This is a genomic window from Streptomyces luteolifulvus (assembly GCF_008806595.1).
Classification (GTDB): Bacteria; Actinomycetota; Actinomycetes; order Streptomycetales; family Streptomycetaceae; genus Streptomyces; species Streptomyces luteolifulvus.
In genome coordinates, this window is sequence record NZ_VZRB01000033.1 from 22,657 (window position 1) to 80,327 (window position 57,671).

Sequence of the window (57,671 nt, forward strand, 5' to 3'; positions counted from 1 at the left end):
CTGGGACGAAGTACGCCCCCATCTCACCCTTAACGGAAACCGCCTCGCTTGACATCCTCCCCCGCCTACAGGCGGGGGATTCCAGCAGTCGCCCGCTGGGTTTCCTGCTTCACCGACGACCGCCCCGTCCGGGAGGACTCCCGTTGAGGTCTTACACCGTCTCCACAGGCAGAAACGGCCAGCCCGGCCGCCAGGATGTTGCGTGCCGCGTTCACGTCGCGGTCGTGCGCGGTGCCGCAGTCGCACCTCCACTCGCGGACGTTCAGCGGCAGCTTCTCGCGGACCGTTTGGCAGTTCCCACACAGCTTGCTGGACGGGAACCGGCGGTCGATCACGACGAGTTCGCGCCCGTACCAGGCGCACTTGTACTCCAGCATCGACCGGAGTTCCGTCCATGCCGCATCCGAGATGGCGCGGGCGAGATGGCCGTTCTTCAGCAGGTTGCGGACGGTGAGGTCCTCGATCACGACCGTTTGGTTCTCACGGACGAGTCGGGTGGTCAGCTTGTGGAGGAAGTCGCGGCGCCGGTCGGCGATCCGCGCGTGGACCTTGGCGACACGACGCCGGGCCTTCTCCCTGTTCGCGGACCCCTTCGCTTTCCGCGACAGCTCACGCTGCGCGCGGGCCAGGCGGACCCGGTCACGGCGCTCGTGCCTCGGGTTGGTGACCTTCTCACCGGTGGACAGGGTCACCAGGGAGGTGACCCCGACGTCCAGGCCGATCGCCGCTGTAGTGGCGGGGGCCGGGGCGATGGTGTCCTGGCACAGCAGGGACACGAACCAGCGTCCTACCGTGTCGCGGGACACGGTCGCCGTGGGCGGCTCCGCACCTTTCGGGAGCGGACGCGACCATCGGATGCCCAGCGGCTGAGCCATCTTGGCCAGCGTCAGTTGCCCGTCGCGCCAGGTGAAGGCGCTGCGGGTGTACTCGGCCGACGCCCTGGACCTCTTCCGCGACTTGTACCGGGGGTACTTGGCCCTCTTGGCGAAGAAGTTGGCGAACGCCGTCTGAAGATGGCGCAGCGCCTGCTGGAGCGGAACGGAGGACACCTCGGCCAGAAACGCGAGTTCCCCGGTCTTCTTCCACTGCGTCAGCGCGGCGGACGACTGCACGTAGGAGATCCGTCGCTGCTCGCCGTACCAGGCCCGCGTGCGCTGCTCCAGCGCTTTGTTGTACACGAGGCGGACGCAGCCGAACGTGCGGGACAGCTCAGCTGCCTGCTCGTCCGTGGGGTAAAAGCGGTACTTGAACGCCCGCTTGACCTGCCGCGCCACGCCTCACACTCTATCAAATCCCGTGTGAGCCAAGGGGGTCGGCGGGTGGCCGGTGGACGCCGAACCGCCCTGGCGGCGAATCAGCATTCCATGCCCTGCCCCGCAGGAGTCCGCTCCCTCCCCGGCCTGAAGGCCGGGGCATCCACGGAGGAATCCCGATGAGCATTCCCAAGATCACCTTCATCGGCGCCGGTAGCGTCGTCTTCACCCAGGGCCTGCTCGCGGACCTGTTCGCCTTCGACGAGCTGAAGTCCGCGCACATCGCTCTGCACGACATCGATGCCGAACGCCTGTCCACCGCCCATGCCGCGGCCCGACTGATCGCCGCCGAGCGTCACGCCCGCCCCGTGATCAGCGCGCACCTGGACCGCCGCGAGGCGCTCGACGGTGCCCAATTCGTCATCAACATGGTGCAGATCGGCATGGGCGAGGCCACCCACACCGACTTCGAGATCCCCGCCCGCTACGGTCTGCGCCAGACGATCGGCGACACCCTCGGCATCGGCGGCATCTTCCGCGCCCTGCGCACCTTCCCCTTTCTGAAGGAGCTCGGCCAGGACATCGACGAGATCTGCCCGGACGCCTGGCTGCTCAACTACACCAACCCGATGGCGATGAACGTCCAATACCTCAGCCAGGCCACCGGACTGACCAAGGTGGTCGGCCTGTGCCACTCGGTATACTGGACGATGCGGGGCCTCGCCGACCTGGTCAAGGTCCCCTACGAGGAGGTCACTTACCAGGCCGCCGGTGTCAACCACCAGGCCTGGGTGCTGCGCTTCGAGCATCAGGGCAGCGATCTGTATCCGCGCCTCGACGCTCTGATCGCCGACGACGAACAGTTGCGCCGCCGGGTGCGCGTCGACATGTACCGACGCCTTGGCCATTACCCGACGGAGACCAGCGAGCACTCGGCCGAATATGTGCCCTGGTACCTGCACCACAACGGCGAGATCGACCGGCTGCGGCTGCCCATCGGCGAGTATCTGCGCACCGTCCAGGAGAACGTCACCGCCTATGAGAAGACCCGCGAGGCCCTGGCCTGCGGTGCTCCGATTGCCGTCGAGGGCACCATGGAGTACGCACCCCAGATCATCCACAGCATCGTCACCGGAACACCCTGCACGATCTACGGCAACGTCCCCAACCAGGGTCTGATCCACAACCTGCCTGGGAGCGGGGTCGTGGAAGTGCCGTGCCTGGTCGACTCCTCAGGCGTCCAACCCACCCGCATCGGTGCGCTGCCACCCCAACTGGCGGCCCTCAACCGCGCCTATCTGAGCACCAACGACCTGGTGGTGCGGGCCGCGATACAGGATGAGCCCCGCCACATCCGGCATGCCGCGATGACCGACCCGGCCACCGCCGCGGCGCTGACCGTCGATCAGATCTGGCAGCTGTGCGACGACATGGTCAAAGCCCACGCCGACGCCCTTCAGCCCGGTCTGCGCGCCGTCCTCGGCAGCTGACCAGCACACGCACGAGCCACCCTCGGCCGACGGCCTCGCCCGGTTGCTGCCTCCGTGCTGTCGGGCACCTCACCACGACGGCGCTTCCTGAGAGGGGGTCTTCACGCCGCCCATGCACTGCGCGACGCCGGTGCCGAACGCGTGGTGTTCTCGCTCGGAGCGGACGGCATGCTCGCCGTGGACGCCCACGGCACCTGGTCCGTCCGCCCAAGCGCTGCCAGCGGTAGCATCCAGCCACGTCGCACCAGGACGCGGCGTCAGCTGCCGAGGCGGGGTCGTGCACTCCAGCACAGTGGAGCTCGTTTTGCGCCTCATCAATGGCCCATCGACTGCATCTCGGCTCGGTGTCCAAGGGCTGGACTCTCGGCCGGCCTCGCCTTCCGCGCACACGCTTCCTCTCCGCGCGACTCGTCCCGCCTGACGACTCTTGCGCGGCCCGGTCCACGGGATCGTCCTGAATCACCGGGAGATCACCTCGTCGGGACGGGGCCGTGTGTCATGCGCCCGCTTTTGAATTCGCGAGCTTGGAGAGGCAGATGACCCGAGAGCGCAACTCCGCTCCCACAATGCATCGTTCCGACCGCGTGAGCGCAATCCTGGAAAGACTGGCCTGCGGCGGCACAGTGAACGTCGTCGGCGTGGCCCGAGAGCTGGGGGTCTCGGTCGCGACAATTCGGCGGGACCTCTCGTTGCTGGACGAGCAGAACCTCCTCATCCGCACCCGCGGTGGCGCAGTGGGCCGCGCCGTGGCCTACGAGCTGCCGGTCCGCTACCGCGACAGCAAGAGCCGTGCGGCCAAGCAGGCGATCGCGCGGATGGCCATGCGCTGCATGACGTCCGGCCATCAGGTCGTGGCGATCAACGGCGGCACCACGACCGGCGAGGTCGCCCGGCTGCTGGCGACCCGGACCGATCTGACGGTGATCACCAACGCGCTGAACATTGCGGGCGCCCTGGTGAACAAGCCGCGGGTGAAGCTGCTCGTCACGGGTGGCGTGGCTCGGCCCAACTCCTACGAACTCGTCGGGCCGGTGGCCGAAGGGACCGTGGGAAGGGTGAACATCGACACCGCGTTCATCGGCATCGACGGGATCAACGCCAAGGCCGGACTGTCGACGTACGACAAAGTCGAGGCACAGATCAACGCTCTGATGATCAGCCGGGCTCGGCGGGTCGTGGTGGTGGCCGACGGTTCCAAGATCGGTCGAGACCTGTTCGCACACGTGGCAGACCTTCGCGTCGTGACCGAGTTGGTCACGGACACGAGCGCGGACGTCGATGAGCTGGCCGCGATTGCCGCGCGTGGCGTCGTGGTGAGGATTGCCGAGGTCGGTGGCCGTCGTACTCGGTCGGGATGACCATCACCGGCGGTATCCGCCGCACTCTTGAAGGTCTCTCCTTCGGTGTGGACCCCGGCCGTCGAGCTGGTCGGTGAGGTCCCTGAGGGCGCCTGGGTCGCCGAGGTTCGTGCCGACAGCGCCTGACTGACCGGCAGCCCGGAGGGGACACGTTGAGCAGTGTTTCGTCCCTACCGCGCACAGCGTGAAGGCCGCGCCGCAGCGTAGAGGAACCGCACACTCGCGATGAGCGATCCGACGGAATCGCTCACTGCGGCTGCGCACTTCATTCAACAGTCCTCGACCATTCCGAGAACACGCTGCTACCTATTCGCCCAGCACGGGAATTCTCGCACTCTCCATGGAGGAAACACATGCGGTATACCCGCAATCTCAGGTGGTCGGCCATCGTCGCTTCCTTCGGTCTCGCGCTCGCCGGCGCCGTCGTCTTGGCCCCGTCCGCGTCCGCGACACCCGCCCCACCAGCCCCGGTGGCGTGCACCGGGGGGCCGTGCTGGCATCCGGCGCTGAACACGTCCTGGAACTGGGTCCTGTCCTCGGTACCCACCGCGCCGTACCGAAACGTTCAGATGTACGACGTGGACGGCTTCAACGCGTCGGCCGCGGACGTGTCGTCCCTGCACAACGCCGGCATCAAGGCCGTCTGCTACATATCCGCCGGCAGCTACGAGGACTGGCGCCCGGACGCCTCACAGTTCCCCGCCTCAGTTCTCGGGAAGAACAACGGCTGGCCCGGGGAGAAGTGGCTGGACATCCGCGAGATACAGAACGAGAGCAGCGTGCTCCGCTCGATCATGGACGCCCGGCTGGACATGTGCCGCGCCAAGGGCTTCGACATGGTCGAGTTGGACAACGTTGACGGCTACACCAACAAGACCGGTTTCCCGCTGACGGCCGCCGACCAGCTGTACTACAACGCGACGTTGGCCAACGACTCGCACGCGCGAGGGCTGACCGTGCTGCAGAAGAACGACAATGAGCAGATCCCGGACCTGCTGCCGTATTTCGACGGCGCGATGAACGAACAGTGCAACCAGTACAAGGAATGCACGACCGCTCAGACCGGGTCCTACGGACTCGACCAGTACGTCGCCGCAGGCAAGCCCGTCTTCCAGGCCGAGTACAAGCTCTCAACCTCATCGTTCTGTGCCCAGGACAACGCGAACAACTTCAACGGCGTGAGGTTCGCCCTCAACCTCGACGACACGGTGTTCGAACCGTGCCGGTGAGTCGGACTCGATGACGCCGGCCGTGGACCGGACACCCAAGGCCGGTCCACGGATCCGGCCATCGATCGGTCAACCGGGCTGCGAGGCCAGCAGTCCCGCGCAGGCCGGCCTTTGCCTCAACAACCGGCGTCATGGGCCTTCTCCGTTGGGGAGGATTGGTTCGTGGGCTGGACGGATGCGAAGTAGCGCTCGACTGCAGGATCGGGGCGGGGTACGTCGATCGGGTGGCCGTCGGCGCGCAGTGACGCGGTGGCCGCGCATGCCGCCGCCACCGCGTCGCGCGCGGCGATCGGTGACGTCATGGTCGGCGCCCCGTCCCGGATGAATCGTACGAACTCGTTCACGATCCGCGGGTCGGTTCCCGCGTGTGTGCCGTCCTCCGCGGGGACGGGGACGACGAGGTCGGCGTCGTCGCGATAGTCGGAGCGGCGTTGCCAGACTTTGACGACGGCGTCCTCGTCGCCGAAGTTCTCCAGCCGTCCCTCGGTGCCGACGACGGTGTAGTTGCGCCAGTAGTCGGGAGTGAAGTGGCATTGCTGGTAGCTGGCGAACCCGCCGTCGTCGAGCTGCATGAGCATCATCGACAGGTCCTCGACGTCGACCACGGGGTGCAGCCCGCGCTGTGCCAGCGGTGGCCAGTTCTCCTCGGGCTTCCACCAGTCAGTCATCACCTGGCCGTCGCGTCCGGCGCGGTCAGTGATGTCGCCGTAAACCGACAGCCCGCCGAGGGCGGTCACCCGTCTGGTTGCGGCGCCCGCCAGCCAGTGGATCACGTCGATGTCATGGACGCCCTTCTGCACCAGCAGCCCAGTGGTGTTGCGACGGTCGGCGTGCCAGTCCTTGAAGTAGAAGTCGCCGCCATGCCCAACGAAATGCCGGCACCAGATCGCCTTGACCTGCCCGACTGCACCCCGCTGGATCAGGTCTCGCATTGCGCGTACCACCGGCATGTGGCGCATGTTGTGGCCGACGTACAGTCGCGTGTCCGACCGCCGGGCCGCGTCGAGGATGCGGTCACACCCGGCCGTGGTGATGGCCAGCGGCTTCTCGACGAACGTCGCGATGCCGGCCTCGAGAAACGCCACCGCAATCTCCTCGTGCGTGTGGTCGGGGGTGACCACGAACACGCCGTCGAGCTCGGCGTCGAGCAACGCGCGGTAGTCGGCCACCACGCGCACGTCCGGGCCGTAGCGAGCCACTGCCGACTCGCGGCGCAACCGGTGGCTGTCGCATGCAGCCACGATTCGTGACCCTGCTCCGGGTCGGTGCGCGTACTCGGCCAGTGCGCTGCGCACACCGAGCCCCACCACACCGAGCCTGACGTCCGTCACAGAACTCATCCCATCCCCTTTGCAGCAAGGCGCCCCCGGGCTGCGAGCCCCGCGCCGGGCCAAGCTCTGCAAGTGTGCTTAATTCTGCGCGAGTTCGCAGCATATCGAGCAGAAACACGCAAGTATCGGGGTGTGAAGCATTGACAGGCTCACTTGCGGCCTATTTACTCCCGGCAGTGCCGATGTCGTGTACTCGGTGCAGAGGTACGCCCAGCCGGTAGCTGGTTTTGAGCCAGGAGCCCGGCCCGAGTCGCCAGGATCGCCGTCCGCGTCCGAGGCGGGGTCGTGCCCACCATCTCTTGGAGCTCAGACATGAGCCGTATGCCTGTTCTCTCCCGCAAGAAGCTCGGCATAGCCGCCGCATGTGCCGCGGCTCTGGCCGGCACGCTGCTCGTCCCGGCAACCGCTTCGGCCGACCCCATTGCGCCCCCCACCCATGCCGGGGTCGACTACCAGATCGGCGGCGCCTACACCCCGCCCGAGGGCGTCCAGATCGTCATTCGTGACCACGGGGCGTCCCCGGCTGCCGGCCTGTACAACGTCTGCTACGTCAACACGTTCCAGGCACAACCCGGGGCCGAGTCCGAGTGGGACGCGGACCTGCTGCTGCGCGACGCCTCCGGCAACATCGTCTACGACACCGAGTGGAAGGAGGCCCTCCTCGACATCCGCAGCGCCGAGAAGCGGGAACGCATCATGGCCAAGGTGGGCCCCTGGATCGACGGCTGCCGCGACCATGGCTTTCAGGCCATCGAACCGGACAACTACGACAGCTACCTCCGCTCCGGTGGACTGCTGAGCACCACCGACGCACAGGAGTTCATCAAGCTTCAGTCAGCGCGCGCCCACAACGACGGACTGGCGATCGGCCAGAAGAACACCGCCGAACTGGCCGCCAACAGGGTCGCCAACGGTCTCGACTTCGCGGTCAGCGAGGAATGCGGGCAATACGTCGAGTGCGGCGACTACACCGCCGCCTTCGGCGACAACGTGATCGTGATCGAGTACACCGACACGGGTCTTGCCGACGCCTGTGCCGGGTGGGGCGACATGCTCAGCATCGTCCAGCGCGACGTCCAAGTATCGCCGGCGGGCAGCCCTGAATACGTCCGCCAGACCTGTTGAACCCGGCGCCCTCCGACGCAGTGGGCCTCCTGAGAACGCAGGCGAATGGCGTGGCGCTGTTACGGTCGCTCAACTCGCCCCCGCAGCCGCGCGGCCCGCTTCAGCGGCTGGGGAGGCGTGATCCAGCCTTCGAAGGCGAGCTGGAAGGCGTTCAAGGGCGCCTTCCAGTGCCAGCTGGGCCGACCTGCCGTGCCACCGTACACGCCCCCCTGAACCGTGACCGCAAGCGTGCCAGACCCGCATCCGCGGCACCGCACCCTGCACGATCCGTCAGTAACCGTTGCAGCATCTTTCTCAGGGCAGGACCCATGACGCGCGCCATTTCCCTTCACCACGTCAGCAAGAGATACCGGCGCGCGGAGCATGCCGTCGACAATGTCTCCCTCAATGTCGAACCGGGGGAGTTCCTGGTCCTGCTCGGCCCGTCGGGCTGCGGGAAGTCCACGGTGCTACGGATGATCGCGGGCCTGGAGGACATCACCGAGGGCGACCTGTACCTGGACGGCGAGCACGCCAACGACATCCCGCCGAGCGAGCGGGACATGGCGATGGTGTTCCAGAGCTTCGCGCTCTACCCGAACATGACCATCCGCGACAACATCGGCTTCCCGCTGCGCGTGCAGGACCCGCACGCCGACCGCACCCCCCGCGTCGAGGAGACCGCGCGGATGCTCGGCATCGGGGATCTGCTGGACCGCTATCCCCGCCAACTCTCCGGTGGCGAGCGCCAGCGCGTGGCGATGGGCCGGGCGATCTCCCGGCGGCCTTCCGCCTTCCTGATGGACGAGCCGCTGTCCAACCTCGACGCCAAGCTGCGCAGCCAATTGCGGGCCGAAATCGCCCAGCTCACCGCCGAGTTGGGGGTGACCACCCTCTACGTCACCCATGACCAGGTCGAGGCCATGTCGCTCGGCCACCGCGTCGCCGTCCTGCGCGGCGGGGTGCTCCAGCAGGTCGGCACCCCGCGCGAGATCTACGCCCTGCCCGACAATGTCTTCGTCGCGGCCTTCGTCGGCACCCCGCGCATGAACCTGCTGCAGGCCGTCGTGCAGGCACCACTGGGCCGCCCGATGTCGATCGTCCTGGGCCGGCAGCGGCTGCCGCTGCCCGCAGAGCTCAGCGCGGACCAGCAGCTGCTGCGCATCCAGCAGGGCCGGCAGATCATCGTGGGGCTGCGCTCCGAGGCCGCGCGGATTGCCCCGCCCAGCCAGGCCCGAGCGGGCGAGGTCGCGCTGACCGGGATCGTGCAGCACCTGGACTACCAGGGGCACGAGACGCTGGTGCACCTGGACACCGGCTCGACCCCGGCCGTGGTCGCCGACCTGGAGTCGCCGCGGCAGCAGCAGCCCGGCAGCAGCCGCAGGACCACCGGCCCGGGGATGCTGACCCGGATCAAGGACCGTGCGCTGGCGCAGATCGCCGCACCGGTGGCGGTACTGGACCCGCCGAAGGCGCCCCGGCAGCGGGCCGTCTCCGCCGGTGACCTCGTCGTGCGCACGGGCGCGGACCTGCGGCTGCGGACCGGAGCGCAGGTGCCGCTCCTGGTGGACATGGCGCAGCTGTACTTCTTCGACCAGCTGGGCCGCAGGATCTGCCCGACGCCCGCCCAAGTGCCCGGCCTATGATCCGGTTGGCCACGCCCGTACCGGTGAGCGGGAGCCTGCACCGTTCGGCGATCTTAGGCGCCGTCCTTGGCCACATGATCGGTGAGGACGATGCTGCGGGCAGCGGCAACGAGGTCCATCACGCTGCCCCTACCCTTCACTGAGCAGGGCTGCCCTGAGCGGGCCACTGCGCGGTACCGTCCAATCATGCCGTGGGATTCGACCGCTACGGCCGCCCTGCTCCTGGCAGCAGCACTGGTGATCATCATCGGGGCCGCGGTCTTCCTGCTGCGTTCCGTCGGTAGGCGTCAGTTCCTCGGCAGCGCGCAGGAGCGAGCCACGTACGAGACTCTGCACACGGCCTCATTGGCCGCGCCGCCGTTGCGGGCCCGGCTGAACGCGGACAGTGCGCGACGGGCTGGACGGCATCTGCGTGTGTTGCTCGGTGTGCCCGCACTGACCCTGACCGATACGTTTGGCGCGGTGCTGGCCTGGGACGGCTCCGTCCCCGGCGCCGGACACGATCATCAAGAGGCGGTATCCAGGCACGCTCGGCGCGCCCTGGCCAGCGGGCGCACGGAGGTCCTGGGCCCCGGCGACACCCCCTGTGACGTGCCGGACTGCCTGCTGCGGCAGGGGGTGGTCGTGCCACTGATCGTCGCGGGCCAGCCGGAGGGCACGCTCGCCGTCTACGGATCCTCGGCCACCACGGGCCTGGTCCGAGCCGCTACGGAGGTCGCGCGCTGGGTGTCGACACAGCTGGAGCTGGCCGAACTCGATCGCTCCCGCACGGCCGTGGCGGAGGCGGAGACCCGCGCGCTGCGTGCTCAGATTTCGCCCCACTTCATCTACAACTCACTGTCAGCCATCGCGTCTTTCGTCCGGACCGACCCTGAGCGGGCCAGAGAGCTGCTGCTCGGTTTTGCAGAGTTCACCCGTTATTCCTTTCGACGGCATGGTGACTTCACTTCCCTCGCCGAGGAGCTGCGCTGTATCGACCGCTACCTGCTGCTGGAGCGTGCCCGTTTCGGCGGCCGCCTCGAGGTCACGCTGCGCGTGGCACCAGAGGTCCTCTCCGTGGTGGTTCCCTTCTTGTGCCTGCAGCCTCTTGTTGAGAACGCGGTCCGCCACGGCCTGGAGTGCCGTGCCGGTCCAGGCCATCTGGTGATCACTGCCGAGGACGCGGGCAGCGAGGCGCGTATCAGCGTGGAGGACGACGGTGCGGGCATGGACCCCGAGCGGCTGGCGGCCACGCTCAGGGGCGAGACAAAACCGGGTGCGGACGGGCCCTCCGGCTCCGAGCGTCGCCGGGAACCGGGAATCGGGCTGCGCAACGTCGATGAGCGGCTGCGGCATGTCTACGGGGACGCGTACGGGCTGGTGGTGGAGACCGCGCCGGGGGCCGGAACGAAGGTGCGGATACAGGTGCCGAAGTTCCATCCTCAAGCCGTCCAGCAGGGGCCCGACCACGGCTGAGAGCAGCCGACCACGGCTGAAGAGCAACTGGGCGCGGCTGAGAGCAACCATGCACATTCGGTGCGTATCGTGCGCCCGCCGCGGGTTCCACCCCGAGTGCAGGTGTGGTTAACCTCGCACTATGCTCCACGTCCTCGCGGTAGACGACGAGGCGCCCGCGCTGGAGGAGCTGGCCTACCTGCTCCGCCGCGACGCGCGGGTCGCCGAAGTGCGGACCGCGACGGACGGCACCCAGGCACTTCTCGAGATCGACCGGGCCCTGGGGGCGGGACGGCCCCTCGATGCCGTCTTCCTCGATATCGGCATGCCCGATCTGGACGGCGTGGCCATCGCTCGCTTGATCTCCCGTTTCGCCAGACCGCTGCGGCTGGTGTTCGTGACCGCGCACGAAGACTACGCGGTCGACGCGTTCTCCCTGCACGCCGCCGACTACGTCCTCAAACCGGTGGACCCGGAACGTCTGGCCGAGGCGGTGCGCCGGATTGCAGACGAGACCAACGAGCCCACCGAAGAAGCCGCGCCCGAGGAAACCGCGCAAGCCACAGTCCCTCCTGCCGACGAGGTCATCAGTGTCGAGCTGGGCGGGGTGACATGTTTCGTCCGGCGCAGCGAAGTCCTCTACGCCGAGGCCCAGGGCGACTACGCGCGCCTTCACGCTTCCTCGGGCACCCACCTGGTGCGGACGTCCCTGGCCGCCCTGGAGGAGCGCTGGCGCGATGCCGGTTTCCTGCGTATCCACCGCGGCTATCTGGTCGCCGTCACGGCGGTGAATGAGATACGGATGGAAGCCGGAAGGACCTGCGTGCGGCTCGGGGACACGGTACTGCCCGTCAGCCGGCGCCATGTACGTCAGGTCAGGGACGTCCTGGTCCGCCACGCGTTCACCCGCCGCCCCGAAGCCCCTCCCGGGAGCCCGCCCGCGCGAAGTGGTGGGCCGTCCGCCACCGCTCAACGGCCTGGACGGCCTTCCCTTCCCCACCGTGACGGTGCGAGATGACGGGCGAGGTGGACCGTCGCGGCGATCCGGGAGCGTCCAAGCCGCCTCCGCGCCGCGTCACCGTGGCCCATCCCAGGACATTGGCGTCCCTCGGACAAGGGCAGCCGGTCGCCCGGCAGACATCCGTCAGCGACGACCTGGGCCGGCAGACCCCCCTCGGTGACGTCTACCTCCGCTCGCTCATGCGCAGCCAGCTTCGCCTCGGCCTCGCCGTCGTGGGCGTCCTCGTCCTCGTCCTGGGAGGCCTTCCGTATCTCGTCTTCTCGACGCCCGCCCTCCGGGACGGGACCCTGGCCGGGATCCCCGTGGCCTGGCTCATCCTCGGCGTGGCGGTGCACCCGGTCATCCTCATCCTCGCCCGGGTGTGCCTGCGCCACGCCCGCAGCAATGAGAGCGACTTCGTCGATCTGATCGAGCGCTCATGACAGACGCCCGCCGCACCCGGCGCCGGCCCCCGTCGGGAAACCGAACCCCATGAACAGCAATGCCCAGTCCATTGCGGCCGTGGCCCTGGTGTCCGTCGCCACCGCCCTGTTCAGCGTCTACGGTCTGCGGCCGGGACGGGCCACATCCGACTTCTACGTCGCCTCCCGCGCAGTCTCCCCCTTCCGTAATGCCTCGGCGATCGGCGGCGAGTACCTCTCCGCGGCCTCCTTCCTCGGCATCGCCGGGCTGGTGCTGGCCTACGGCGCCGAGATGCTCTGGTTCGGCGTCGGCTACACCGCCGGATACCTGGTGCTCCTGGCGTTCGTCGCCGCCCCCCTGCGCCGCTCCGGCGCGTACACGCTGCCGGACTTCGCCGAGGCCCGCCTGGAGTCCCTCCGCGTGCGCCGCCTGACGGCGCTGCTGGTGGTGTTCACCGGCTGGCTCTATCTGCTCCCGCAGCTGCAAGGTGCAGGACTGACACTGCGTACCGTCACCGATGCCCCGTTGTGGGTCGGACCAGTGATCGTCACCACCGTGGTGATGATCACCGTCGCCTCCGGCGGGATGCGCAGCGTGACCTTCGTCCAGGCGTTCCAGTACTGGCTCAAGCTCACCGCACTGGCCATCCCCGTGATCTTCCTGTTGCTGGCCTGGCGCGCCGACGGAGCCCCCTGGCCGAGCGCCGACGCTCCGCCCCGGTTCCGGGAGGCGACGACAGTCTCCGTCCAGCAGGCCGTACGCGTACACGTCGAAGAACCCGTGACCGTCACGGTGCGCGGCAGTGCCGACGGACACCAGCTGGAGAACGCACCTGTGCGGCTCACCGTGGGAGCCCACCAGTTCGGGGAAGGAACGCGGGTGAGGTTCCCCGCCGGGGCCGACGTCCCCCACCCCGCAGGGCAAGAGCCGCTGCCCGGCAAGGACTGGTCCCGGCCGCTGTCGGGCACCCCCTATCCGGTGTACGGGACGTACTCACTGCTCCTTGCCACCTTGCTCGGCACCATGGGGCTGCCGCACGTGATCGTGCGCTTCTACACCAACCCCGATGGAGCGGCCGCCCGCCGCACCACCTGGGCCGTGCTGTGGCTGCTCGCCGCGTTCTACGTCCTGCCTCCCGTGTACGGGGCGCTGGGCCGGCTGTACACCCCGGAACTGCTGATGACCGGCCGTACGGATGCGGCCGTACTGCTGCTGCCCACCCGGCTCGTCGACGGAGCCGCCGGAGTGCTGCTGGGCACGTTGGTGACCGCGGGCGCCTTCGCGGCGTTCCTGTCGACGGCGTGCGGCCTGACCGTCTCGGTGGCCGGGGTGCTCGGCCAGGAACTGGGACACATCCGGGCAGGTCTCAGAGCACGCCTGGCGCGCCACCGCATGCCAGTGGGTCGACCGCGCCGCAGGAGAATGTGGCGAGTGGCCCGGCTCGAAGGCCGTGCGGACGTCCTGCGCCTACGGTTCGCCGGGGTGGCAGCGGCCTGTGTGCCGTGCGTGCTCTCTCTCGCCGTGGTTCACCGACCGGCGGCGGACGTCGTCGGACTGGCGTTCGCGGTGGCCGCCTCGTCGTTCTCGCCCCTGCTGCTTCTCGGTATCTGGTGGCGGGGCCTGACGCCGCAGGGCGCCGTCGCGGGCTTGCTCGTCGGCGGGGGCGCCACCTTCGGCGCGGTGGCCTTCACCATGGTCGGCCGACCGTTCGGGGGCTGGATGGGTGCCGTGCTGAGCCGTCCGGCGGCCTGGAGCGTGCCACTGGCTTTCGTCGTGATGATGGGGACGTCCTGGCTGACCCGGAGCAGCATCCCTCCCACCACTGCGCGCACGCTGGTCCGCCTCCACGCGCCGGAATCGCTGGTGCTGCCGCGCCGGGGCTCAGCGGCCGTGACCGCGGATGACAGCAGGCGTATCGAGTGAGATCGGGGCGCGGCCGGCCGTCGTGCAGGCCGGCTGTGCAGTGAGACCCGCTGGGGGACGGCCCGGAACGCAGCGCGGCCGGTTCTCGATCCGCTCGTTGGTGGGGCGGTCCGGCAAGACCGCCCCTGACGCACCAAGAGCCGACTACACCGCGGACGACGCCTCTGACCAGGCCAGATAGCGAAACGCGGATCAAGTACTAGCCGTCCGACCGAGCCAGGGCCAGAGCCAGCTCAGAGCCCGCACAGCAGGGCGACTGTGCTCGACCGGCACGGTTCTCGTGCCCGGAGCCGTAGAGGGCCAGGGTGGCCCAGACGAGCTTTCCGCCGCTGGTCTTCGCCGTGCCCCAACAACTGGCCAGGCACTGGAGGATGTGCAGCCCGCGGCCGCGTTCCTGCGAGCCTTCGGGGGAATCGGCCTTGGGCACGGCGTCGGCAGCGGACTCGTCGGTGACTGTGATCAGCAGCTGTGGGGCTGGGCTGCCGTACTTGGCCAGGCGCAGCATGATGCGCTCGGTCCGGCCGTAGAGCACGGCGTTGGTCACCAGCTCGGAGGTGATCAGCGCGGCGTCCTCTGCCAGGTGGTCCAGATCCCAGCGCCGCAGATGGTACGTCACCTGTTGGCGGGCGGTGGCGACGTGTGCCGGGTCGGCGGTCAGCGGGATATCCAAGCAGTTCGAGTACTCGACGTCCCACGCAGGTATCGCCCGTGCGGACGGGCAAGGAGCCGCATCGGCTGCAATGTTGGTGGACATGAGCTGTTAGTTCCCTTCGCGCGGCGGTGAACCTTGGGGGTTCGTTGTTGCATCTGCCGCCGCGGCGGTGGCATGCACGGTCCGGGCCGCTCCCCGCTGGAAGGAGCCCCGGCGGGTCGGCTGGTTCCGCGTCTTGTACTCGCCGTAGCCCTTGTCCTGAGCAGGTACGGCCTGTGCGGGCGGACAAGGAGCCGGATCGGCTGCAATGGTGGTGAAGTGGAGTTTCCCTTCGTGCGGCGGTGAACCATGAGGGGTTCGTTGCTGCACCTGCCGCCGTGGCGGTGCCGGGCCCGGTCCGAGCCGCTTCCCGCAGGAACGAAGTCCGGCGGGTTCGCTGGTTTCGCGTCCTGTATACGTCGTCGGGGGCGCCCCTGCCTCCCCCTTTGACAGCCGGGCATGCCGATCGGATGGATTCTTGCGACGAGCGGACTGGCGAATGCGCCGAGTGGTAGCGGCGGTGCGATGAACGGTTACCGGCTCTTCACAATCCAGGGTGTAGTCGTGGCCGACCGTTGATGGCCTAGGTCGGTCCGTTGGACGTGCCCGGGCGTTCGACGTAGGCCAGCACGTCGGTGGCTCGCATCGACCGCCACCTGTTCACCACCCCCTTCCTCGGGAAACTCGACGCCTACCGGGCAACCGACGCGGGGTGAGATTCCACCGCCGCTTGTGGGCCGTTCAGCTCTGGGGCATGCGGCGGCTGATGTCGTCCAGCTCGGTCAAGTCCTCATGAGAGAGGGAGAGTCCCGCGCCAACGATGTTCTCGCGCAGGTGTGCCGTCGATGACGTGCCGGGGATGAGCAGGATGTTCGGTGATCGCTGCAGCAGCCAGGCCAGTGCGACGGACATCGGTGCCGCCTCCGATCGAGCGGCGACCGCCGAGAGCGCCGAGGACTGGAGCGGGGTAAAGCCGCCGAGGGGGAAGAAGGGCACGTACGCCACGCCGTCGGTGGCGAGCCGGTCGATGAGCTCGTCGTCGTCGCGGTGGGCGAAGTTGTACATGTTCTGCACGCATACGATCGGCGCGATGCTCTGTGCCTCGGCGACCTGCTCCGCGGTGGCGTTGCTGACCCCGAGGTGGCGGATCAGGCCCTGCTGCTGGAGTTCGACGAGCGCCTCGAACGCCTCGGCGAGCGAGCCGGGCTGGGGACCTTCGGCGTTGCCGAGTCGGAGGTTGACCAGGTGGAGTACGTCGAGCCGGAGGGACTTGAGGTTGTCGTGGACCTGGCGGCGCAGATCTTCGGGTCGCCGGGCCGGAGGCCAGCCACCCTGTTCGTCGCGGGTCGCGCCCACCTTGGTCACGATGTGCAGCGACTCGGGATAGGGGTGCAGTGCCTCGCGGATCAACTCGTTGGTGACGCGCGGCCCGTAGGCGTTGCTCGTGTCGATGTGGGTGATGCCACAGTCGACTGCTTCTCGCAGAACGGCCAGGGCACCGTCGCGATCGGCGGGCGGCCCCATGACCCACGGGCCCGCCAGTTGCATGGCGCCGTAGCCGAACCGGGTGACGGTCAGGTCGCCCAGAGTCCAGGTGCCGCCGGGAAGAGAGGGGGAGGGTGTAGTCATCCTGTTGCCTTTCGTCGTGCACTTGGGGGGGGGTGGCGCCTGCTGCCTCCCTGCGTCAGCATTGGAGAGAAACTTCCTGTCGGGAAGTAGGCACTTTGGAGTGCGTAACCCACCCATCGGTGAGAGGTGCGATCAGTGACGACGATGAAGGCGGCCCAGAAGAGGGCTCAGGCCAAGGTGGAGTACAACGCGTTCCTGGCAGCATGCCCCAGCCGGCGGCTGCTCGACCGAATCTCGGACAAGTGGGTCGTCCTGATCCTGTGTGCGCTGGGCGGCGACAACAGCCCTGGCCAGCCCGGTGCAGCACACGCGGACGCTCCGAAGGCGATGCGTTACTCCGAGATCTTTCGTCTTCTGGCTGGTGTCAGCCAGAAGATGCTGACCCAGACGCTACGGTCGCTGGAGCGCGATGGTCTGCTCACCCGCACCGTCACGCCAACCGTCCCTGTCACCGTCTCCTACGAGCTGACCGACCTCGGTCTTTCGCTCCACCACATGACGCGCGGGCTCAGAAACTGGGCGCAGACGCACATGGCCGAGGTCCTCGCAAACCGCGAGAACCACGACTCTCACACGTCCTGACGACTCACATCCAACCGTCCCAAAGCTCCGTATTCTCGGCGCTACAACGCACAAGCTCTCCGGATGCTCGAAGAGACGGGTAGGCGATGTGCGAAGCTGGCTCATCCGGTGACATCCGCAGAGTTGTCGGAGCAGCAGCGGGAACAGTTCGTCGCGCGGCTCACAGAAAGTGGACTCGGCCAAGGCCCCATACCTGCCGAGACACGAGATGAACTGGCTGCCGCGCTCGATGTTGGCGAGTCGGTGACACAACTGCTTGCCACGTGATGGCGATTCTTGGAAACGGGGGCCTGGCCCCACTTCCCTGGTGACTGCGTGCTGATCGGCCCGGAGCCGGCCGTGACCATCGCCGCCAAGGGCATCAACGCCCATGCCTTGGACGGCGGCCCGGCCGCGCGCGGATGTCAACGGTGACCCTGCTCTCCAACGAGCATTCCGATGCAGGGACACCCGTCGCCGACGTACGTACGGCCGTGGATGAGTGCGCGTCGTACGAAGGCGACCGAAGCAGATGCAGAGCTGGTTGCCGTACAGCCAATGAAGATTGACTGACCGGTACCTGGCTGCGAACGGCTGTACGATGCGCTGACTCGTCAACAGGCCCAGCCGGCAGGCAAGTTCGGTGGGCCATCTGTCTCGTTTCGCTAGGGGTCGTATGCATACAACCGTCGGACGTACCGCCACTGTCGGCCTGGTCTGTGCCCTCGCTGGAGCCGCGTTCACGATTCCGTCTGGGCAGGCCGCGGCCGCCGACGAGATCACGGTCGACAAGGTCGTCGTCAACGGGGGCAAGCCGGTGGTGGTCGGCACGCATGCGGTGGTGAAGTTTCCGATCGCCGTCACCGCGAGCCACGCCTCCGGCGTCTACCAGGCCAACGCGACCCTGTTCAGCCCTTCGTACGCCGTTGTCTACACAGACGGCGGTCAGCTGCTCGACTGCGCGGAGACCAAGCCCACAACGACCTGCACCGGCTCCTACACCGTGGACCCGATCAAGGTGTTCACCCAGGACAGCAGCCCCGCCGGAACATGGAAGGTTCACCTCCACGTCGACGCGTGGGAGGACACCTACGAAAACCAGGACAAGTACACCTTCAAACTGCTGCGCGCCGCCAGGCTCACTGCCAACGCCACCCCCGAGCCGGTGAAGAAGGGCAAGACGATCACAGTGAAAGGCACGCTCACACGTGCCGACTGGGGCACTGACACATACGTCGGGTTCAAGGGGCAGCCGGTGAAGCTTCAATTCCGCAAGAGGGGCGCCAGCACCTATACCACGATCAAGACTGTCACGAGCGGCAGCGGCGGGGCCGTGACCGCCACGGCCACCGCCAGCTCCGATGGGTACTACCGCTTCGCCTTCGCCGGCACGGGCACCACCTCCGCCGTCAAGGCGAGCGGCGACTTCGTCGACGTCCGCTGAGAAACGGACAGTATCGACAGGTGGTCGACGCAGTGATGGTCCTCGAACTGCCCGGTCAAGGCGTCGTGGCCCCCGCTGACCGCTGACCGCGGAGAGCCGGGAGCTCTTCGTCACCCCTCACCTATGCGTGGCCACGCTGCGGCGCGCCGAGGGCCAGAGCGGCTGTCAGGAGTTCGGCCCCGAGCCGGTCTCCTCGGTGATGCGGGCGATCAGCCCGTCGAGCACTTGCTCGGCCTGTTCCGGATCGAAGTCCTCGCCCAGCCGCTTGCGCACCCCGTCGTCGCTGAGGAGATGGTGCACGACCGGCTGCACATCGTGCCGGGCGAGGCAGTTGCGGGCGCACTGGAGCACGCAGCCGTCCACGGCGATGACGGGGCGACCGCTGCGGGCCTTGCGGACCAGGCTCGGCACGTCCCCGCCGACACCGGCGATGCACGACATCTCGGCGATGCCGCGCCGGTCGAGCTGCACGGCGATCCAGTTGGTCATCTGGGCCGCGCTCGAACAGCCCGAGCAGGAGTAGACAAGGGGCAGATCACGACGACGGTTCACCCGGGGGCCTCGCTGGTTGGGGCGGACGGTGTGCGGCGCGGGGGTATGCGGCACGTGTTTCGCGAGCCTAGGCCCGGGCGATCGTCGGCCGCGTGGGCCCAACGGGGTAGGTGTCGGCCCGTTGGACTCCCCCCGTAGGGCCGAAAGACCCCCCGGGCGCCGGCCTGGAACCTGCACAGGCCGCGTTCTACGCCACTACCGCATCATCGACAGCATGGACGACGGATTCATCGTGAAGATCGTCTCCTGGGCCAGGCGCTGGCACAGGCCAGGCGCAGGTGCAGGCGGCCCAGGTGGACCCCTCGCGGGCTCATGTTCAGGCCTTGGCGGGCCAGAACTGCGCGAGATACCGCTCCACGCCGTCGCCGGTGCCCTCGCCCCCCGACAGTGCAGCAGCCTCGGCGCGGCCGACGCAGCTCACCCGCACCCGCCACGTGCCGGGGGAGCCGAGAGCGAACACTTCCTCGGTGCGGGCCAGGCTCATCGACCACATGGCGACCTCGCCGCTGGGCGAATCGAAGTCGGCCTCAGCCTGCTCATCCCAGCCCGACGCATCGTGCGCGGGCGGCCGGCCGTCCCACACCTCGACGGTGACCGAAGCCGTGTGCGTGTGGCCGGCGCTGTAGAGGTCGAGGCGCCCCGGGAACGCGTTGAGGAACACGCCCCTCTGGAAGCCGTCCGGGAACGGGACGGGCAAATCGGCGTCATCGGATTCCTGGAGCGCGAAGGCGTGGTAGCCCACGTCCGCATTCAGGTGTTGCCGCCGGACAAGCTCAGCCATGAGAGCTCCCTCGACGTGACAGGCGACTGGTCATCGCCGTGATCGTAGGCCCGTACCCCGACAGCACGGCTGCTCCTCGAGCCTTCTGGGCCAGCAGAGCTCCCGCGGCCGCGCCAAACCTGCGGACAGGAACGGAGCCCGGTCCCAAAGCACACGCCACCGCCGGCCCGAACAGTGAGATCACCCGGGACAGGAACCATGCTCGACAGATCAAGCCCGTCGAGCGGTCGCGTCGAGTTGCCCACGGCTGCGATCGCCTACGGCTGCGGAGTCTCGAAGACCCGGACACGGACCCGGACAGGGGCGCAACGGACGGTTACCAGGTGGTAGCTCATTGTTGAGTCCGATTTGTTACCCAGGGCCCTTGAAGCCCTGCCTTCGGACCAAGGATGATCGATCACTCCAGCGCCCCTGAAGGGACGCGGAAGATCCCTGGCCTACCAGCGCCACGGTGCCGCGCCCGGCCTGGCCGATCGAAATCCGATCGGCCCAACGGAGCCGACTTGCCGGTTGTCCCGTTCCCTCCGGGCATGCATTCCTTTCCCCTGTATGAGGACTTGATGACACAACACATACCGGGGGCGGTGTTCTGGTGCCTCGCCATCGTCACATGCGTCGCACTATTGCTGCTGATACGCCAGTACCGGATCACCGCCGCCCTACGCCGTCGACTGAGGCTCGGCGAAGCCGACCTGCTTGCCCGCGAGGAGGAGATGCGACACCTCGCCGAAACGCGGCTCCCCGCACTGCTGGAGGCATCCCGCGATGCCGGTACCCCGTCCGTACCCGGACCACTCGATGCGGATCTGTTGGCAACGACGTACGGAAAGAGCCTGCAGAGGGTCGTCGACCAGCTCTCCAGCGTCGGTGAGGACGCGCGGTTGCGGGCCGACAAGTCCGCGAAGGCAACTCTGAAGGCGGCGATGCGCGCCCTGCAGGCCCTGGCCAGTGAGCAGCAGCTGTCGATCTCGGAGATGCAAGGCCGGCACGACAACCCCGATGTTCTCCAGGACCTCTTGGAAGTGGACCACGCCAATGCGCAGTTCGGCCGGAGGGCACAGGCCGTCGCTGTGCTCTGCGGCTCCTGGCCCGGACGGCAGCGGGCCGCCTCGCCGCTGCTCGACGTGGTACGCGGCGCGACGTCGAGGATCCGGGACTACCGGCGCATCAAGGTTCACTCCCGGGTGGACATGGACGTGGTGAGCCGGGCGGTCGAGCCGGTCGTCCTCGCGGTTGCGGAGCTGCTGGACAACGCAACGCGGCACTCCCAGCCCAACACCACGGTCGAAGTGAGCATCCAGCCGGCCCACAACGGCGTCAGCATCGTCGTCGACGACGCCGGCATCGGCTTGGACGCACGCGAGATCGACGAAGCCGCGCGGCGTCTGTCCGGACGAGAGAACATCGACATCCACCGGCTCGGCGACCCGCCACAGTTCGGCTTCGCCGTGATCGGTGTCCTTGCCGCCCGGTACGGCTTCAGCGTCTCCGTCGACACCCAGTCACCGTACGGCGGCGTCCGGGCGGTGCTCTTCCTCCCCAACGCACTCCTCAACCGGGTGCGTTTCATGGGGCCGCCGATCCCCCTGCAGGGTGCGGAGGTCCCGCCCGCCTCGTCGTCCCTCTCCTTCGTCGAACCCAGGACCGAAGGCGCTGGGGGCCCGGCAGCCCGCACGAGTACTGCCGCCGAGGCAGCCGCCCGCCCCGGGCCGTCCGAGGAGCCGTCACCCTTCCCCGAAGCGGGGGCCGCGGAGCCGTCCACTGCGCAAGTCCTGCCCAGGCGCCGCAGACGTACACCGCTGCATCAGGAGCCCGGTGACCCCGCGGACCCGGCCCGCTCCGGACCCCCGCTCGTCCGCCCTGCCGCCGAGACCGCCTCCCGCATGGGCGCATTCGCCCGCGGCACCCGCTCCGGCCGTGATGCATCCGTCGACAACGAAAGGAATGCCGACCAATGACCGGCCATGTGACCAACGAACTCGGATGGATGCTCGATGAGGTCCTGAAGGTCCCCGAAGCCCGCCACGCGATCCTGCTGTCAGCGGACGGCATGCTCCGCGCCCACTCCAAGGACATCGACCGCGACGAGGCCGAGCGGCAGGCCGCGGCGTTGTGCGGGCTGCAGTCCATCAGCCGGAGTACGGCCGAGTTCTGTGCAGAGGAGACCTCGCCGTGGCAGCAGACCCTGATCGAGTTCGTCGACGGGTACGTCTTCCTGGTGGCAGCCGGCTCGGGCGCGTATCTGGCGGTCTCCGCGGGTCAGGACGTCGACATGGAGACCGTCAGCTACGGCATGCACAAACTGGTGGACCGGCTCGGTAAGGAACTGACCTCTCCGCCGCGGCTCACCTCGGCGGCCGGCACGCCAGACGGCACCGGTACGGAATGACCCCGCCGCGACCGGGGCGGGACAGAGGGCTCGTACGGCCGTACGTCGTCACAGAAGGCCGCGCTCATCCGACGCGCAACACGGTGGACCTGGTCACGCTGGTCATGGCGGTGCGCAACCGTCCTCTGAGCGGGCTGAATCCTGAGAAGCGGCGGGTCATGGAACTGTGCGGAGGAGGCGCCCTGTCCGTCGCCGAAGTGGCCGCCCACCTGTCTCTGGCGGTGAGCGTCACCAAGGTTCTGCTCTGCGACCTCATAGACAGCGGCCATCTCACCGCCCGGCCTCCCGTCCCCAAGGCACAACGTCCCGACGCCCAGCTCCTGCAGGAGGTGCTCCATGGGCTCCGCTCCCGTTTCTGACCCGGTCTACGTATCCGACACGGTCACGACCACGGTCAAGATCCTCGTCGTCGGCCACTTCGCGGTCGGCAAGACCACGTTCGTCGGAACCCTCTCCGAGATTCGCCCGCTGCGCACCGAAGAAACGATGACGCGGGCCGGCGAACTCGTCGACGACCTTGCGGGGGCCCCCGACAAGACGACGACGACCGTGGCGATGGACTTCGGCCGCCTGACACTCAGTGAGTCCCTGGTGCTCTATCTCTTCGGCGCTCCTGGACAGAAACGTTTCACCCGGTTGTGGGAGGACATGTTGCACGGAGCACTCGGTGCCCTGGTACTGGCGGACACCCGAAGGCTCGACCATTCCTTCGACATCATGGGGCTGCTGGAAGAGCACGGCGTGCCGTACGCCGTCGCCGTCAACCATTTCGAGGGCGCGCCGGTCTTCCCGGAGGCTGACATCCGCGAGGCCCTCGACCTGCTTCCGGAAACCCCGCTGGTCACATGCGACGCGCGGGAAGCCACATCCTCAGCGGGAGCTTTGATCTCCCTCGTCGAATACCTGCAGACCCGCACCCCTGGGGAGCGATGATGACCACACCCCGGCTCACACCAGAGGCCGTACCACCTCCCGGCTGCCCGGCGCACGCGGGTGCGCGTCGGGTGGAGCGTTTGTACGGCGCGGAGTTCGCCGCCGACCCCATGGCGTCGTACGACCGGCTGCGCGCCCACGGCTCCGTTGCGCCTGTGGAGATAGCGCCCGGCGTGCACGCATGGCTGGTGACCGACTATGAGACGGCGCTGGAGGTGCTGCGCAGTCCGGAGCGCTACTCCAAGGACCCGCGGCGCTGGCGGGCCCTTGCCGACGGGACGGTGCCGGCGGACAGTCCGGTCGTGCCCATGATGATGTACCGGCCGAACGCCCTGTGGACCGACGGACCGGAGCACAGCAGGCTGCGCGGTGCCATCACCGACAGCCTCGGCCGCGTCGACCCCAATGCGCTCAGGGGGTACGTGGAGCACAGCGCCGACACACTCATCGACCGCATCGGGCCCAAGGGACGGGCGGACCTGCTCTCCGAGTACGGTGCGGTCCTGCCCCTGCTGGTCTTCAACCAGCTCTTCGGCTGCCCTCCGGACATCGGAGACAAGCTGGTCGACGGCATGTCCGGGATCTTCGACGCCGACGGCGACTCCGAGAAGGCGAACGCGGTCCTGACCGAGGGGGTCGCCGACTTGGTCGCCCTCAAGCGCAGAGAGCCAGGACCGGACCTGTCGTCCTGGCTGATGGCGCATCCGGCTCGGCTCACCGACGAGGAGATGATGCACCAACTGGTGCTCCTCATGGGTGCCGGCACCGAACCGCAGCAGAACCTGATCTGCAACGGGCTGCGGCTGCTGCTGGCCGACGACCGGTTCGCAGGTGACCTCGCAGGCGGAAGCATGCCCGTCGACGACGCCATCGACGAGGTGCTGTGGACCGACCCTCCGCTGGCGAACTACGCCATTCACTATCCGCTCCACGATGTGGAGGTCGAGGGAAACCTGCTGCGCGAGGGCACCCCCCTTCTGATCAGCCTGGCCGCCGCGAACACCGGTACCGGTATCGCCGGTGACCGCCGACGTGGCAACCGCGCGCACCTTGCGTGGAGTGCGGGCCCGCACACCTGTCCCGCGAAGGGCCCCGCCCGGTTGATCGCCGCAGCCGCCTTGGAGAAGCTTCTCGACCGGCTCCCCGGCATCGAACTGGAGCTTCCGGTTGAGGACTTGCAGTGGCGGCAGGGGCCCTTCCACCGGGCCCTGGCCGCCCTGCCCGTGCGATTCCCCCCGATCGCGCCCCGCGACCGGCTGTCTGCAGGACGCGAAGGGACGGCGAACCCGGTCCTGCCGTCATCGACCCCTCCGGCGTCGACGCCCACAGTGCGGGTACCCGGATCCGGAGGGATGCCCCGGCGGCGCTGGTGGAAGTCCCTGGCAAGGCGGACGTACGAACCTTGAGCCGTGACCATGACCGAGGGTGCTGTGTGAGCAGACAGGAGCAATCAGGTGCGAGACCACTGCTGCGTGCTTGATCGCCTGTCCGGCTGACGGTAGTGATCACTTGCGCCGGTGATCCGCTGTGGAGGTGGGCAGTTGTGGGCCGGAGATTTCCGCGGTGCTCCGTTGCCACCCGTGGCCGGGCACGGCCCGTGAGCTGCCCGGGGCGGGGGCCGCATGGAGGATGCGCGACTGGAGTGTGGTGAGGATCGGGCCCGGGTCCACTCCCAGATCGCGGACCAGGGAGCGGCGGATCCGCTGGTACACCGCGAGGGCCTCGGCCGTGCGGCCCTCGCGGTACAGGGCGAGCATCCACAGGCCGTACAGCCTCTCGTGGTGGGGGTTCTCGGCGCCGAGTGCCTCCAGGGCTTCCGCCGCCTCCCCTGGTGCGCCCAACTGTACGTCGAGCTCAGCCAGTTCCAGCTGTGCGGACAGTCGCATGCCGGTCAGGCGGTGGCGCTCAACAAGAGCCAGTGGGCCGGGTACTGCCAGCAGCGGGACGTGGCCGTGCCACTCGGCGAGGGCGCATCGGTAGGCGGAGCGGGCCGCGGCCGGGTGCGTGTCGCGGGTGCGGCGGGCTTGGGTCAACGCTCGGTGGAACCGCCACAGATCGGCGTCGTCCGGTGCGGCCTGCAGGCCATAGGCCGCCCCTCGGCTGAGGAGCAGCCGGGGGGCGGTACGGCGGGGGCGGTCCGGTTCGAGGATTTTCCGCAGGCGTGCGGCGTACGTCGCCACGAGGCCGTGGGCCCCGGACGGTGGTGCGTCCCCCCACAAGGACCGGATGAGGTCGGCGCGTTCGACCCAGGTGCCGGTGCGCAGCAGCAGTGCGGCGAGCAACGCGGTCTGCATGGGCGGGCCCGGAATGAGCTGCTGTCCGGGGCGTGAGACTCGGACCAGGCCGAGAAGTTCGTACTGGACGGGGCTGTCGGGCATGCGCATGGACGACTCCTCTCCAGGTATTGGTCTGGACCAATCATGCCGTGCATGCGAACCGTGCGCACTGCGCCGGATGGAAGCCGAATGGATTCACCGCCGGTACCTCTGGTCCAACCGCTCCACATGTGGGACCTCTTGGTCTAGGCCATTCGCCGGCCGACCCGGCAGGCCCTCCGTTCCGTGTGCCACGACTGCCTGCGCCCGCAGGCACATGCACCTCTGTCACCGCTCGCCAACGACCGGTAACCCCCATGAAAAGAGGCGCCATGAAACGTGCGAGACGAACACTCACCGCTTTGCTGACCGCCCTGCTCCTCCCGCTCGGCGTCCTGGTCGCAGTCGCCGGCCCGGCCCACGCGGCCCCGCCCTCGGCCACGTTCACCAAGACCTCCGTCTGGGAGACCGGCTACACAGGCCAGTTCACGATCAAGAACAACGGCTCCACGACCCTCACCGCGTGGACGGTGGAATGGGACCTTCCCGCGGGCACCACCGTCGGTGCCTACTGGGACGCCCTGATCTCGAGTTCGGGCAGCCACTACACCGCCAAGAACCGCGAGTACAACGGAACCGTCGCCCCGGGCGCCTCCGTCACCTTCGGCTTCGTGGCCTCCGGCACCGGCTCCCCGGCCAACTGCAAGCTCGACGGCGGCCCCTGCGACGGCTCCGCCGCCGACACCCCGCCCAGCGCCCCCGGAGCACCGCAGTCGTCGGGCGTGACCACCACGTCCATCGCCCTGACCTGGGCCGCGGCCACGGACGACAAGGGCGTCCAGAACTACGACGTGCTGCGTGACGGGGCCGTCGTCGCAACGGTGAGCGGCACCACGTACACCGACACCGGGCTGACCCCCGACACCGAGTACACCTACACCGTCCGCGCCCGTGACACCGCCGGCCAGATCGGTCCGCCCAGCCCGGCCACCCGGCTCCGCACCGCCGACGGCGGCGGCACCGACCGGCCCCCGTCCGCCCCCGGCACGCCGCGTGCCGACGACATCGGCGAGACCAGCATCAAGCTGAGCTGGACGGCGGCGACGGACGACCGGGGCGTCAAGAACTACGACGTCTACCGCGGCTCCGTGGTCGCAGCAACCGTCACCGGCACCACGGCCACCGTCACCGGCCTGACCGCGGACACCGACTACACCTTCACCGTGCGCGCCCGCGACACCGCCGACCAGGTCGGACCGCCCAGCGGCGCACTCACCGTGCGCACCGCAGGCGGCAGCACCCCCTCGACATACGCCAAGGTCGGCTACTTCACCCAGTGGGGCATCTACGGCCGCCAGTACCCGGTGAAGAAGCTGGACACCCTGGGTGCCGCCGCGAAGCTCACCCACCTCAACTACGCGTTCAGCAACATTCATCCCACCGATCTCACCTGCATGAACGGCGTCACCAAGGCCACCACGCCCAACCCGCAGGACCCCAACCAGGGCGACGGGGCCGGTGACTCCTGGGCCGACTACGAGCGCTCCGTGGGCGCCGCCGAGTCCGTCGACGGGGTGGGCGACACCTGGGACCAGCCGCTGGCCGGCAACTTCAACCAGCTGAAGAAGCTCAAGGCCAAGTACCCGCATCTGAAGACGCTGATCTCCATCGGCGGCTGGACGTACTCCAAGTACTTCCACGACGCGGCCCTGACCGACGCCTCCCGCAAGAAGTTCGTGTCGTCCTGCATCGACATGTACATCAAGGGCAATATGCCGCTCGTCAACGGCCGCGGCGGCGCGGGCGTGGCGGCCGGCGTCTTCGACGGCATCGACCTCGACTGGGAGTGGCCCGGCGCCGAGGGACACGCGGGCAACCACTACTCGACGGCCGACAAGAACAACAACACCCTGCTGTTCGCGGAGTTCCGCCGCCAGCTCGACGCACTGGGCGGCACCACCGGCAAGAAGTACCTGCTGACCGCCTTCACTCCCGCCGACCCGGCGAAGATCGAGGCGGGCTGGGACATCACCACCCGGGACGGAACGCCCAGCGTCTTCGACTACATGGACTTCGCCAACGTCCAGGGCTACGACTTCCACGGAGCGGGCAGCGACAACTCCTGGGAGCCGAACCGCACCGGGCACCACATCAACCTCTACCGCGACGACCAGGACCCGTACACCACCGAGTTCAGCGTGCAGCGCGCCGTCCAGACCTATCTGGACGCGGGCGTGGATCCGCGCAAGATGACGCTCGGTCTCGCCTTCTACGGCCGCGGCTGGCAGCAGGTCGAGGACGGAGGCGTGCGCGGCGAGTGGCAGAAGGCGGGCGGCGCCGCGCCCGGTCAGTTCCAGGAGGAGGCGGGGACGCGGGGGTACGACAACCTCATGTCCTCGGTGCCGGGCCTGACCGTCTACCACGACGAACAGTCGGTCTCCGCCTACGGCTACACCGGCAACGGCGGCCAGTGGTGGAGCTTCGACGACGCCTGGACCATCGGCAGGAAGGCGGCCTGGATCAAGAGCAAACGCCTGCTCGGCGGCATGATCTGGGAGATGTCCGGAGACAGCGGCACGCTGATGACGGCCCTGGACACAGGGCTGCGCTGACGCGCCGGCGCATCTCCGGAACGGATACCCCCAAGGAGGAAGCGGGGCCCACGGACACCATCGTCCGTGGGCCCCGCCCCCGTGTATGCACGGCTATGCGAGGCCGTACGCCCGGATCACCGTCTGGCGCAGCTTGTTGCCCTGCGTGTCGCTCGCCGAGACCCGCAGTGAGGCGAACGCCGACCGGTCGGAGGGGTTGAAGACCGCGACCTTGGCCTTGTTCACCTTGCGTTCCTGGATCCACGCGTGCGTCCAGGTGGCTCCGTCGTCGAAGCTGACCTCCACGGACAGGTCCTTGAGCTTCGCCTCGGGCGCCCCGGCCTGCGCCGCAACCGTGACGTCGAGGATCTGCCAGTCGAAGGACCGGCCCCGGCCCAGCTTGTCGAAGTCGGAGGTGACACCGGCCTGCAGCAGCGGCTGCCAGTCCAGGCCCAGCGGCCGTTCGGAGCGGAACGTCCACTCGGTGGTGAGCCGTGTGGCCGTGGTCGCCCAGTCCGGTGACCGCTGTGCGTCGAGGGTGAGTTCGTACGTGCCCGGGTCCTCCGGCATAGCGAACCACCCGATGCCCGGCAGTGGCGCCTCACCCAGGACCTTGCCGTCCCGCGTCAGCGTCATGTCCGCCTTGACGTACGGCAGTTGGAACACCGCTGCCGCGCCGTGCCCCGGCTCCGTCGGTGCGAACGCGCCGACAATGGCGGCCAGGGTGTCCCCGGTGCGGTAGACGCCGTTGGCATAGCGGTGGGTGTCGAGGTCGGGACGCAGCACGCCCTGGTTCCAGACGCGGGGCGTCGAGGAGCCTGGCGCGTAGATCCCGATGCCCGAGATGGCGCCGTCGCTGCCCATCAACGGGGTGTCGGCGGCGCGCTGGAAGAGGTGCTCCGACCAGCGGGCCCCGGAATCCTCGGTGCCGGGGGAGTAGAACTCGGTGCGGCTGCCGGGCAGGGGAACGTCGTGCAGGATGCCGAAGATCAGCGCCTGGAGCGGCATGTACAGGGCGCCGGCCGAGCGGGCGCCCGTGGCGGGCTTGCCCTGGGCCCGGTAGTCCGCGCGGACCTTGCCGAGTTCGGCGTCGCGGACGGGATAGTCGAGGTTCTGCGGGATGCCGCCGCCGCGCGGTGCGTGCGCGAGGTAGTAGGTGTACGCCGCCCCCTTCGCCGGCAGCATCACGGCCGTGTGGCCCATGGCCACCCGTTCCGGATCGGCCGCCCGCGGGACGGCGTACATCGGGGCGCGGGTGACGGCGCCGAGGGCGAGGCCGAACAGGGACTCATCGTTGTCGGACAGGATGCTGAGGTCCAGTTCGGTGTAGTAGCGGCGGGCGTCGGGCCGGCCCACCCTGTCGACGACCTTCTTGCCCCGGCGGGCGTCCAGCGTCACCGTGATCCCGTCGTGGTCGACGGGAGTGCGGAATTGGGCCTCCAGGGTCAGCGGCGCCTCCCTGGCGGGGAGTTCCGGGTCGGGGGTCGAGAGGGCGCCGGTGAATGCGTAGTGGCCCTTGGGCAGGCGGACGGTGGCTTCGCCGTCGCGCAGCTGGATGTACGGGTTCGTGTATGCGATGGCGTTGTGCTGGACTGCGGACACGTACTGCACGAGGTCGTCGTTCGTGGGTTTGCCGTCACGGTCGATCGCCTTGATCTTCACGTCGTACGACTCGGGCTCCACGACGACGCCCACCGCGGTGACCACGCGGAGGCCTTCTCCCGTCGCGGTGACGCGGCCGCCGAACTGGCCCCATTCCCGGTTGTGGAACCCCGACGCCTTCAGTGTCGCCGTCACCTCCGCCGTGCCGTGCGCGGGGACGGTGATCCGGTCGGCGGAGAGGGTGAGGCTGCCGTCCGGTGCGGGGCCGTTGTCACCCTCCTTGCTGAGGGAGGAGGCCAGGGTCAGGGTGACGTCCGTGGCGCCGGTGTTGCGGTAGCGCACGGTGCGGCGGACGTCGGGGAGGTTCTGCTGCGGGTACGCGAGGCGGCCGAAGGAGAGCGCGCCCGTCTCGGCGTACACCTGCTGCCAGGTCGCGCGCGCCGCGTCCAGGCGGCCCGAGCCGGTGCCGAACACCGGCTGCGCGGCGGCCGGATCGGTGGAGGAGACCAGGGCCGCCTTCAGCTGGCGCCCGCTCCAGTCGGGGTGCCGCTGGGCGAGCAGCGCCGCTGCCCCCGCGACATGCGGGGTGGCCATCGACGTGCCGGACAGACGGGTGTAGAGCTCGTCGACGGGCTCGCCGATGCTCGTGCCCGCCGCGCGGGCGGCGGCGATGTCGTCGCCGGGGGCCGCCAGGTCGGGCTTGACGGCGTGGTCGCCGGGTCGCGGGCCGCAGCTCGAGTAGACGCTCATCACGTCGTGGGCGTCCACGGCGCCCACCGCCAGAGCCTCGTCCGCGGCGGCGGGACCGCTGATCGTCGGCTCCCAGCAGTAGCTGTTGCCCGCGGCGGCCACGAACAGCGTGCCGTAGCGGTCGGTGAGGTCGTTCAACGCGAGGGAGAGCGGGTCCTGGCCGTCGGAAGCATCCTCGGTGCCGAGGCTCAGATTGACGATGTCGGCGCCGCGCTGCGCCGCCCACTCCATCCCGGCGATGATCGCCGAGTCGTCGCAGTACTCGTCGCCGCAGACCTTGCCGACCAGCAGCGAGGCGTCAGGGGCGACACCCCGGTACGCCGCGCCGGGTCCGCCCGCGCCGCTGCCCAGGGCGATCGACGCCACATGGGTGCCGTGGCCGACCGTGTCCTTGGTGCCGCCGCTGTCGGAGAAGTCCCGGCTTTCCTTGATCCGGCCGGCGAAGTCGGGGTGCGTGGCGTCGAGGCCCGTGTCCAGGACCGCGATGTCCACGCCCTTGCCGGTGTAGCCGGACTCCCAGGCGGCGGAGGCGCCGATCTGCCCGTTGCTGCGCTCGTCCTTGACGCGCACGCGCCCGTCGAGCCAGACGCGCTCCACGCCGGGCCGCAGCCGTTTGACCGCGCCGCCGGTGGTGAGCGCGGACCACAGGGCACTGGGCTCGTCGGGTGCGGCCCGTAGCGCGGCGCCGTCCACGGCGGGGAGCGCGCGCACGGTGCGTATGCCGTCGGTGCCGCGTAAGGAGGCGGGAGGGGCGCCGCGGTAGGCGGCGATCACCCGGGCCGGGCGGACGGTGCCGGAGGGGAGGGTGTCCGCCTGGCCTGTGACATCGAACAGGCGCGGGTCGAGGCGGCCGGACGCCAGCAGGTCCGCGGCGTCCGCGGGGACGACATTGAGCCGCAGACGGCCGCGGCCGTCCTTGGTGTACGACCGGAATACACCGACGTGCTCACGCCCTTCGGCGGCACGGAACATGGCCTGCGGGGGTGAGCCGGGCCGGGTGGCGACGACGACCTTGTCGCCCGTGAGCAAGGTGATGGTGCGAAGGCTTGCCTTCGGCTGCTCGGCCGGGTTGGCAGCCGACGGAACGGAGGGCGTGTCCGCCCCGGCGGGGACGGTCAGCCCTCCCGCGACCAGCGCGGCCAACAGGGCGATGAGCCTGCGGCGGCGCCAAGGACTCGCTCTGAAGCGCATGATGGTGCTCCTCGAGGATGGTGGGGGGTGGCTCCGAAAAGGCGGAGCCCCGACGATCAGCACCGAACCCCGCCTGTCGCGCACGCGTCAACGCCGCCCGGGTCTCGGTGCCTGAACCAATCGCCCCCTTTTCCCGGTACGCCCCCACCAACCGGGGAGTACGGCCTCACCCCGGACTGAACCACGCCCGGTTCACCGTGCCTCTGCCTCCATTCGGCGTCCATCGCCGTCCAGCTCAGTGGCTGTACGCGCGGCTCCCCTGCGCGCACGGTGACCCGAACAGCGGCCTTTCACGCCGACGCATGTGGGACCATGCCACACAACTGCTACGGCGCTGTTGCCGGTTCAGGTGGGCGAGTGCCGGGGAACCAGTGCCGATGCGACTGTGGCCTGAGCCATCTCCGTACACTTCGTGCCCCCTCCGTCACACCAGGACCTATGCTGCGGCTCGTCCGCATGCGGCACGCGTGAAGGATGGGCCGGGACGTGGTGCTGAGCTATCGGTTACTGGGACCTGTCAGCGTGTTCGAGGGCGCTGTGGAGCTCGACGCGGGGCCGGCGAAGCAGCGTGCGGTGCTCGCCATGCTGCTCTGCGCCGACGGCGCGTTCCTCGCCCGCCGCGAGATCGTCCGCGGCGTGTGGGGTGGCTCGGCACCGGCCACCGCCTCGCAAGTGGTGGCCACATACGTGGCCCGGCTCCGCAAGGTCCTTGAACCCGGGCGTGGTTATCGGGCCGGCGCCACCGTGCTGCTCTCGCGCGGGGACTCGTACGCACTGCCCGCCGACCCCGGCCGATTCGACGTACGCGCCTTCGAGCGGGCCGTGCACGACGCCGTGCGGCTACGGGCGAGCGGTGACCTCGCCGGATGCGCGACGGAGCTGGAGCGCGGACTGGCCCTGTGGCGTGGGCCCGCTCTGGAGGGTGTCCCTGGGCCGCATGCGGCGCGAGAGCGCGGCCGGCTGGAGGAACTGCGGCTGGCCGGGCAGGAGGAGCGGCTCAGTGTCCTGCTCGACCAGGGCCGCCACACCGAGGCGGTCCCCGATCTGTCCGCGCTGGCCGCCGCCCATCCCGCACGGGAGCGGGTACGGGCACTGCTCATGCTCGCCCTGCACCGCACCGGCCGGCGGGCGGAGGCCCTCGGCGTCTTCCAGGACACCTGGCGCACGCTCGTCACCGAGGCCGGCATCGAACCCGGCCGCGAGCTGCGCGACCTGCAGCGCCGCATCCTCGACGGCGACCCGGAGCTGCCCGTGACGCGCGGTGAGCCCGTGGCCGTCCAGGCCACGGCCTCCCAACTGCCGCCCAGTGTGCCGGACTTCGTAGGCCGGCGCAGCGAGCTCGCCACGCTGCGCCGACTGGTCGCCCGTGCGGCGAGCGCCGAGGCCGTCCCCCGCATCGCTCTGATCACCGGCCCCGCCGGCGTGGGCAAGAGCGCCCTCGCCGTGCACGCCGCCCACCGGCTCGCCGACCACCACCCGGACGGCCGGCTGTATGTACGGCTCGACGGAACCCGACCGCGGCCCGCACGCCCGGAGGACGTCCTCGGCAGGCTGCTCGAAGACCTCGGCGTTCCGCACCACCGTATCCCCGCGGGCCTGGACCGCCGCACGGCCCTTTTCCGTACGGTCACCTCCGGGCGCCGTCTGCTCCTGGTCCTGGACGACGCCCGGCGCGGCGCCCAGGTACGCCCGCTGCTGCCCGCCTCGGAGGGCTGTCTGGTGCTGGTCACCAGCCGCTCCAAGGTCACCGACCTCGACACCCGCACCGTCATGCGGCTGAGCGCCCTCGACGAGCACGAGGCGCGGGCGATGCTGCGCCGCGCGGTGGGGCCCGAGCGAGTGGACAGCGAGCCGGCCGCGGTCGACACGGTGCTCCAGGTGTGTGCCGGACTCCCGCTCGCGCTGCGGGTGGTGGCCGCCCGGGTGGCGGACCGGCCGCCGGGCGCCTTCGCCGTCCTGGCCCGTCGGCTGCTGGACGAGGAGCGGCGCCTGGGGGAGCTGGCGGCGGGGGATCTGGCCGTCACGAGCAGTTTCCGGGTGAGCTACGACAGCCTCCCGAACGCCGAGTCCGCCACGGCGTTCCGCCTGTTGAGCGAGCCGGCGGTGCCCGACCTCGGCGTCGCCGACGCCGCCGCCACGCTGGACCTGCCCGAGGACCAGGCCGAGGGCCACCTCGAAACCCTGACGGACGCCCACCTCCTGGAAGCCTTCCTGCCCGCCCCCGGAGCCCGCTACCGCTACCGTTACCACGACCTGCTCCGGGTCTTCGGCCGCTCTCTGGGCCACAGCGCCGCCCGCCGCGATGCGGTGACCGCCATGCTGAACCGCCTCGTCCATTCCCAGATCGCCGGAGTACACGCCGCCGACCGACTCCTGCGCCCCGGCCACAGCACGGGCATCGACTACCAAGGGCCGCAGACGTCGTACAGCGAGCACCGCTTCCGGACCGCGGACGAGGCGCTGACCTGGCTGAAGGCGGAGCGCGGCACGATACTCGGCGCCGCCCTGCAGGGAGCTGCGACCGGCGCGGTCGCGCCCGCCCAGCTGGCCGAACTCACCACCGTGCTGCGTGCCTTCCTGATGCGTTGCGGCCACTGGCCGGACTGGGAGCAGCTGGCCGATGCAACGGTACGGCTGGCCCGCGCCGAACCCGACCCGCTCGCCGAAGCGATCGGCAGACTGGAGCTGGGAACCGTGGCGGCGGCGCGCCGTCAGCTGGACCGGGCGAAGGCCGAACTGCTGTCGTCGGCACAGCTCTTCACGTCCTGCGGCGATCATCAGCGCCGGGCCCGCGCGCTGAACAACCTCGGTCTGGTCCACTCGGACCTGGGCGAGTTCACCGCTGCCGCCCACTGCCTGGAGAGCGCCCTGGACGTCCACCGCGCCGCCCGGCAGCGGCTGGACACCACCATCGCCCTCGACAACCTCGCGCTGCTGGACTTTCGCCGCGGCGCCCTGGACCGGGCCGAGGATCTGTGCGCGCAGAGCCTCGCCATCCACGAGGCGGACGGAACCACGGCGTTGGCCTCCGCCACACTCAACATCCTCGGCCTCGTCCGCAACGGCCAGGGCCGCCACACCGAGGCCGTCGAGTGCCAGCAGCACAGTCGCGCGCTGGCCCGGGCTCAGGGCAACCTCTACCGTGAGGCGTTCGCCCTCCTCGACGCCGCCACCGCCCACCGGGCGGCGGGCAGGAACCGGAAGGCGATCGAATGCGCCGAACAGGGTCTGCGGATCAGGCTGGACCTCGGCGATCCACAAGGCGCCGCCGCAGCGTTCACGGTACTGGCCGACGCCCTGGAGGCAGCAGGGGATGCGGGCCGGGCGGCGGCGTGCCGCGCGGAGGCGGCAGCCGTGAAGGAGACTGCCGCCCTGCTCAAGCGGTGATCCGGCTTCTTCCTTGGTCTTTCCAAGGTGGACATTCTTCCGGGTCAGTAATGCGGCATCTCCAAGTGATGTGGGTGAACTCCTGGCTCCGCCCGAGGAATTCTTAAGCCTCCCATAATTCTCCTCTAATTGACGGTGTCATATCGGAGCAGTTTGAATTCCGGGCATGCCTTTTACCCGGACGCGACTCATCCTTGCCACCGCCCTGTCCTCCGCCTTCCTGGCGTCGGGCGTCACCGCGATCGCTGTGCAGCCTTCGGGGGCAGCCGGCACCGCGCCTTCTGCGCCCTCGGCCTTTCAACACCCCGGGGTCCTGGTCGACCGCGACGGTCTGGACTTTGCCAGGCGGCAGGTCCAGGCGGGAGCGCAGCCGTGGAAGACGGCCTTCGACACCATGAACGCCAGCCGATACGCGTCCCTTTCCTGGAAGCCGAGGCCGCGCGAGACGGTGGAGTGCGGACCCAGGTCCACTCCCAATCACGGCTGCTCCGACGAACGCGACGACGCGCTGGCCGCCTACACCCACGCACTGCTGTGGACGGTGACTGGCGAGCAGCGTCACGCGAGGAAGGCCATCGAAATCCTGGATGCCTGGTCGGGCACGATCAAGCGCCACACCAACAGCAACGCACCACTGCAGACCGGCTGGGCCGGAGCCTCGTTCTCCCGCGCGGCCGAGATCGTCCGGCACACGGGCGCGGGCTGGTCCTCAGCGAGGGTGAGCCGCGTCGAGAAGGTGCTGCGGGAGGTCTATCTCCCCACGGTCATCAAGGGAGCACCGAACCAGAACGGGAACTGGGAGCTGATCATGACCGATGCTGCCATCGGTATCGCAGTCTTCCTGGACGACCGTGCCTCCTTCGACCGGGCGGTAAGGACCTGGCGGGGTCGCCTGCCCGCCTACATCTACCTCAGGTCCGACGGGGAGCTTCCCAAGTCCCCGCCCGGAAGCACCAAGGACACTCGGGAGGAGCTCATCAAGTACTGGCACGGCCAGAGCACTCTCCGGGACGGCCTTACACAGGAAACCTGCCGGGACTTCGGGCACACGGGCTGGGGACTTGCCGCGGCGGCCCACACGGCAGAGACCGCCCGTCTGCAGGGCGTTGACCTCTACCGGGAAGGCAGGACCCGGTTGATCAAGGCGATGGAGTTCCACGCCGACCTCGATCTCGGCACGCAACCGCCGTCCTGGCTGTGCGGCGGCGCGGTGAAGAAAGGCCTCGGCCCGACCCAGGAAGTCGTACTGAACCACTACGGCAACCGCCTGGGCGTCGCCATGCCCCACACCAAACGGCTGGCGACGAACCGGCGGCCCGCAGGGGCCGACTACTTCCTCGCCTGGGAGACACTCACCCACGTCGAGAAGCCATAGAGGCCGTCCGCTGGCCCGCCGTCGCCGGGCCTGAAGCCGGTGCTGCTGGTGGGGAGGTGGTTACCTCGGGTGAGCGAGCGGCAGAAAGGGCACCTGCCAGGGGCTGGATTCGTCTTCTGCTGTTCTCAGCGCTCCGCCGCATGAGGGCGCAGCAGGAGCAAGGCGATGTCGTCGCCGCGGTGCTGCGGCCGTTTGGCGTGCCGGACTACATCGTCGGCCAGCGACTCCAGCCGCTGATTCCCGCCGCAGGAGAGCCGACCAGCCAGGTCGGTGATGGCGTCCTCCAGATCGGCGTCGAGGTACTCGACCAGCCCGTCGGTGTACAGGGCCAGGATGCAGCCGTCCGGCATCGGCTCGGTGACCGTGCGGTACTCCGCCTCGCGGTCGATACCGAGTAGCAGTCCGTCCGCCGTTTCCAGCGTCCGTACCTGTCCGTCGGGGCCGCGGAGCAGCGCTGGTGGGTGCCCGGCGGTGGAGAACCCGGCCCGGCGGCGGCCCAGATCGAGGCTGATGTAGAAGCAACTGGCGAAGAGCCCTGCGTCCAGGTCGGTGAGCAGACGATTGGTGCGGGCAAGGACTTCGGCCGGGGCCGCTCCAGCGGTGGCGTACGCCCGGATCGCGGTCCGCACCTGGCCCATCAGCGCCGCGGCGGTGACATTGTGGCCCTGCACGTCGCCGATGACGGCGCCGACGGTGGTCTCGTCGAGGCGGATGAGGTCGTAGAAGTCGCCGCCGACGTCCATGCCCTGGGTGGCGGGGATGTAGCGTGCTGCCGCCTCCAGGCCGGGCACGACGGGCAGCTTCCGCGGCAGGAGCCCGGACTGCAGCCCGCGCGCCAGCTGGTGCTTGCTGTCATAGAGGTTGGCTCGGTCGAGAGCCTGTGCCAGCAGACCGCCCAAGGACGTGAGGACGGCCCGTTCGTCGCTGGTGAACGGATGCGGCTCGGCGAAGGCCAGGATGCATGTGCCGACAGGCCGCCCGGAGGCCGTCAGGGGCAGGAACGCACAAGCCCCCATGCTGTCGGCCCAGGGGGCGGCTTCGGGGAAGGCCTGACGGAGCTCGTCACTGGTGGGGAAGAAGGCGGGCGCACCTGTGGCCAGGACCTGTGCCGCCGGGGAAGCCGAGGTCAGGGACATGCCGTGGAACAAGTCGACCACCTCTGCAGGACCGCCGCGGTGACCGGCGGCTCGCAGCCTGCCTGCCTCCACCGTCAGCAGCGCCACGGCCCGGCCGTCGAACGCGGGCATGATCTGTCCGGCCACCAGATCGACCACGTCGTCGACGCCGACGGCCTCCGTCAGCACACCGGCCAGGTGCATCAGGTGGTACAGGGCGGTGACGCGAGGAACGGCATGGGCAGCCGCCAGGGGATCCGTGCGCGCCGGGTCGGCAGCGGCCGGGGTGATGCGCATGCTGGTGCCGGTCACATCGGGATAGAGCTGGAAGCTGAGCCATCGGTCGGGAGGGCACAGCGCCTCGAAGGACGTGGGCTGCCGGACGAGCAAAGCGGCCCAGTAACTGTCCTCATAGAACGGCCGGCGCAACCACGGCAGGGCGGTCCACAAGAGAGCGCCCTGAAGCCTCTCGGCGGGCTCGCCCAGCAACGCGGCCGCAGTGGAGCTGACGAAGGTGATACGGCCCTGCGGGTCCAGGGCGCAGAGCCCCTCGGGCAGACGTCCGATCAGCCCGGTCAGGGAGGCCGCCCCGTCGGCGCCGGCGCCGGGCACGCTCACGACGCGCGGCTCCCCCTCGTGCCGTACGGGCCTGCCCTCGGCGGCCGCCCGTTCCAGCGTCGTGGCCAGGTCTTCCGCCGCGGTGATCAGGCTGCCGCGTTCGGCGGCCGACAGTTCTTCGGGATGGGAAGCCGTCCATCCCAGGGACACCGTGCCGTAGCAGGTCCCGTGCGCGACAACCGGGGCGACCGCCATGGCGAAGGAGTACGGATAGTCGAGCGCGACCCGAGGGTAGCGGCGCGCCATCTCGGCCTGCCCGCTGATCCAGACGAGATCCCGTCGCTGCACCGCCTCAGGGCTGGGTGACGGCGTGGCCAGCCCGACGTGGTACCAGGGCCCCAGGACATCCTTCGGCACGCCCGCCAGTACGGCCAGGTGCAGCACCTGCTCCCCGGGCGGCAGAAGGTAGATCATGCCTGCGTAGGCGTCGGTCTCCACCATCGCCCGGAGCAAAGGCGCCTCCCATCCTGTGACCTCGGTGCTCATCGTCTGCCGATCGTGGTCGGGGCCGAGAAGGCTGTGACAGATTTTAGTCTCCGGCCGTCGCTCCTGGCGCGGGCTGGTGCCTAGGGCCGACGGAGTGCTTCGACATGCCGTAGGCGTGGTTGTACGGCTGACGGACCAGGCCGAGGATCGAGGAGACGTCGAGCAGAGGGCCGTGGCCCCGTTCCGGTATCACCCGGAGGGCGGCGCAGGCACAGTGGACGTACCCCTGGCGTTGAAGGCCAGATCTTTGCGGAAGGCTCTGGGGCTCCCGGCCGAGCCGCTCCAGTGCCTGCTCGTCCGACCTACGTCGCCAGGTGCAGCCCATCCGCGCGAATGCCTCGGCCGTGGCCCACCTGATACCGATCCGGCTGGCACCCCCACGGGGGATGCCGGGCCGCGACCTCACCGATCGGAGACCCAGCTGTCAACGGTGCTCGTCAGTTTTGGATCGAGACAAGGCCGAGATCGTGCAACGGGAGCCCGACGCTCACTTGTCCTGGCGCATGTCTCGATCAGCACCCGGCTCACCGGTGTGAGGGTGTCGTTCTCAAGCCCACGGCGGAACGCGGCACGGCGGTCACCGTACGGATGGGCCGCGCGGTCAGCGGCCTGCTTGCCGACGTCCCGAAGCCGGCCGGTCGTGTCGTGCGCGGAGAGCTGCCTCAAGGAGTACATCGGCCGCCTCTGCGGTCGGAACTGCGTCCGCCCGATCCGAGGGCCCCGCCCGTCGCCCTGCTGGATCCCGCCCGGTCGGCAGAGCCGCGCCCGCCGGTGGCGGAGGTATCACCAGACGCTGAGGCCCCGGCCGCGTCCCGGCGATCGGAGCCTCGCCTCCCCCTCCTGGTGGCAGTACCTGTCGCGGCTCTCGCCCCGCCGTTTCGGCTGCGGCGGGAACGCCCGCCGGACTTGACGGTCTTCCGGTCCGGGGGGAACGCCGTCGGTGACGCCGACTGGGTGACTTCAATGGTTACGGCCACGCCGGAAGGCTCGCGGGCACCAGTGATGGTGGCCAGTGCCGCGTCGCTCGACGTGACGCGGGCCGTCCGAGGGCGGATGCCCGCGTCCGACATGAGCCGGGTGACGTCCCGTTTCTGTGCAGGCAGCACCAACGTGACCACGCTGCCGGAGCCGCCGGCGCGGGCCGTGCGGCCACCCCGGTGGAGGTAGTCCTTGTGGTCGGTGGGGGGATCGACATTCACGACGAGGTCGAGGTCGTCGATGTGTATGCCCCGGGCCGCGACGTTCGTCGCCACCAGGGCGTTGACCTGACCGTTCTTGAACTGTTCCAGAGTGCGATTCCGCTGCGGCTGGGAGCGGCCCCCGTGCAGTGCCGCCGCGCGGACACCGACGGCCAGGAGCCGCTTGGCGAGCCGGTCAGCGGACCTCTTGGTATCGAGGAACAGGATGACCCGGCCGTCACGGGCCGCGATGCGCGTGGTGACTGCCTTCTTCTCGGTCTCGTCCTGGACGTGGAGCACGTGGTGCTCCATGGTGGTCACCGCTCCCGCGGACGGGTCCACGGAGTGCACCACGGGGTCATTCAGGAACCGCTGCACCAGGACGTCGACGTTGCGGTCCAAGGTGGCCGAGAAGAGCATGCGCTGTCCGTCGGGCCGTACTTGCTGGATCAGTCTGGTGATTTGCGGCAGGAAGCCCATGTCGGCCATTTGGTCGGCTTCGTCCAGCACCGTGATGCGTACATTGTCGAGCACGCAGTCTCCGCGTTCCACCAGGTCGTTCAGCCTGCCGGGACTCGCCACGAGTACCTCCGCGCCGCGCCGGAGCGCACCGGCCTGCCTGGTGATGGACAGCCCGCCGACCACGGTGGCCAGCCGGAGGTTCACCGCCGTCGCGTAGGGGGTCAGCGCGGCAGCCACCTGCTGGGCGAGTTCACGGGTGGGCACCAGCACGAGGGCGAGGGGTGCCTTGGGCTGCGCACGACGTCCGGCCGTGCGGGCCAGGAGCGCCAGCCCAAACGCGAGGGTCTTCCCGGAGCCGGTGCGTCCCCGTCCCAGCAGGTCACGGCCGGCGAGCGCGTTGGGCAGGGTCGCGGCCTGGATAGGGAAGGGGGTGGTCACGCCCTGCGTTGTGAGCGTCTTCAACAGCGCCGCGGGCATGTCCAGGCCGGCGAAGTCCTCGACCGCGGGAAGCGCGGGTGTAGTGCTTTCCGGTAGCCGGAACTCCCTCAGTGACGACGCGGACGGTGGGGATGACGAGGCGCGCCGGTTCGACTTCTGGGGCCTGCGTGACATGCAGTTGAATGCCTTCCTGGAAACAGCGCAAACCGGGGTCCGCACCGTGACGGTGCGGACCCCGGGGAGCGGATACGCGTGCGCGATCAGGCGGGGACGATGTTCTCCGCCTGCGGGCCCTTCTGGCCCTGTGTGACGTCGAAGGAGACCCGCTGGCCCTCCTGGAGCTCACGGAAGCCCTGGGTCGCAATGTTCGAGTAGTGGGCGAAGACGTCGGGACCGCCGCCGTCCTGCTCGATGAAGCCGAAACCCTTTTCGGCGTTGAACCACTTCACGGTTCCCTGTGCCATGGCCTTCTCCTTCTGTAGGCAGAGGCCCCATCCGGAGGTGCCGGAAAACAAATAATGCGCCTGAAGGAGAAGCATTCCCGTCAGGCGCACATAGGTTCATGGGTACCACAACTGCAACACTGAGACCTTAGCACAGCTGGCGGCCCGACGTGGTTCGACGACGCGCACGTCGGGGTTTCTCAGAGCGTTTTCGATGACCGTGACGACCTTCGTCGAAACCGCCTGAAGTCCGAGAGACATGGCCATCTGTCGGCAGTGCTTGCCCCACGCCGGAGCAAACCCCCGGATCAGGTCGAACCCGTACTTCCCTGGACGTAACCCGCCTCTCCGGTTGGCAGCCCGGGGCAATCGGGGCGCCAACTGCCTCCCCGCCTCAGCGGGTACGAGCGGCGCTCGAGTTCGGGCTGATGCGGAGCGAGGAAGTATCCACAGCTTCGAAGTCGCTGCCCTTGAATCTCTTGAGCGCGGTGAGCTGTTCGTTGTCCCAACGTTCGTCTTGGTCGCCGGACACGAACCAGCTGGAGCCGTTGTCTGCCACCAGGGCGCCGTAGCGCTTGAGTGCCTCCGCGATCACCTTGGCCTGAGGGGGCAGCTCGGAGGTGTCCGCCGATTGCTTGAGCCGCAGGCGCAGGCCCATCGGGGGCAGGTCGGGGTCATGTGCCGTGCCGGCATCGTGGCGTGCCGGCCACACGTGTGACCGGTCAGAGCTCGGAACGGTGATACGCAGCGCGTGCGGGATGGCCCCGTCCACCACCTCGTCGTGGCGGACCAGTCCAGGCAGTATCGGCAGCCCCGCCGCGTCGGCTGAGGTCCATCCCTCGGGGCGCAGGGCGTTGGACCGCAGATCAAAGACGGCGCCGGAACCCGCGTGCCACTGGCCGCTGCTCTGGCGGTGTGCGTCGAACAGCTCGTATGACCGGCACCGGGTGCGGTCGAAAACCACGACATGCCGGTCGCCGTCACCGGTCGGGCCGCCCTCCACGCGCGCGTCGTCAGGGATCCGGTATCCATCGGGGTCCGATTCGTCCGCGTAGTCGAAACCGACCTCGGCCTCCGGGACGTCATCGTTGATGACGGTGACCGGGATTCCGATGGGTTTGCCGTCGATCAGGCCGGAGCCGAAGTCGGCGTGCAAAGGCTTGTCGGCGCCGATCGAGGCTACATAGACGTCGGAGCGTGAATGGCGTGGCAGGACGTCGACACGGGCGCGCCACACGCTCGAGGGCTCAGCCACGTCGCATGCGCCGTCGCTTGCCTCGGAGGTGCCCGTGCGCGCCGGTGGGGATCCTGCGGTGTCCGGCTTTGTCGTCGCACGTGGTGTGCCACGGGCCCAGTGCGTCGGCTCCAGCAGCTGGACGCCGAGCGGTGCAGTGGCGCTTGTCCGGGCGGACGATACGGCAGCGGCCTCAGGGTGGTCCCAGGCCACCGCATCTCCAGCCCCGCAGGCCAGAAGCCCGCCTGTGACCAATCCGCCTATCGATGCGGCTGCCGGGAGGACCAGTCCCCGATGTCGAGAGGGTCTCATGCGTCTCATGTGCTCCCCTTGCCCTGAACAAACCCAGTGGCGCTCTTGTGAGACTGCGATGAGCGGGGTGCCCTGTCTGCAAATAAATAAGCGCACACCGGTGGGTTGACCGTGTCCATGGGGAGCGTGAGTGCAAGGAGAATGCGGAGCGGCCTCCCAGTTTACAAGGCGTCTGATGCCGACGCTGCTCACGTAGATCGCTGCAAGCTTGGCAGGCCGGATGGGTGCGTCTCGGCAACGGCCCGGCCACCGGCCCCGCGTGGCGGCCTGCCCCGGGCACCGGACGGCGCCCCGCCCTCACCCTCGCCGACCGGCTCCATTACCGGCTCGGGCTCCCGCAGGTCGCCGTTGCCCGCCTCTTCACCGTCACGCCCTTCACCATCAATCGGCGCATCCGCGACATCCGCCAACTCCTCGGCACGGCTGGACACATCATCCATCGCGCTGACCGGAGACGGCCCCTACGCCCGTCAGCGCCCGTCCGCCGCTGTGCCGCGCGCACCGGTCGCGGACCTGGCCTCTTCTTCCGCCGCTGTCTTGATGGCCTGCAGCGCAGCGCGCATCACGATGCCGACACCGGGCGAGACGAGTGTCCAGTAGCGGGCGAAGCGCTTGGCTGCCATCTGATCGGTGCAGCCCGTGCGTGCCTCGTAGGTCAGCAGCGAACGCCGGGTGCCGTAGGGGTGGACCACGAGCGCGGCGGCGATTTTTGCCCAGCCGGGCTCACCGAACTCCGGGAAGTCGCCGGGATCGACATGGCGCCATTGGATGGACGGCTGCCATGGCTTGCCGACGGCGCCGAAAACCAGCTCTCGCCCAGGGTCCTCGCCCAGCCCGACCCAGGGTTGCTCCGCCTCGGCCGCCTGCCGGTCCTCCGTGACCGTGTCGAAGAGATCGGCCAGCCGCAGGGAGGCCGGAGGGTGGGCGGGGGTGCCGCGCAGCCGGTCAGGCAGGCCGCGTGCCCGGGTGACCAGGTCGAACAGCGGAGAGTGGACCGTCAGCAGATCGAGATCGCGCGCTGCCCGGTACGTCCGCGACGGCCCCGCGGCGAGGGCCGTGCACTCCAGGCGTGTGAAGCGGAAGTCCGGCAGGGCGCTGTCCAGCAGCAGCGGCCGGGCGCCGGTGTTCGTGTCCATCACAACCTCCTCCGGCCGATATCTCCCATTCTGGTGGGCGCGCGTGTCCCTGGCACGGCGGTGAGCGATGGAGCCGGCGGCAGGGGCTGCCTCGGTCCTGTACGACGGGTCTCGCCCAAGGGAAGAGGACCGCGAACCGCCGTGCCGGACCGTGGCTCAGGGACGGGCGCGGCGTCGGTCGCGATGACGAGATGCGGGGAGCTCTGACGTGATCAGGGGTGTGGTTGGGTGTGCCGCAGCGGTGGATGCGCGAGCACCCCGCCACCCCGACCCGCGAAGCCGCGGCGTGGCGGCGCTCGACGCATGGGCTCACGCTGGAAAGACAGGGAACGGACGGCGGCGTGGAGACCTCTTGGAGGCGCCATGACTGGTGCGGACGGACGTCGGCCGATCGTGGTGGGCGTCGACCCGGATCCTTCGAGGCGGCTGGCGCTGGGCTGGGGCGCCGATGAGGCGGATCGGCGTGGCGTGCCGCTGCGGCTTGTCCACGCCCAGGGCCTCCCGACCGGCGGGTACCGGTCGGGAGAGGTGCGGCCGTCGTGGGAGGAGTGGAACGAGTCGCTGCACGGAGGTGGTGGTCAGGTACTCAAAGAGGCGGTGGCCTTCGTCGAGTCCCGGCGGCCGACACTGGAGGTGTCGACGCTCCTGGCGGAAGGAGAGCCGGCGTGGGTTCTGCGCGAAGAGGCACGGGGCGCTGCGCTGGTCGTGGTGGGCACCCGGCACCTGAGGAAGGGGCGCGAACTGTTCACCTCCGCCTCCGTGGCACTGCCGCTCACCGCCCACGCTCCCTGCCCGGTGGCGGTCGTACCGGAAGCGGAGCATGCCACTCAGCAGCCGGCGTATCTCGTGGTCGGTGTCGACGGCAGTCCGCGCTCGGCCGCAGCCGTGGACTTCGCATTCGAGGAGGCGGCCCTGCGCGGAGCGCTTCTGCGGGCAGTGTACGTGTGGCATCCGCCGCGCCTCGGCCTGCTGGACGAGGACGCTGAAGTGCAGGAGTGCCGCCGTGTGCTGTCCGAGACGGTCGCGGGCCGTATCGCGATGCATCCGGGCGTGGAACTGCGCCACGAGGTCGTCCGCGGCCATCCGGTGCAAGTTCTGACGGAAGCATCGGAACACGCCTTGGGCCTGGTCGTGGGAACCCGGGGGCATGGAGGATTCACGGGCATGCTGCTGGGCTCGGTGAGTCAGGGAGTGCTCCACCATGCCCGCTGCCCCGTCATCACAGTCCCCGCGTGAGCAGACGAACGGCCCCGGCCCCTGCCCCGAACGGCCCTGGTGGTGTCGGCGGGCGCGTCACACGATGAAAGAGCGTCGCTGGTCATGAGCGGCGAACCGGCGAGAACCTGCCGAGTTCCCTGGAGCCCGTAATGGCAGCCTCACGCAAGGTCTTCCGCCCCACCCCGTCGATTCCACCGGCGACTAACACCCCTTCACCCTGCGGTAAGTCCTGATGCGCACCGGTATGGACCCGCTGCTGCCGGGCCGAGCGAAGGCCCAGGCTGGCGCCCCGTCCGGTTCCAGCCCGCGTCCCCCGGTACGGGATCTCGCCGCCGATGAGGTCTTCGGCGCGCTGGACACGGCACGTCGCGGTCTGTCGGCCGCGCAGGCACGGACCAGGCTGGAGCAGTACGGGGCGAACGAACTGCCCCGCGCGGGGCGCCGCGCCCCGTGGCGGCAGTTGGGGGCGCAGTTCACGGACCTCTTTGCGGTGGTGCTGATCATTGCGTCGGGGATCACCTTCCTGGCGTACGGTCTGGAGGAGCCGCGTGACGTGGGCACGTTGCAACTGGCGGTGGCGATCCTGGGGGTCGTGGTGCTGAACGCCGCCATCGGCTTCGCGCAGGAATACTCGGCCGAGCGGACGGCTCAGGCGCTGGAGGCGATGGTGCCCCACACCTGCCGGGTGCTGCGCGGCGGCGAACGGCTGGAGGTGCCCGCTCGGGATCTGGTGCCGGGCGACATGATGGTGCTGGAGGCCGGGGATGCGGTGTCGGCGGACTGCCGGGTGGTCGAGGCGCACGAGCTGGCGGTGAACAACGCGCCGTTGACAGGGGAGAGCAACGCCGTGGGCCGCACCGCCGACCCGGTGGCGGCCGGGCCGCCGCTGGAGGCCCGCAACTGCGTGTTCATGGGGACTGACGTTGTCGCGGGCTCCGGGCGGGCCGTGGTCTTCGCCACCGGCACGGGGACGGAGTTCGGACGGATCTACCGGCTGGCAGCGGCTGCCCCCCGGCAGAAGACCCCCCTGCAGCTCCAGGTGGCCTCCATGGCCAGGCGTGTGGCGGGGGCTGCCCTGGCGATCGGCGCCCTGGTGTTCGCCGTGCGACTGCCCACCGGGGAGTCCGTGGTGAGCCTGTTCGTCTTCGCTCTCGGCGTGATGGTGGCTCTGGTGCCGGAAGGGCTGCCCGCCACCCTCTCGGTGTCGCTGGCGATCGGCGTACGACGGATGGCGCGCCGCCATGCCCTGATCAAACAGCTGCTGGCGGTGGAGGCACTCGGGTCGACCACGGTCGTCTGCACCGACAAGACCGGGACGCTCACCCAGGCGGAGATGACCGTCACCCAGATCTGGGCGGGGCATGCGCCGCATCCCGTGACCGGTGTGGGATACGCACCAAGCGGCGAGGTCGCCGACACGGCGTCGGTGCGTGAGCTGTTGCGGGTGGCCGTCCTGTGCTGCAACGCCCGGCTGGTGCCGCCCGCCGGGCGGGAGCACTGGCGGATACTCGGCGACACCACCGAAGGGGCGCTGCTCGTCGTCGCGGCCAAGGCCGGGCTCGACCGGGGCGTGGAGGAGGCGGCGGCTCCGCGGGTGACGGAGTTCCCCTTCGACTCAACGCGCAAGTTGATGACCACGGTGCACAAGAGTGGCGGTGGTTATCAGGTGTGTGCCAAGGGAGCGCCCGTGGAGCTGCTGGCGCGGTGCACCGAGGTGGCGTGGGAGGGGCGGCGCGGGCCGCTGACCGACCAGGACCGGACGGCGGTCGTCGCGGCGAGTGACGCGCTGGCGTCGCAGGGGCTGCGGGTGCTGGCCGTCGCGCAACGGGAGCTGGACGGGCCACCCCCTGCGCAGGAGGCGGCCGAGTCCGGGCTGACGCTGCTGGGACTGGTCGGCATGCTGGATCCGCCGCGCCCGGAGGTCACGGACGCGGTCGCCGCCTGCCGCCGGGCCGGCATCCGGATCGTCATGGTCACCGGTGACCATCCGCTGACCGGGGAGGCCGTGGCCCGCCGGGTCGGGATCGTACGGCGACCCGATCCGGTCGTGGTGACGGGCGCGAGGCTGGACTCGATGGACGACGAGGCACTGGACGCACTGATCGCCGAGCCGTCCGAGCTGCTGCTGTGCCGGGTCAGCCCGGAGCACAAGATGCGTGTTGTCACCGCCTTCCAGCGGCAGGGAGAGGTGGTGGCCGTCACGGGTGACGGCGCGAACGACGCGCCGGCGCTCAAGCACGCGGACATCGGCGTGGCGATGGGGGCCTCCGGCACCGACGTGGCCCGGGAGGCGGCCTCGATGGTACTGCTGGACGACTCGTTCGCCTCCATCGCGGCGGCGGTGCGGCTCGGCCGGGCGGTCTACCAGAACATCCGTAAGTTCCTGGTCTACGTGTTCAGCAGCAATATCGGCGAGCTCGGCCCGATCCTGGTGGCGACGTTCGCCGGGTTCCCGCTGGTGCCGATCAGCGCGGTGCAGATCCTGGCGATCGATCTGGGATCCGATGTACTGCCCGCACTCGCCCTGGGGGCGGAACCCCCGGAGCCCGACGTGATGGACCGCCCGCCGCGCTCCCGCCGGGAACGGTTGTTCTCGGCCGCCGTGGTGGGACGGATCCTGTTTCTGGGCGGCATCCAGGCGGTCTGCGTGACCGGCGTGTTCTTCTGGCACGTCGTCTCCTCGGGCATTCCGTTCGACGACTTCACCGAGGACACCCTCGTCTACCAGGAGGCGATCACCATGGTCCAGGCCGGGATCGTGTTCAGCCAGTTCTTCATCTCGCTCGCCATGCGTACCGACCGGCAGAGCATTCTGAAGGTCGGGCTGCTGTCCAATCCGGCGCTGCTGGCGGCGGGCGGATTCGGTGTCGCCCTCATGGCCGCGATCAGCTATCTGCCGCCGCTGCAGGCCGTCTTCAATACCGCGCCCCTCGACGCCGCCGACTGGGTGGTCCTGGCCGGGCTCGGCACCCTGCCCCTGCTCGCGGACGAGGCCCGCAAGGCGTGGCTGCGCCGCCGCGCCGACCGCCGGAAGGGAGGCCCACGGTGAAGGTGATCGTCGTCGGCTGCGGACGGGTGGGCGTCACGCTCGCCGGTCTGCTCGCCTCGGAAGGGCACGACGTGGCCGTCGTCGACCGGCGTCCCAAGGCGGCCCAGCGGCTGCCCGGCAGTCCCCGCATCCGCTTCCACGAGGGCAACGGCTACAGCCGCGCCGTGCTCAGAGCCGCCGGCGTCGAGCACGCGGACGCCTTCGTCGCCGTCACCTCCGGGGACAACAGCAACATCGTCAGCGCGCGCACGGCGAAAGAGACCTATCGGGTGCCGATCGTTCTCGCCCGTATCTACGATCCACGGCGCGCCGACATCTACCGCGAGTTGGGCATCCCCACCATCGCCAGCGTCCGCTGGACCGTGCACCAGATCCACCAGATGCTGTTGCACCGCCACTTGAGTCCCGAACTCAGCTTCGGCAACGGAGAGACCCTGCTCATCCGCTCCGAGGTGCCGGACTACCTGCTCGGGCGGCGACTGAACGAGTTCGAGGTGGACGGTGAGATCCGTGTCGTCGAGGTGACCCGCGGGGGCCGCTCCCTGATCCCCGCGCACGGTACCCCCGCACAGGCGGGCGACCTGGTCACCTTCGCCGTCGCCGCCACCGCGCTGGGCAGACTGCGCGGCTTTCTCGACAAGGAGTTGGGGACGTGAACGTGCTCATCGCCGGCGCGGGGAGGCTCGGCACCCAGATCGCCCAGGTGCTCTCCGCGGCCCGCAACGAAGTCACCTTGATCGACATCGACGACGACCGCGTGGCCGAACTTCAGAGCCGTGTCCCGGTGCGCCTGGTCGCCGGGGACGCCTGCGAACCCGCCCTCCTGGAACACGCCGGTGCCCTGACCGCCGACCTGGTCATCGCCACCACCGGGGAGGACGAGGACAATCTCGTGATCAGCCTGCTCGCCAAGCGCCAGTTCTCCGTACCCCGCGTGGCCGCCCGGATCAACGATGCAGACAACGCGTGGCTGTTCGACGGGCGTTGGGGCGTCGACGTCGCCGTCCCCGGTACCACCCCCCTGATCTCGCTCATCGAGGAGGCCACCGGGGCCACCGACACGGTCGCCCTGCTGCGGCTCAGCAAGGCCGGCGTCGACGTCATCGAAACGGCCATCACGCCGCAGTCCAAGGCGGTGGGGCGCCCCTTGGGTGACGTCCGCCTGCCCGAAGGGACGGTTGTCGCCACGATCGTCCGTGACGGCCGGCCCACCGTTCCGGATCCGGCGATCCAGCTCCGGGCCGGCGACGAACTCCTCCTCGTCTCGCACTCGGCAACCGAACAGGAGATCCACTCAGCGTTCCAGTGACCGCCCCCGGATGCGGAGCAGACCGGTCACCGCTCGGTCGTCCCGGCTGCCCAGCGCCGTCGGACGCTGTCCTCGTGCTCGGCCTGCTCCAGGGCCAGGTCGGCCTGGTCGAGTGTCTCCCGCAGTCGTGGGATCCAGTGGCGCCGCAGGGCTCGGACCCGGTGCCGGGTGCTGAGGACCTCTGCGCCCACCAGTTCAGCGGCGGCGTGGGCGGCCGCGTACTCGGCGGCGGCGCGCACCGCACGGGCGTAGACCGCCTCGGCGTGCACCAGGGCCGTGTTGGAAGGAGCGGCGGCGGTGGGCGGACGGGCGGGTACAGATGTGGCGACCGATGCCGGATGACGTACGCCCATGGAGACGGTCCAGTGAATGGTGACCTCGGCGTGGCCGAGGCCCGCGGCGGCCGAGCCGAGGGCCCGTTCCCCGCCCAGGAGCAGGCCCCGCAGCAGCCACACCTCGGCTTCGGCCAGCAGCTCCCGCCAGGCGCGGGCGGCTGCCTCCTCCGCGTGCAGCAGCCGCTGGTGCCGGGAGCGGAGGATGCGGAGTTTCTGCTCCAGGAGGTCGGCTCCGCGCACGGCGACGTCGAGGCTGTGCCGCAGCCGCAGCCGTCCGGCACGACCGGGTGGCGTGCGGCGGCGGGCGCCGGTCATCGGGGCGTACCTTCGCCGAGATCGTCGAGGTCCTGCGCCCCGTGGGCGTCGAGGAGCCGGGCGGGGAGCATGGAGAGCTGGCTGCGGGGCAGGGTCAGCAGGGCCCGCCAGCCGCGTTCCAGCGAGGTGTCGAGGTCGCGTGGTTCGTCGCTGCGCTGGTGGGCGAAGTCCCGCAGAAATGCCTCCTCGTAGTCCAGGTAGCGGCGGTCGGTGGGGCTCAGCGCCGCCTGCCCGACCAGGTCCGCGAGGTCGCGGACCTGCCGCGCGCGGGCCAGGGCGGCCAGGAGCTGGGCCGCGACGTCCAGGTGGTCGTCACGGGTGCGACCTGGTCCTGCTCCCTTGCGCATCAGCCGGGAGAGGGAGGAGAGGGCGTCCACCGGCGGATAGACGCCCCGTGCGTGCGTCTCGGGCGAGAGCACGATCTGGCCCTCGGTGATGTAGCCGGTCAGGTCCGGCACGGGGTGGGTGATGTCGCCCGCGGGCATGGTGAGCACCGGCAGCACGGTGACGGAGCCGGGCCTGCCCCGGATGCGTCCGCAGCGCTCGTACAGCGAGGCCAGGTCGCTGTAGAGATAGCCGGGGTAGGCCCGGCGCGCGGGGATCTCCCCGCGGGCGGCGGAGACCTCCCGCAGGGCCTCGGCGTACGTCGTCATGTCGGTCATCACCACGAGGACGTGCCGTCCCTCGGTGAAGGCGAGGTGCTCGGCGACGGTGAGCGCGATCCGCGGGGTGAGGATCCGTTCGATCACCGGGTCGTCGGCGGTGTTCAGCAGCAGGACCAGTTCTCCGGCCGCGGACCGTTCCTCCAGGGCGTCGCGTACGAAGGAGGCGTCGGCGTGGGTCAGTCCCATGCCCGCGAAGACGACACTGAACGCCTCACCGGCGGCGGTGGCCTGGGCGGCGATCTGGGCGGCCAGTTCCAGATGCGGCAGCCCGGCCACGGAGAACACCGGCAGCTTCTGCCCCCGTACCAGCGTGGTGAGGGCGTCGACGGCCCCTACACCGGTGAGCACCGGCTCGGACGGCGGCTCGCGCCGCACCGGGTTGATGGGGGCGCCGCCCACCTCGGCGTCATGGGCGCCGAAGACCGGCGGGCCGCCGTCGAGGGGCTCACCGCGGCCGTTGCAGACGCGGCCCAGCCAGTCCGTCCCGACCGGGACGCGCAGGGGGCTGCCCGAGAACGCCGCCCGGACGCCCGCCGGATCCATGCCCGCAGTGCCTTCCAGCACCTGTACGACCGCCAGGTCCCGGTCGGCGTCCAGGACCACGCCGTGGCGCCGTTCGCCCGAGGCGAGGGCGATGCGTACGTACTCGTCCCAGCCGATGCCCGAGACGCCCTCGACGATCGCGAGCGGCCCCCGCAGTTCACGAACCGCCGTGTACTCGATTCCGCCGGACACGCTCATGGCCGCAGTTCCCCCAGCCTGGTGAGCATGGCGTCCCGCAGTGCCGCCACCCCGGCGGCGTCGTGCGGGCCGGTGTCCTCGCGGGCCCGCAGCAGCGGGCCGAAGTCGGTCTCCTCGACCGAGGCCGCCGGGACGCCGGAGTCCACGAGCTCGCGGCAGCGGTCGGCGACCGCCAGGACGGCATCGGCCAGTGCGGCCGTCTTCTCCGGGCCGCAGTAGGCGTCCTGTTCCGACAACGCGCTCTGCTGCAGCACGCCCTCGCGGACCAGTCTCCCCGCCAGCACGCTGATGCGCTCCCGCGCGGGCAGGGCGGCGATTCCGATCAGGTCCACGAGATCGGCCAGCCGGTCGGCCTCCGCCAGCACCGCACCCACCCGGTCGCGGCGCCGGGTCCACGCCGGATCGTCGGCTGCCCGGTGTCCGGCGGCCAGCACCGGGACGTCCCGGGAGAAGGACCCGGCCCAGGAGACCGCCGGGTAGTGGCGGGCGTAGGCGAGGTCGCGGTCGAGGGTCCACAGGCAGCGGACGAAGCGTTCGGTGTGCGCGGTCACCGGTTCGGTCATGTCCCCGCCCGGCGGGGACACCGCGCCGATCACCGTCACCGAGCCCCGGTAACCGCCGAGCGTGGTCACGGCGGCGGCCCGCTCGTAGAAAGCCGCGATGGCCGAGGCCAGTCCGGCAGGGTAGCCCTCCTCGGCGGGCAGCGCGCCGGTGCGAGAGGCGAACTCCCGCAACGCCTCGGCCCACCGGGAGGTCGAGTCGGCGATGACGACCACGTCCAGGCCCATGTCCCGGAAGTACTCGGCGACCGTCATCCCCGTGTACACGCTCGCCTCACGGGCCATCATCGGCATGTTGGACGTGTTGGCGATGGTCACGGTGCGGTCGGCGAGGCGTCCGCCCGTACGCGGGTCCTGGAGTTCCGCCAGTTCGGTGATGACGTCGGCCATCTCGTTGCCGCGCTCCCCGCAGCCGACGTAGACGATGACGTCCGCGTCGCACCACTTGGCGATCTGCTGGAGCAACATCGTCTTGCCCGTGCCGAAGCCACCGGGTACCGCCACCGTGCTTCCCCGGGCGACGGGGAAGAGCAGGTCGATCACCCGCTGGCCGGTGTTCAGGGACTCGTGGCTGTCGACGCGCTCGCGCACCGGGCGCGGCTGGCGCACCGGCCACAGGGCGCCGACCCTCACCTCGACACTCCCCACCACGGCCACCACCGCGTCGCTCGGGACGTCCCCGGCAGCGGCGATCTCCTCGACCGTGCCCCCGCAGCCGGGCGGCAGCAGCACCTTCACCCGCACCGGTCCCGCGTCCTGGATCTCCCCGAGCGCCTCCCCCTCGGCCACCTGTTCGCCCTGCGCCACCGAGGGGGAGAAGGACCGGACGCGCTCCTCGGCCGCGTGCCGCCCGGCGTCGGGCAGCAGCCAGTCGCCGGCACCGGACAGGGGGCGCAGCAGACCGTCGAAGATCCCGCCGAGCAGCTCAGGGCCCAGCCGCACCGACAGCGGACGGCCCTGCGGGAGCGCCGTCTGCCCCGGAGCCAGTCCGCCGGTGTACTCGTACGCCTGGACGGTGACCACATCACCGTTGATCGCCACGACCTCGCCGGGCAGCCCGGCGGGGCCGATGGAGACCAGGTCGTACATCGCGGTGCCGCCCACGTACTCCATCTCGACCAGCGGTCCGGTCACGCGCAGGATCCGGGACACCGGCTCCCGCGCAGTCGCCCGGCGAGGCGTCCCGGCGGCTTCCGTCACGGCTCCCACAGGCTCCGCACCCCCCCTCCCATACGGTCCAGCGCGCCGTCGGCGAGTGCGGTCAGCGAGAGATCGACCCGCCTCCCCGGCGCCCGGGCCACGACGCCCCCGTCGGCGTGCTCGGTCACCTCGGCATCGGGCCCCAGGAGAGCCCGGGCCCGATGTTCCAGCCGCTTCCGCAGGGAGGCGTAGCCATCGGTCCGGCGCAGGGCACGGACCCGTTCGGCCGCCTTTCGGCGCAGTTCCTCGTAAGACTCCCGGCGCGCGTCGAGCGTGCGGGACCTGGCTTCCCGACGGGCCCTGACGAGGAGGTCACGGGCGGCGTCCGCGCCGTCGGCCTCGCCCTGGCGCCGGGCCTCGTCGAGGATCGCCCGGGCCTCGGCACGGGCCTGGTCGAGCAGTGCGGCGGCCTCCCGCTCGGTGCGGGCCCGGAGCGACTCCGCATCGGTGTGAGCGGCTCGCAGCAGCTCTGCCCGGACCGGCGAGAGGACGTCCGTGGTCTGTTCGGGGGCCGGGGTCGTCATGGCGGCATCACGGCGGTCAGCGGGCTGCGGCCCCGGGGTGGCGCAGGCTCCGACTCCAGTGCCTCGGCTGCGGAAGGGGTGAGGATCACCAGGTCGACGCCGTCCGGCAGGCTCCGCCAGACCCGGCGTACGGCCTCGGGGCCGTCGGCGACGAGAACCACCGCTCCGGCCAGGGCCAGACCGGCCACCCGCGCCCGTTCTCCGATGGCGGCGACGCGGCCCATCGTCATGCCTTCCCGATGAGGATGACGGCGACGACCAGCCCGTAGATGGCGATGCCCTCGGCCAGGCCGACGATGACCATGGCGCGGCCGAAGAGTTCGGGCCGTTCGCTGAGTGCCGCGAGGGCCGCCGCACCGGTGTAGGCGACCGCGATGCCCGCCCCGATCGTCGCCGCGGCCACGGCGATCGCCGCACCGATCAGGGCGGCGGAGCCGGAGCCGGAGTCCTGTGCTGTCGTGGTCGCGGCCTGCGCGGATCCTCCGCCGAGCGCCAGGGTCAGCACCACGGTGGCGGCCACCATGAGCACGGCGTCGGCGGCGATCATCCACCACAGGCCCGTTCGTCCCGAGCGCCGCAGCACAAGGCGTACGGCGACGAATCCCGCCACGATGACGGGCAGGGCCAGGAACCAGGTGATCACGCTTCCTCCTCCCGCGCCGGGCCGGGCCCGACGGCCTCCATTGCTGCGGGCGGCGTTGCGTCGGCGGTCGGCCCCGTGAGGTGCTGTACGGGGAGGTGCCAGGGCCTGAAGGGGCGGCCCTCGCCCTCGAAGAGCCGGGAGAACAGTTCGTAGAACTCCAGCCGAAGCGCCTGAACACCGGCCACCAGCGCCTCCAGCGCGAAGGCGAGGGCGTTACCGGTGAGGAACACCAGCAAGGCGGCGGCGACACCCACCGGGCCCCGGCCCGCCAGAGCCGTCGTGCCGTCCCAGACGATCGCCCCCAGCGCCGCATGGGTCAGGCCGAAGGCCGCAAGCCGCGCGAACGACACGACGTTCGAGCCGATGCGTACCACCGCGTCGAACAGCTGGATGCCGGTCTGCACGGCACCGCCCGGACCGCCCGACGTGGTGGTGTAGAGCCCGACGCCGGCCAGCACCAGGCCGACGGCCGCGATCGCGGCGCCCACGACCGCGTACGCTGCCTGGCCGAGCCACACATACCCGGCGACGACGGCGAGACCGAGATAGAGCGTCGCTCCGGCGATTCCGCTCGTCGCATACAGGGCCGCCACCGGTCCGCCCTCCCGCCACCGGTTCACGATCCCCGCGGCGTAGGCGACGGCGAGCAGTACGGCGCCGAGTCCGACGGCGGCGGCCAGCAGCCGCATGGGCTCCTCCAGCGGCTCCAGCCACAGCACGGGCAGCACCCCGGTCGGGCCGAAGAACTCGCCGTAGGCCGCTCCGGCCAGGGTGGCGGCCAGCCCGGCTCCGGCGACAAAGGGCCACAGGGGGCGCAGCGCCGCCGCTCGGCGCGGTCGGCCCGCTCGCAGCAGGAGCGCGATGGCGACCAGCAGCAACCCGTGCCCGGCGTCGCCGAACATCAGGCCGAACATCACCACGTACACGATCCCGGCCGGCATGGAGGGGTCGAGGTCGGCATAGGGCACGGTTCCGTACGTGCTGACCAGAGGCGTGAGGGAGCGGCGCACGGGCCTCGCCGCGTATGCCGGGGACGCCGTGTCCGCTCCGGTCAGCAAGGTCGGCGGATCGACTCCGCGCGGGGCCCGCAGCGGCACCAGCGCGCCCCCGGCGCCGGCGATGCGCGCCGCCGTGGCGCCCACCATCGTCTCGGGGCACCAGCCGGCCAGTGCCGCGACCGCGCCGTGCCGGACCGCGCTGCCGAGGCGTTCCTCCAACTGCGCCTCGCCCGCCAGCAGTTCCGTCCGACCCTCGCGCTCCAGGGCGTCGAGGTCGGGAGCGGCCTCGCTGAGGGCGGGGTGCGCCGACTCGGCACGCAGCCGCTGCAGGCGTGTCGCCGCCGGCCCGCGGACGTCCGGCCCGCCGTCGCCGACCAGATCGACCTCGACGCAGCCCGCCTCCGCGATCCGCACCAGGCTCTCCCGCAGCGCGTCCACGGGGGCCACGATGGCCACCCTGCGCATCCGGACCGGGACCGCCGCCTCAGCCACCGAGCACCTCCGCCGGCCAGTCCCCGGAGCCACCGCCCCGGGCAGCCAGTTCCAGGGCGCCGCGGGTCCGCCAGGCGTCGGCCGACAGCAGGGCCACGGCACCCACCACCGGCGGGGGACCGAAGTGGGAGGTGCGCAGCAGCTCCCGGCCGTCCCGCTCGACCGCGTCCCACCACCGCAGCTCCGCCCGCCAGAGATCCGCCGCCTCGTCGACGCCGGCCAGCAGCCACCCGGCGGTGGCCGGCAGCGCCTGCCGGAAATCGGCGTAGGACCCCGCCCTCACCGCTCGCGGGCCGAGCAGACGGGCCGCTCGGTGGGCGGTGACCTCCGGCATCCGGCGACCGACGACGAACACCTCACGGCCGAACAGCAGGGCGAGCCGGGCCGTTGCCCAGCGCGCCGCGTCGGGAACGGCGGTGGCGAGCCGTACGGCGGCGGAGATCCGCATTCCCGTGGCGACCGCCGCCGGGGAATCGCCCCCGGGGTCGCCCCAGACGGAGGCCGTCAGCGCGGTACGCAGCTCCGACGGCGTACGGGTGCGGGCGAGCCGCGTCCAGGTGATCGCCAGCGCCCCCAGGCGGTAGGGCGGGAGGCGTTCTGTGCCCACGCCTCGCTCGTCGGCCGAAGCAGGGCCCGGTTCCTCGGCCGAGAGGGAACGCAGATGGTGTTCCGTGTTGGAGATCTCGAACCCGGCGGCGAGCGCCCGGACGGCGTCGGCGCCGGTGGCCGGTTGCCAGCCGGCGAGGATCCGGAGATGCCACAGCAGGGTCGCCGAGACGGCACGCTGGGCCTCGGCCGGTGTGGCACCCGGAGTGACGTCGCGCCGGTACGGGGTGGCCGCCAAGTAGCGCAAGGCGTCATCGAGTGTGCGGGACGCGGCCACCTCCCTGACGCCCTCGGCGCCCAGACACCTGGTCCGCAGAGCCCGTGCCCGGGTCACGCCGGCCACCCAACCGGCGCCCATCAGGGACCACCCTCCCGGGGCCCCGCCCGGTCCGGGGCCCGGCGGGACTCCGGTGGCGGGGGTGACGCCTGCTCCGCCGCGAGGTCCTCCAGCACCAGCGCGGCCACACGGTCGGCGAGCGCGGGTGTCCGGCTCCTTGCACGGTCACGTACGGCGACCGTTTCGCGTTCTGCCTCGGCGAGCAGGGCCGCCGCCTCGCCCTCGGCCACGCGCAGCAGCCGTTCGGCGGTGCGTGCGCGCACCGTTCGGGCCTCCTCACGCGCCGCGGCCACGATCGCCTCGGCCTGCTGTGCGGCTTCCCGTCGACGTGACGCGGCGGCGGCGTCGGCCCGCTCACGTACCGTCCGGGCTTCCGCCTCCGCCTGTTCGAGCAGGGCAAGGGGCGGTGCGAGCTCCGCACGGAGTTCGGCCGAGCGGTCCGCGGGGACACCACCCGGCGCGGCGCGGCCGGGGGAGGCCGCCGGCCGGAACCGCGTCAGAAAGTCCCGGAAACCCGTCACGAACTCTCCTCGAGGTCGGCCGGACCCTGCTTCCCGTTTCCTCGCCGGGCGGTTCCCAGTCTCCCCGCCGGGTGGCGACTTGTCGCGCTGCTTTGGGCCGTACGTCCTGCCAGGGGGCCGTTCGGCCCGGAGGCCGCACCGGTCGATCGATGCCAGACTGACCCCGTAGGTGAACGGCGTCCCCGGGAGGCAGCCGTGAGCGACCACGAGCACAGCTCCACGGAGAAGGAAGCCCGGCGGGCCATGCCGGGCCGCCCCTGGACACCCCAGGAGGAACCGCGACAGGACGCGCTGCGCCGCTACCTCGCAGCGGTCGCCGCCGCCGCGTCGGCGAGGACCGCCGAGGAGACCGAG

The 57,671-nt window shown here is 70.1% G+C and carries 47 protein-coding genes and 2 pseudogenes (1 of these 49 running past the window's edge); 27 read left to right on the plus strand and 22 right to left on the minus strand.

The genetic code is table 11. From position 1 onward, the window contains the following. Positions 1-65: 65 nt before the first annotated feature. Positions 66-1,274: an RNA-guided endonuclease InsQ/TnpB family protein gene (locus F7R91_RS33075; RefSeq protein WP_150955499.1), complete on the minus strand. Its 1,209-nt coding sequence runs from the start codon at positions 1,272-1,274 to the stop codon at positions 66-68. A 158-nt stretch (positions 1,275-1,432) separates the two neighbouring features. Between F7R91_RS33075 and melA the strand changes: the two genes are divergently transcribed. The 4 genes and pseudogenes from melA to F7R91_RS33090 all read left to right on the plus strand — a co-directional run bounded on the left by melA (position 1,433) and on the right by F7R91_RS33090 (position 5,330). Continuing rightward, positions 1,433-2,743 carry an alpha-glucosidase/alpha-galactosidase gene (gene melA, locus F7R91_RS33080; RefSeq protein ID WP_150955502.1) on the plus strand — a complete coding sequence of 437 codons (1,311 nt, stop codon included), beginning with the start codon at positions 1,433-1,435 and terminating at the stop codon, positions 2,741-2,743. A 584-nt stretch (positions 2,744-3,327) separates the two neighbouring features. Next, entirely contained in the window at positions 3,328-4,101 is a 774-nt protein-coding gene (locus F7R91_RS33085; RefSeq protein ID WP_230989824.1) for a DeoR/GlpR family DNA-binding transcription regulator, read from the plus strand. Beyond that, positions 4,068-4,209 (plus strand): annotated as a pseudogene (locus tag F7R91_RS44530) (IS1380 family transposase); the annotation flags it as partial. The gene F7R91_RS33085 and the pseudogene F7R91_RS44530, both read left to right, overlap by 34 nt. Before the next feature lie 245 nt (positions 4,210-4,454). Then, a complete protein-coding gene (locus F7R91_RS33090) occupies positions 4,455-5,330 on the plus strand; it encodes an endo alpha-1,4 polygalactosaminidase (RefSeq protein WP_150955507.1) in 876 nt (291 codons plus the stop codon). A gap of 116 nt (positions 5,331-5,446) precedes the next feature. Here F7R91_RS33090 and F7R91_RS33095 read toward each other — a convergent pair whose 3' ends face one another. Next, entirely contained in the window at positions 5,447-6,661 is a 1,215-nt protein-coding gene (locus F7R91_RS33095; protein ID WP_150955630.1) for a Gfo/Idh/MocA family protein, read from the minus strand. 312 nt (positions 6,662-6,973) lie between these two features. On the opposite strand from F7R91_RS33095, the gene F7R91_RS33100 reads away from it, so the two are divergent. From F7R91_RS33100 to F7R91_RS33130, 6 genes are all read left to right on the plus strand, one after another. Then, positions 6,974-7,786 (plus strand): endo alpha-1,4 polygalactosaminidase, encoded by an 813-nt coding sequence (locus F7R91_RS33100; protein WP_150955510.1) that lies wholly within the window; start codon positions 6,974-6,976, stop codon positions 7,784-7,786. 308 nt (positions 7,787-8,094) lie between these two features. Continuing rightward, the gene (locus F7R91_RS33105) at positions 8,095-9,411 is read left to right on the plus strand and encodes an ABC transporter ATP-binding protein (RefSeq protein WP_150955513.1); all 1,317 of its coding nucleotides are present in this window, start codon (positions 8,095-8,097) and stop codon (positions 9,409-9,411) included. Positions 9,412-9,597: 186 nt separating this feature from the next. After that, positions 9,598-10,866, plus strand: coding sequence for a sensor histidine kinase (locus F7R91_RS33115; RefSeq protein ID WP_150955516.1), 1,269 nt, complete (start codon positions 9,598-9,600; stop codon positions 10,864-10,866). Positions 10,867-10,987: 121 nt separating this feature from the next. Then, the gene (locus F7R91_RS33120; protein WP_150955519.1) at positions 10,988-11,863 is read left to right on the plus strand and encodes a LytR/AlgR family response regulator transcription factor; all 876 of its coding nucleotides are present in this window, start codon (positions 10,988-10,990) and stop codon (positions 11,861-11,863) included. Next, positions 11,860-12,288, plus strand: coding sequence for a hypothetical protein (locus F7R91_RS33125; protein WP_225320914.1), 429 nt, complete (start codon positions 11,860-11,862; stop codon positions 12,286-12,288). Before F7R91_RS33120 ends, F7R91_RS33125 begins: the two co-directional genes overlap by 4 nt. 49 nt (positions 12,289-12,337) lie before the next feature. Further along, complete coding sequence (locus F7R91_RS33130) at positions 12,338-14,191, plus strand: sodium/solute symporter (protein WP_150955522.1); 1,854 nt, start codon at positions 12,338-12,340, stop codon at positions 14,189-14,191. Between the two features lie 199 nt (positions 14,192-14,390). Here the strand turns inward: F7R91_RS33130 and F7R91_RS33135 are convergent, their stop codons facing one another. Then, positions 14,391-14,861 (minus strand): ATP-binding protein, encoded by a 471-nt coding sequence (locus tag F7R91_RS33135; protein ID WP_191971736.1) that lies wholly within the window; start codon positions 14,859-14,861, stop codon positions 14,391-14,393. A gap of 762 nt (positions 14,862-15,623) precedes the next feature. Beyond that, positions 15,624-16,511: an aldo/keto reductase family oxidoreductase gene (locus F7R91_RS33140; protein ID WP_150955528.1), complete on the minus strand. Its 888-nt coding sequence runs from the start codon at positions 16,509-16,511 to the stop codon at positions 15,624-15,626. 144 nt (positions 16,512-16,655) lie between these two features. On the opposite strand from F7R91_RS33140, the gene F7R91_RS33145 reads away from it, so the two are divergent. The 3 genes from F7R91_RS33145 to F7R91_RS33155 all read left to right on the plus strand — a co-directional run bounded on the left by F7R91_RS33145 (position 16,656) and on the right by F7R91_RS33155 (position 18,516). Next, positions 16,656-17,093, plus strand: a complete 438-nt coding sequence (locus F7R91_RS33145) for a winged helix-turn-helix transcriptional regulator (protein ID WP_408056082.1) — start codon at positions 16,656-16,658, stop codon at positions 17,091-17,093. A 63-nt stretch (positions 17,094-17,156) separates the two neighbouring features. Continuing rightward, a complete protein-coding gene (locus tag F7R91_RS33150; protein ID WP_150955533.1) occupies positions 17,157-17,360 on the plus strand; it encodes a hypothetical protein in 204 nt (67 codons plus the stop codon). 388 nt (positions 17,361-17,748) lie between these two features. Then, a complete protein-coding gene (locus tag F7R91_RS33155; RefSeq protein WP_150955538.1) occupies positions 17,749-18,516 on the plus strand; it encodes a calcium-binding protein in 768 nt (255 codons plus the stop codon). A 165-nt stretch (positions 18,517-18,681) separates the two neighbouring features. Here F7R91_RS33155 and F7R91_RS33160 read toward each other — a convergent pair whose 3' ends face one another. Both F7R91_RS33160 and F7R91_RS33165 read right to left on the minus strand, forming a co-directional pair. After that, complete coding sequence (locus F7R91_RS33160) at positions 18,682-19,122, minus strand: putative zinc-binding protein (protein WP_331000674.1); 441 nt, start codon at positions 19,120-19,122, stop codon at positions 18,682-18,684. A gap of 262 nt (positions 19,123-19,384) precedes the next feature. Further along, positions 19,385-19,849 (minus strand): hypothetical protein, encoded by a 465-nt coding sequence (locus tag F7R91_RS33165; protein ID WP_150955540.1) that lies wholly within the window; start codon positions 19,847-19,849, stop codon positions 19,385-19,387. 560 nt (positions 19,850-20,409) lie between these two features. Here F7R91_RS33165 and F7R91_RS33170 point away from each other — a divergent pair. Genes F7R91_RS33170 through F7R91_RS33190 form a run of 5 tightly spaced genes read left to right on the plus strand, consistent with a single transcriptional unit; the run spans position 20,410 to position 24,577 of the window. Continuing rightward, positions 20,410-21,807, plus strand: coding sequence for an ATP-binding protein (locus F7R91_RS33170; RefSeq protein ID WP_150955543.1), 1,398 nt, complete (start codon positions 20,410-20,412; stop codon positions 21,805-21,807). After that, complete coding sequence (locus F7R91_RS33175) at positions 21,804-22,238, plus strand: roadblock/LC7 domain-containing protein (protein WP_150955546.1); 435 nt, start codon at positions 21,804-21,806, stop codon at positions 22,236-22,238. Before F7R91_RS33170 ends, F7R91_RS33175 begins: the two co-directional genes overlap by 4 nt. Then, positions 22,235-22,597, plus strand: a complete 363-nt coding sequence (locus F7R91_RS33180) for a DUF742 domain-containing protein (protein ID WP_150955549.1) — start codon at positions 22,235-22,237, stop codon at positions 22,595-22,597. The genes F7R91_RS33175 and F7R91_RS33180 overlap by 4 nt, the downstream gene beginning before the upstream one ends. Then, positions 22,575-23,171: a GTP-binding protein gene (locus F7R91_RS33185; RefSeq protein ID WP_150955552.1), complete on the plus strand. Its 597-nt coding sequence runs from the start codon at positions 22,575-22,577 to the stop codon at positions 23,169-23,171. Before F7R91_RS33180 ends, F7R91_RS33185 begins: the two co-directional genes overlap by 23 nt. Continuing rightward, complete coding sequence (locus F7R91_RS33190; RefSeq protein ID WP_150955555.1) at positions 23,171-24,577, plus strand: cytochrome P450; 1,407 nt, start codon at positions 23,171-23,173, stop codon at positions 24,575-24,577. Before F7R91_RS33185 ends, F7R91_RS33190 begins: the two co-directional genes overlap by 1 nt. Positions 24,578-24,676: 99 nt before the next feature. Here F7R91_RS33190 and F7R91_RS33195 read toward each other — a convergent pair whose 3' ends face one another. Next, entirely contained in the window at positions 24,677-25,555 is an 879-nt protein-coding gene (locus F7R91_RS33195; protein ID WP_150955558.1) for an AfsR/SARP family transcriptional regulator, read from the minus strand. Positions 25,556-25,818: 263 nt separating this feature from the next. Between F7R91_RS33195 and F7R91_RS33200 the strand changes: the two genes are divergently transcribed. Then, positions 25,819-28,098, plus strand: coding sequence for a glycoside hydrolase family 18 chitinase (locus F7R91_RS33200; protein WP_225320915.1), 2,280 nt, complete (start codon positions 25,819-25,821; stop codon positions 28,096-28,098). 93 nt (positions 28,099-28,191) lie between these two features. Here F7R91_RS33200 and F7R91_RS33205 read toward each other — a convergent pair whose 3' ends face one another. Beyond that, positions 28,192-31,620, minus strand: a complete 3,429-nt coding sequence (locus tag F7R91_RS33205) for a S8 family peptidase (protein ID WP_150955564.1) — start codon at positions 31,618-31,620, stop codon at positions 28,192-28,194. Between the two features lie 486 nt (positions 31,621-32,106). Between F7R91_RS33205 and F7R91_RS33210 the strand changes: the two genes are divergently transcribed. Continuing rightward, positions 32,107-35,007 (plus strand): AfsR/SARP family transcriptional regulator, encoded by a 2,901-nt coding sequence (locus F7R91_RS33210; protein WP_191971737.1) that lies wholly within the window; start codon positions 32,107-32,109, stop codon positions 35,005-35,007. Between the two features lie 166 nt (positions 35,008-35,173). Next, positions 35,174-36,382, plus strand: a complete 1,209-nt coding sequence (locus tag F7R91_RS33215) for an alginate lyase family protein (RefSeq protein WP_150955571.1) — start codon at positions 35,174-35,176, stop codon at positions 36,380-36,382. Between the two features lie 125 nt (positions 36,383-36,507). Here the strand turns inward: F7R91_RS33215 and F7R91_RS33220 are convergent, their stop codons facing one another. From F7R91_RS33220 to F7R91_RS33235, 4 genes are all read right to left on the minus strand, one after another. Next, positions 36,508-38,601, minus strand: a complete 2,094-nt coding sequence (locus F7R91_RS33220) for a SpoIIE family protein phosphatase (protein WP_150955575.1) — start codon at positions 38,599-38,601, stop codon at positions 36,508-36,510. A 662-nt stretch (positions 38,602-39,263) separates the two neighbouring features. Then, entirely contained in the window at positions 39,264-40,853 is a 1,590-nt protein-coding gene (locus F7R91_RS33225; protein ID WP_150955577.1) for a DEAD/DEAH box helicase, read from the minus strand. 86 nt (positions 40,854-40,939) lie between these two features. Next, on the minus strand, positions 40,940-41,143 hold the full coding sequence (locus F7R91_RS33230; RefSeq protein WP_030069301.1) for a cold-shock protein: 204 nt from the start codon (positions 41,141-41,143) through the stop codon (positions 40,940-40,942). Between the two features lie 373 nt (positions 41,144-41,516). Next, positions 41,517-42,377, minus strand: a complete 861-nt coding sequence (locus tag F7R91_RS33235; protein ID WP_225320916.1) for a hypothetical protein — start codon at positions 42,375-42,377, stop codon at positions 41,517-41,519. Between the two features lie 526 nt (positions 42,378-42,903). Here F7R91_RS33235 and F7R91_RS44535 point away from each other — a divergent pair. After that, positions 42,904-43,117, plus strand: a pseudogene (locus tag F7R91_RS44535) (ISAzo13 family transposase); the annotation flags it as partial. Between the two features lie 21 nt (positions 43,118-43,138). Here the strand turns inward: F7R91_RS44535 and F7R91_RS33240 are convergent. Next, on the minus strand, positions 43,139-43,804 hold the full coding sequence (locus tag F7R91_RS33240; protein ID WP_150955580.1) for a hypothetical protein: 666 nt from the start codon (positions 43,802-43,804) through the stop codon (positions 43,139-43,141). Between the two features lie 363 nt (positions 43,805-44,167). On the opposite strand from F7R91_RS33240, the gene F7R91_RS33245 reads away from it, so the two are divergent. The 4 genes from F7R91_RS33245 to F7R91_RS33260 all read left to right on the plus strand — a co-directional run bounded on the left by F7R91_RS33245 (position 44,168) and on the right by F7R91_RS33260 (position 49,380). After that, positions 44,168-45,040, plus strand: a complete 873-nt coding sequence (locus F7R91_RS33245; RefSeq protein WP_150955583.1) for a universal stress protein — start codon at positions 44,168-44,170, stop codon at positions 45,038-45,040. A 214-nt stretch (positions 45,041-45,254) separates the two neighbouring features. After that, positions 45,255-48,071 (plus strand): cation-translocating P-type ATPase, encoded by a 2,817-nt coding sequence (locus F7R91_RS33250; RefSeq protein WP_225320917.1) that lies wholly within the window; start codon positions 45,255-45,257, stop codon positions 48,069-48,071. Continuing rightward, a complete protein-coding gene (locus F7R91_RS33255) occupies positions 48,068-48,727 on the plus strand; it encodes a potassium channel family protein (RefSeq protein WP_150955586.1) in 660 nt (219 codons plus the stop codon). The genes F7R91_RS33250 and F7R91_RS33255 overlap by 4 nt, the downstream gene beginning before the upstream one ends. Then, entirely contained in the window at positions 48,724-49,380 is a 657-nt protein-coding gene (locus tag F7R91_RS33260; protein ID WP_150955589.1) for a potassium channel family protein, read from the plus strand. Before F7R91_RS33255 ends, F7R91_RS33260 begins: the two co-directional genes overlap by 4 nt. Positions 49,381-49,406: 26 nt before the next feature. Here F7R91_RS33260 and F7R91_RS33265 read toward each other — a convergent pair whose 3' ends face one another. Genes F7R91_RS33265 through F7R91_RS33305 form a run of 9 tightly spaced genes read right to left on the minus strand, consistent with a single transcriptional unit; the run spans position 49,407 to position 57,317 of the window. After that, positions 49,407-50,030 (minus strand): V-type ATP synthase subunit D, encoded by a 624-nt coding sequence (locus tag F7R91_RS33265; protein ID WP_191971738.1) that lies wholly within the window; start codon positions 50,028-50,030, stop codon positions 49,407-49,409. Next, a complete protein-coding gene (locus tag F7R91_RS33270; protein WP_150955591.1) occupies positions 50,027-51,436 on the minus strand; it encodes a V-type ATP synthase subunit B in 1,410 nt (469 codons plus the stop codon). The genes F7R91_RS33265 and F7R91_RS33270 overlap by 4 nt, the downstream gene beginning before the upstream one ends. Further along, positions 51,433-53,196 carry a V-type ATP synthase subunit A gene (locus F7R91_RS33275; protein ID WP_225320918.1) on the minus strand — a complete coding sequence of 588 codons (1,764 nt, stop codon included), beginning with the start codon at positions 53,194-53,196 and terminating at the stop codon, positions 51,433-51,435. Before F7R91_RS33275 ends, F7R91_RS33270 begins: the two co-directional genes overlap by 4 nt. Then, positions 53,193-53,720: a V-type ATP synthase subunit E gene (locus F7R91_RS33280; RefSeq protein ID WP_150955597.1), complete on the minus strand. Its 528-nt coding sequence runs from the start codon at positions 53,718-53,720 to the stop codon at positions 53,193-53,195. The genes F7R91_RS33275 and F7R91_RS33280 overlap by 4 nt, the downstream gene beginning before the upstream one ends. Next, on the minus strand, positions 53,717-53,950 hold the full coding sequence (locus tag F7R91_RS33285; RefSeq protein WP_150955600.1) for a hypothetical protein: 234 nt from the start codon (positions 53,948-53,950) through the stop codon (positions 53,717-53,719). The genes F7R91_RS33280 and F7R91_RS33285 overlap by 4 nt, the downstream gene beginning before the upstream one ends. Continuing rightward, positions 53,947-54,363 (minus strand): ATP synthase subunit C, encoded by a 417-nt coding sequence (locus tag F7R91_RS33290; RefSeq protein WP_150955603.1) that lies wholly within the window; start codon positions 54,361-54,363, stop codon positions 53,947-53,949. The genes F7R91_RS33285 and F7R91_RS33290 overlap by 4 nt, the downstream gene beginning before the upstream one ends. Further along, the gene (locus F7R91_RS33295) at positions 54,360-55,853 is read right to left on the minus strand and encodes a V-type ATPase 116kDa subunit family protein (protein ID WP_225320919.1); all 1,494 of its coding nucleotides are present in this window, start codon (positions 55,851-55,853) and stop codon (positions 54,360-54,362) included. The genes F7R91_RS33290 and F7R91_RS33295 overlap by 4 nt, the downstream gene beginning before the upstream one ends. Beyond that, entirely contained in the window at positions 55,846-56,817 is a 972-nt protein-coding gene (locus F7R91_RS33300) for a V-type ATPase subunit (protein WP_150955605.1), read from the minus strand. Before F7R91_RS33300 ends, F7R91_RS33295 begins: the two co-directional genes overlap by 8 nt. After that, a complete protein-coding gene (locus tag F7R91_RS33305; RefSeq protein ID WP_150955608.1) occupies positions 56,817-57,317 on the minus strand; it encodes a hypothetical protein in 501 nt (166 codons plus the stop codon). The genes F7R91_RS33300 and F7R91_RS33305 overlap by 1 nt, the downstream gene beginning before the upstream one ends. A 195-nt stretch (positions 57,318-57,512) precedes the next feature. On the opposite strand from F7R91_RS33305, the gene F7R91_RS33310 reads away from it, so the two are divergent. Further along, a protein-coding gene (locus F7R91_RS33310) for a CBS domain-containing protein (RefSeq protein ID WP_150955610.1) crosses the window boundary here: on the plus strand, positions 57,513-57,671 show its 5' portion. It continues 702 nt past the right edge of the window; 159 of the gene's 861 nt are visible here — the first part of the coding sequence; the start codon lies at positions 57,513-57,515; the stop codon falls past the right edge of the window.

What these genes read in the sequence shown, in the direction of transcription:
- melA (WP_150955502.1), top strand. Translation starts at nt 1,433, where the DNA reads ATGAGCATTCCCAAGATCACCTTCATCGGCGCCGGTAGCGTCGTCTTC.
- F7R91_RS33090 (WP_150955507.1), top strand. Translation starts at nt 4,455, where the DNA reads ATGCGGTATACCCGCAATCTCAGGTGGTCGGCCATCGTCGCTTCCTTC.
- F7R91_RS33100 (WP_150955510.1), top strand. Translation starts at nt 6,974, where the DNA reads ATGAGCCGTATGCCTGTTCTCTCCCGCAAGAAGCTCGGCATAGCCGCC.
- F7R91_RS33105 (WP_150955513.1), top strand. Translation starts at nt 8,095, where the DNA reads ATGACGCGCGCCATTTCCCTTCACCACGTCAGCAAGAGATACCGGCGC.
- F7R91_RS33115 (WP_150955516.1), top strand. Translation starts at nt 9,598, where the DNA reads ATGCCGTGGGATTCGACCGCTACGGCCGCCCTGCTCCTGGCAGCAGCA.
- F7R91_RS33120 (WP_150955519.1), top strand. Translation starts at nt 10,988, where the DNA reads ATGCTCCACGTCCTCGCGGTAGACGACGAGGCGCCCGCGCTGGAGGAG.
- F7R91_RS33125 (WP_225320914.1), top strand. Translation starts at nt 11,860, where the DNA reads ATGACGGGCGAGGTGGACCGTCGCGGCGATCCGGGAGCGTCCAAGCCG.
- F7R91_RS33130 (WP_150955522.1), top strand. Translation starts at nt 12,338, where the DNA reads ATGAACAGCAATGCCCAGTCCATTGCGGCCGTGGCCCTGGTGTCCGTC.
- F7R91_RS33140 (WP_150955528.1), bottom strand. Translation starts at nt 16,511, where the DNA reads ATGACTACACCCTCCCCCTCTCTTCCCGGCGGCACCTGGACTCTGGGC.
- F7R91_RS33145 (WP_408056082.1), top strand. Translation starts at nt 16,656, where the DNA reads ATGAAGGCGGCCCAGAAGAGGGCTCAGGCCAAGGTGGAGTACAACGCG.
- F7R91_RS33150 (WP_150955533.1), top strand. Translation starts at nt 17,157, where the DNA reads ATGCTCGAAGAGACGGGTAGGCGATGTGCGAAGCTGGCTCATCCGGTG.
- F7R91_RS33155 (WP_150955538.1), top strand. Translation starts at nt 17,749, where the DNA reads ATGCATACAACCGTCGGACGTACCGCCACTGTCGGCCTGGTCTGTGCC.
- F7R91_RS33165 (WP_150955540.1), bottom strand. Translation starts at nt 19,849, where the DNA reads ATGGCTGAGCTTGTCCGGCGGCAACACCTGAATGCGGACGTGGGCTAC.
- F7R91_RS33170 (WP_150955543.1), top strand. Translation starts at nt 20,410, where the DNA reads ATGACACAACACATACCGGGGGCGGTGTTCTGGTGCCTCGCCATCGTC.
- F7R91_RS33175 (WP_150955546.1), top strand. Translation starts at nt 21,804, where the DNA reads ATGACCGGCCATGTGACCAACGAACTCGGATGGATGCTCGATGAGGTC.
- F7R91_RS33180 (WP_150955549.1), top strand. Translation starts at nt 22,235, where the DNA reads ATGACCCCGCCGCGACCGGGGCGGGACAGAGGGCTCGTACGGCCGTAC.
- F7R91_RS33185 (WP_150955552.1), top strand. Translation starts at nt 22,575, where the DNA reads ATGGGCTCCGCTCCCGTTTCTGACCCGGTCTACGTATCCGACACGGTC.
- F7R91_RS33190 (WP_150955555.1), top strand. Translation starts at nt 23,171, where the DNA reads ATGACCACACCCCGGCTCACACCAGAGGCCGTACCACCTCCCGGCTGC.
- F7R91_RS33195 (WP_150955558.1), bottom strand. Translation starts at nt 25,555, where the DNA reads ATGCGCATGCCCGACAGCCCCGTCCAGTACGAACTTCTCGGCCTGGTC.
- F7R91_RS33200 (WP_225320915.1), top strand. Translation starts at nt 25,819, where the DNA reads ATGAAACGTGCGAGACGAACACTCACCGCTTTGCTGACCGCCCTGCTC.
- F7R91_RS33205 (WP_150955564.1), bottom strand. Translation starts at nt 31,620, where the DNA reads ATGCGCTTCAGAGCGAGTCCTTGGCGCCGCCGCAGGCTCATCGCCCTG.
- F7R91_RS33215 (WP_150955571.1), top strand. Translation starts at nt 35,174, where the DNA reads ATGCCTTTTACCCGGACGCGACTCATCCTTGCCACCGCCCTGTCCTCC.
- F7R91_RS33220 (WP_150955575.1), bottom strand. Translation starts at nt 38,601, where the DNA reads ATGAGCACCGAGGTCACAGGATGGGAGGCGCCTTTGCTCCGGGCGATG.
- F7R91_RS33225 (WP_150955577.1), bottom strand. Translation starts at nt 40,853, where the DNA reads ATGTCACGCAGGCCCCAGAAGTCGAACCGGCGCGCCTCGTCATCCCCA.
- F7R91_RS33230 (WP_030069301.1), bottom strand. Translation starts at nt 41,143, where the DNA reads ATGGCACAGGGAACCGTGAAGTGGTTCAACGCCGAAAAGGGTTTCGGC.
- F7R91_RS33240 (WP_150955580.1), bottom strand. Translation starts at nt 43,804, where the DNA reads ATGGACACGAACACCGGCGCCCGGCCGCTGCTGCTGGACAGCGCCCTG.
- F7R91_RS33245 (WP_150955583.1), top strand. Translation starts at nt 44,168, where the DNA reads ATGACTGGTGCGGACGGACGTCGGCCGATCGTGGTGGGCGTCGACCCG.
- F7R91_RS33250 (WP_225320917.1), top strand. Translation starts at nt 45,255, where the DNA reads ATGCGCACCGGTATGGACCCGCTGCTGCCGGGCCGAGCGAAGGCCCAG.
- F7R91_RS33265 (WP_191971738.1), bottom strand. Translation starts at nt 50,030, where the DNA reads ATGACCGGCGCCCGCCGCCGCACGCCACCCGGTCGTGCCGGACGGCTG.
- F7R91_RS33270 (WP_150955591.1), bottom strand. Translation starts at nt 51,436, where the DNA reads ATGAGCGTGTCCGGCGGAATCGAGTACACGGCGGTTCGTGAACTGCGG.
- F7R91_RS33280 (WP_150955597.1), bottom strand. Translation starts at nt 53,720, where the DNA reads ATGACGACCCCGGCCCCCGAACAGACCACGGACGTCCTCTCGCCGGTC.
- F7R91_RS33285 (WP_150955600.1), bottom strand. Translation starts at nt 53,950, where the DNA reads ATGACGATGGGCCGCGTCGCCGCCATCGGAGAACGGGCGCGGGTGGCC.
- F7R91_RS33300 (WP_150955605.1), bottom strand. Translation starts at nt 56,817, where the DNA reads ATGGGCGCCGGTTGGGTGGCCGGCGTGACCCGGGCACGGGCTCTGCGG.